This window comes from Curtobacterium sp. ISL-83 (assembly GCF_018613895.1).
Lineage (GTDB): Bacteria > Actinomycetota > Actinomycetes > Actinomycetales > Microbacteriaceae > Curtobacterium.
Map to the genome: position 1 here is coordinate 55,979 of NZ_JAGGPH010000012.1, position 57,671 is coordinate 113,649.

Consider the following 57,671-nt stretch of genomic DNA (forward strand, 5'->3'; position numbering starts at 1 on the left):
CGACGCGGATCTCGAGATCGTGCACGGCAAGCACAGCAGACGTCCAATCAGTTGGTGGAAGTGCACAACGGTGTGTGCGGGAGGTGCACCGCTACGCTGACGGGACCGATGGTCCGAAACGGACCAGCAGTCCATTCTAGGAGAATCCATGACGAACGCCACCGGGTTCGCTCCCCGCGCAGTCCTCGCCGACCGTCTGCGCACCCACGGCCTGGCCACCGACGCCGCCCTGATCGCCGGGGGCGCGCTGTTCACCGCCGCCCTGGCACAGGTCGAGGTGCCGATGTGGCCGGTGCCGATCACGGGTCAGACGCTGGCGGTCGTGCTCGTCGGGGCCACGCTCGGGGCACGACGGGGCATGCTCTCGCTGCTCGTCTACGCGGTCGCCGGGCTCGCCGGTGCGCCGTTCTTCGCCGACATGCACGGCGGCCTGCAGTCCCTCGCGCTCCCGAGCTTCGGGTACGTCATCGGGTTCATCCCCGCCGCGGGTCTCATCGGCTGGTTGGCGCGCCGGAACTGGGACCGCAAGTTCCTCCGGGCGACCGCGGCGTTCACGCTCGCGAGCGCGATCCCCTTCGTCACCGGCCTGCCCTACCTGGCGGTCGCGCTCGGCCAGCTCGACGCGCCGAACGACCTGCAGTCCGTGCTCGCCGCGGGCCTCTACCCCTTCATCGTCGGCGGGATCGCCAAGGCGCTCATCGCCGCGGGCATCGTGCCCCTGGTCTGGAAGGCCGTCGGCCGCCGCTGACCGGGCGGACAGACAGACGGGAGGCACGGTGCCAGCTGGCACCGTGCCTCCCGTCCGTGGTGGTGGCGACTAGATCGAGAAGCCGAGCGCGCGCATCATCTCGCGGCCGTCGTCGGTGATCCGGTCCGGACCCCACGGCGGCATCCAGACCCAGTTGATCCGGAACGCGTCGACGATGCCGTCGAGCGCGTTCGCGGTGTCGCCCTCGATGACGTCGGTCAGCGGGCAACCCGCGCTGGTGAGGGTCATGCTGATCACGAGCGCCGAGGCCTCGTCGTCCCAGGCCAGGTCGTAGATCAGGCCGAGGTCGACGATGTTCACGCCGAGTTCCGGGTCCTGGACCTCTTTCAGGCCTTCGACGACCTCGTCGAACTTCTCGGGTGCGAGTGTTGTGATCATCAGACCTGCGCCTGTGCCTGTGCCTCGACGGCCGCGGCCTGCACGTAGCGGTCGTAGCCCTCGTTCTCCAGGCGCTCGGCGAGCTCCGGGCCACCCTGCTCGGCGACCTTGCCCGCGACGAACACGTGCACGAAGTCCGGCTTGATGTAGCGGAGGATGCGCGTGTAGTGCGTGATGAGCAGCACCCCGAGCCCGGTCGCCGCCTTGGCGCGGTTCACGCCCTCCGAGACGATCTTCAGCGCGTCGACGTCGAGACCGGAGTCGGTCTCGTCGAGCACGGCGAACTTCGGCTTGAGGAGCTCGAGCTGCATGATCTCGTGGCGCTTCTTCTCGCCGCCGGAGAAGCCCTCGTTGACGTTGCGCTCGGCGAAGGAGGAATCCATCTTGAGGTCCGCCATCGACTTGCGCAGGTCCTTGACCCAGCCGCGGAGCGCGGGTGCCTCGCCGTCGATCGCGGTCTTCGCGGTGCGCAGGAAGTTCGACACCGTCACACCAGGGATCTCGACCGGGTACTGCATGGCGAGGAACATGCCGGCACGAGCGCGCTGGTCGACGGTCATCGCCAGGACGTCCTCACCGTCGAGGGTGATCGAGCCACCGACGACGTGGTACCGCGGGTGACCGGCGATCGTGTACGCGAGGGTGGACTTGCCGGAGCCGTTCGGCCCCATGATCGCGTGGATCTCGCCCTCGTTGATGGTCAGGTCGACCCCCTTGAGGATCTCCTTCACACCCTGATCGGTGTCGATCGAGACCCGCAGGTCGCGGATTTCCAGAGTGGACATTGCGTGTGTTCCTTCGGTTGGAGCGTCAGGCGCGGCGTCAGCCGCGGGAAGATGTGTGCCCGGTCGTCGGACCGGCGCGGTGCCTCAGTCGACCGGGATCGGGTCGTGCACGTCGACGTAGACGTCGCCGTCGCGCACCTCGACCCGGAAGACCGGCACCGGCTCGTACGCCGGGAAGTTCTGCGGCTTGCCGGTCGTGAACGAGAACCGGGACCCGTGGGCCCAGCACTCGAGCGTGTCGCCCTCGACGAACCCCTCGGCGAGCGAGATCTCACCGTGCGTGCAGGTGTCCCCGATCGCGTGGATGGTCCCCGAGGAGTCCTTCACGATCGCGATCGGCTCGCCGTCCACGACCGCCCGCATGGGGCTGTCCACCGCGATGTCGGCCTCGGCGCAGACCTTCTCCGCCATCAGGCACCCACCTGCGGGGCAGCGACCGTGGATCGGCCGGCGGTGAGTTCCTGCTCGACCGCGGCGATCAGGCGCTCCTCGAGCTCGGGCGCCCCGATCTTCTGGATGACCTCGACCAGGAAGCCGAGCACGACGAGGCGTCGGGCTTCTTCTTCCGGGATGCCGCGGGCCTGCAGGTAGAACAGCTGCTCGTCGTCGAAGCGACCGGTCGCGCTCGCGTGGCCGGCTCCCTCGATGTTGCCCGTCTCGATCTCGAGGTTCGGGATGCTGTCCGCCCGCGTGCCGTCGGTCAGGACGAGGTTGCGGTTCTGCTCGTAGGAGTCGGTACCGTCGCCGGTCCGACCGATGAGCACGTCACCGATCCACACGGTGTGTGCGCCGTCGCCCTGCAGTGCGCCCTTGTAGTTGACACGGCCACGCGTGTTCGGCGCGTCGTGGTTCACGTAGACCTGCTGCTCGATGTACTGACCGGCGTCGGCGAAGTACACGCCGTACATCTCGGTGTCGGCACCCTGCGCGCCGAGGTGCGTCGACGGGTTGACCCGCACGACGGACCCGCCGAGCGAGACCACCACGTGCTTGAGGAACGCGTCGCGGCCGACCTCGGCGAACTGCGTCGACACGTGCACGGCGTCGTCGTCCCAGTCCTGCAGGCTGACGACCGTGAGTCGTGCGCCGTCGCGGACGACGATCTCGACGTTCTCGCTGAGGAGCGCCGAGCCACGGTTGTCGATGACGACGATGCCCTGGGCGTGCGGCTCGGCCGTGATCACCGTGTGGGCGGCGCGCGGCTGCGAACCGAAGTCCGACCGGGTCAGCGTCAGGAACTCGTGCGCCTCGGTCGCCTTCACCGTGATGGCGAGCACGGCGTCACGTGCGGACCACGCCGCCGCGGCCGCTCGGTCCTCCGGCAGCCCGGCGGAACCGACGCGGGGGTCGTCACTCCGGACCCACTCGACGTCCGCACCGTCCGACTGGCGGGCGAGGAACGGGTACGCGGAACCGTCCAGGCCGCCGGCGAGGATCGGCTGGAGCTTCGCGAGTGGCGCGAACTTCCAGTTGACCTCTCGGCCGGTAACCGTCGGGAAGGCGTCGAGGTCGGCGGACCGGAAGCGCTCGGAGCGGGTCTGCACCGGGATGCCCTTGCCGGTGTCCCAGCCGCCGTCGGAGTGCGCCCGCGCGCCGTGCTGCTCCGTGCCCGCGGCAGGAGCCACGGGCTCGTCGATGTGCGGAGCCGGTGCGGCCGCGATCGGGTTCGTACTGGTGCTGGACATCTAGCCGACGGATCCTTCCATGCTCATCTCGATGAGCTTGTTGAGTTCGAGTGCGTACTCCATCGGGAGCTCGCGGGCGATCGGCTCGATGAAGCCACGGACGATCATCGCCATCGCCTCGTCCTCGGCCATGCCGCGGGACATGAGGTAGAAGAGCTGCTCCTCGCTCACGCGCGAGACGGTCGCCTCGTGCCCGAGCTGGACGTCGTCGACGCGGATGTCGATCGCCGGGTAGGTGTCGGACCGGCTGACCGTGTCCACCAGGAGCGCGTCGCACCGGACGGTGTTGGCCGCGTGGTGCGCACCCGGGTCGACCCGGACCTCACCCCGGTAGCCAGCACGGCCACCGCCGCGTGCGATGGACTTCGAGACGATCGACGACGTCGTGTACGGCGCCATGTGGATCATCTTCGCGCCGGCGTCCTGGTGCTGCCCGGGACCGGCGAAGGCGACCGACAGGGTCTCGCCCTTGGCGTGCTCACCCGCGAGGTAGATGGACGGGTACTTCATCGTCACCTTGGAGCCGATGTTGCCGTCGATCCACTCCATCGTGGCGCCCTCGTGGGCGATCGCACGCTTGGTGACGAGGTTGTAGACGTTGTTCGACCAGTTCTGGATGGTCGTGTAGCGCACCCGGGCGTTCTTCTTCACGATGATCTCGACCACGGCCGAGTGCAGTGAGTCCGACTTGTAGATCGGGGCGGTGCAGCCCTCGATGTAGTGGACGTACGAGTCCTCGTCGGCGATGATCAGCGTCCGCTCGAACTGGCCCATGTTCTCGGTGTTGATCCGGAAGTAGGCCTGGAGCGGGATCTCGACGTGGACGCCCTTCGGGACGTAGACGAACGAGCCGCCGGACCACACGGCGGTGTTCAGCGCGGCGAACTTGTTGTCGCCCGCGGGGATCACCGTGCCGAAGTACTCGGCGAACAGTTCGGGGTGCTCGCGGAGGGCGGTGTCGGTGTCCATGAAGATGACGCCCTGTTCCTCCAGGTCCTCGCGGATCTGGTGGTACACGACCTCGGACTCGTACTGCGCCGCGACGCCGGCGACCAGTCGCTGCCGTTCGGCCTCGGGGATGCCGAGCTTCTCGTACGTGGCGCGGATGTCCTCGGGCAGGTCTTCCCACGACTGGGCCTGCTTCTCCGTGGAGCGGACGAAGTACTTGATGTTGTCGAAGTCGATGCCCGTCAGGTCGGCACCCCACGTCGGCATGGGCTTGCGACCGAAGAGCTCGAGGCCCTTCAGACGGTTCTTGAGCATCCACTCGGGTTCGGCCTTGAGGTTCGAGATGTCGGTGACGACCTCTTCCGAGATCCCCCGGCGCGCCGAAGCCCCGGCAGAGTCGGAGTCGGACCAGCCGAACTCGTACTGACCGAGCCCTTCGAGCTCGGGACGATCGATGAGCACGTCGGACATGATTTCCTCGTTTCCTCTTCGCGGCAGCGTCTTGTGGGGCAACCGATCGGCGCTGGACGCCATTCCACCGCGTGCCGCCGACAGGGCCGGACCCGGTGTTGCGACCTCGCAACGACAATGGTTCCACGCAGTCCCTGGGGTGATCGGCGATCACGGCTCATTCGGAGCCGGCGCCTGCCTAGACTTGACTGCTGCTGAACCCTCCGATCCTACAGGTTCACTGCACGGAACAACAGGAAGGCACCGCCCTCGTGACTCGCGTCGGACCCCCCGTCGAGCAGGACGTCAAGACCGCGTGGTGGTCGCTCCCCCGGATCGTCGACCGGCGCGTGATCTGGCTGGCGTGGGCGTCCTTCATCGTCGAGGTCGTCCTGATCGGCACCGGCGGCCTCGTCCGGCTCACCGCGTCGGGCCTCGGGTGCCCGACCTGGCCGAAGTGCACGGCCTACTCGCTGGTCTCGACGCCCGAGATGGGCGTGCACGGACTCATCGAGTTCGGCAACCGTCTGCTCACCTTCGTGCTCGTGGTCGTCGCGATCGCGGTCTTCCTCGCCGTCGTCCGGATGCGTCGCACCCGCCCCGAGCTGTTCTGGCTCGCGTTCGCCCAGGGCGCCGCGATCCCCGTGCAGGCCGTCATCGGAGGCATCAGCGTGTGGTCGAGCCTCAACCCCTTCGTGGTCGGCCTGCACTTCGTGGTCTCCGCCGCACTCACCTCGGTGACCGCCGCGCTGGTCTACCGCGCCCTGCACGGTCCGCTCACCGGCGTCCGCCTGGTCCCGCGCTGGTACGTCGGGGTGGTCCGCGGGGCGGTCGCCGCCGTCGTCGGCACGGTGCTGATCGGCATCCTGACCACCGGCAGCGGCCCGCACGCCGGGGCGAGCGAGACCGTGGACGGCGGACGTCTGCACCGCACCGGATTCGACACGGGCGTGATGGAGCACCTGCACGCGATCCCCGCGTACGTCCTCTTCGCACTGACCCTCGTGCTCGTGATCGGGGCCGTCCGGCTCCGGCTGCCGAGCAAGTGGCCCCTGATGCTGCTCGTCGTCGAGTTCCTGCAGATCGCCGTCGGCCTCACGCAGGCGCGGTCGGGTCTGCCGGTCGGACTCGTCGGGACGCACATGGTCCTCGCCGGGCTGCTCGTCGCCGCGATGACGGCGGTGGTCCTCGCGACGACCAGGAGCGCCGGGCGCGACGCGATCCGCGAGCCCCTGCCCGCCTGACCCGGGGCCCGCGGCCGGAACGACCTGGCTGCGTGCGTGCGTGGGCGCGTTCGTGCGTGCGTGCGTGCGTGCGCATGGTGCAACGAACCACCGCGTGATCGACTGGTGCTCGGTCGGAACATGCGCACGGATGCCATGCGTGCGCATGTTCCGACCGACCACCCCGTGATCGACTGGGGCTCGGTCGGAACATGCGCCCGCACACCGTTCGCGCGCATCACTCGACCGACCACCGCGTGATCGACTCGTGCTCGGACGGAAGATGCACACCGATCCGGGCGGGCGCGCCACGGCGTGGCCATCGCCAGGCGGTGCGGGTCCGCGGAGCGACGAACCCTCCGCCACAGGAACCGGTCGACGCGACGCGCCCATCGTCGGACGGGAGGCGGGGGTCGGGCTGGCACCGCGCCTCCCGTCCGACGGTGCGCGGGTGGGCGCGATCGCGCTGCCGCCAGCCGTTCGCCATCCGCCCGAGCGCGAGGCCCTGCGCTCCCGCTGCAGGACGACTCCGCGGATGTCACACGGCTGCGGTCGTGTCGCACTGCGCGGCACGCGAGCCCCATCCGACCAGCATGCGGCATCGCCGTCGCCGAGCGACAGCCGCGACGCCGCATCGGCGCCGCAGACCAGCACGCCCCATCGGCGCCGCAGACCAGCACGCCCCATCGGCGCCGCGGACCAGCACGCCCCATCAGAGCTCGGACGAGCACGCCCGCGGGCGGCGACCCCTAGAAGCGGAAGACCTGCGGGAGCAGCGGGTCGATGCCCACTGCGATGAACAGCAGCGTCAGGTACGTGATCGAGCTGTGGAACACGCGCATCGGGTGGACGTGCTCGACGTGCTGGATCGCCCGCGAGTACAGGCGGTGGGACTCGACCACGAACCAGATCCCTCCGGCCAGCGCGACGACGGTGTACAGCGGCCCCATGTGCCCGACCGGGATGAGCAGCAGCGAGCAGACGAGCGTCGCCCACGCGTACAGCACGACCTGCAGGCCGACCACGGTCCGGCCCCGCACGACGGCGAGCATCGGCACGTCCGCCGCGTCGTAGTCGTCGCGGTACTTCATGGACAGCGGCCAGTAGTGCGGCGGCGTCCACAGGAAGATCACCATGAACAGCACGACGGGGGTCCAGGTCAGCGTCCCGGTGACGCCCGCCCAGCCGATGAGCACGGGCATGCAGCCGGCAGAGCCGCCCCAGACGATGTTCTGCGGGGTGCGGCGCTTGAGCCACAGCGTGTAGACGAAGACGTAGATGAGGATCGCGATGACGCTCAGCGCGGCGGCGAGCCAGTTCACGAGGAACCCGAGCACGGCGGTCGACAGGATCCCGAGGACCCACGAGAACACCAGCGCCTGGCGGTCGGTGAGCTCGCCGGTGACCAGCGGCCGGGCACTCGTGCGCTTCATCAGCCGGTCGATGTCCCGGTCGATGTAGCAGTTGAAGGCCGACGCGGACCCCGCGGACATCGCACCGCCGAGCATCGTCCAGAGCACGAGCCACAGGTCTGGAACGCCCCGGGCGGCGAGGAACATCGTCGGTGCCGTGGTCACGAGCAGCAGCTCCATGACGCGCGGCTTGGTCAACGAGACGTACGCACGGACCTTGCGGGACAGCGTCGAGCGGGGTCGATCGGTGTCCCGCCGGGTCACGGTGGCAGTCGGCAAGGGAACCTCAGTCTGTTCGCGGTCAGCACGCACGCTCGGTGGACGGCGCCGTCGTCGTCCGGGCATGCGGTCGACCCGGAATGCTCACGGGTCGTCGCCAGTTTACGTGATCAGGACGCCGCGACGAAGCCGAGTCCCGCCATCCGAACCGACGAGCCGGAAGCCGCGCTCGCCGAGCGAGCCGGAAGCCACGCCCCGCCGGTCCGACCGACGAACGGGTTCACCCCCGCAGCCGACCGCACCGATCGACACGCCCGGTCGACGATGCTTCCGGGTGGACGCTCGACGAACAAGGGCGTCACCTGAACCCCTACTGAGTGCATCGTCACTATGCTGGACCTGCCCTCCCGCGGTGCGTACCCCGATGACGTCGGTCGCGATGAGCCGGTCGGGCCGCCGTTCGACGGCGACACGACTCCGGCGCCGGGATGGCGATCATGTCCGTGCGATGGCACGAGCCCTCGCACATGTCGCATCAATGAAGGGTCAACATCCAAGTGGCTGAATTCACCTGGGACGCCATCGACCGGAAGGCCGTCGACACGGCCCGTGTACTGGCTGCCGACTCCGTCGAAGCCGCTGGCAACGGTCACCCCGGCACCGCGATGAGCCTCGCTCCGCTCGCTCACCTCCTCTTCCAGAAGGTGATGCGCCGCGACCCGAGCGACTCCACCTGGATCGGCCGCGACCGCTTCATCCTGTCTGCGGGTCACGCCTCGATCCTCCAGTACGTGCAGTTCTACCTGCACGGCTACGGGCTCGAGATCGAGGACCTCCAGCACCTCCGCAAGTGGGGCTCGAAGACCCCGGGTCACCCGGAGTACGGCCACACCGACGGCATCGAGATCACCACCGGCCCGCTCGGCCAGGGCCTCGCGTCCTCCGTGGGCTTCGCCTACGCCCAGCGCTTCGAGCGCGGCCTGTTCGACCCGGAGACCCCGGCCGGCCAGTCGCCGTTCGACCACTACACCTACGTGATCGCCGGCGACGGCGACATGGAAGAGGGCGTCACGAACGAAGCCGGCTCCCTCGCGGGTCGCCAGCAGCTCGGCAACCTCATCGCGTTCTACGACTCGAACCAGATCTCGATCGAGGACAACACCAACATCGCGTTCTCCGAGGACGTCCACGCGCGCTACGAGGCGCTCGGCTGGCACGTCCAGGTCGTCGACTGGAAGAAGACGGGCGAGTACGTCGAGGACGTCGATGCCCTCTACGCAGCGATCGAGGCCGCGAAGGCCGAGACCGGCAAGCCGTCGCTCATCGTCCTGAAGACGATCATCGGGTGGCCGTCGCCGACGAAGCAGAACTCCGGCAAGATCCACGGTTCGGCACTCGGTGCCGACGAGCTCAAGGGCCTGAAGGAGGTCCTCGGCTTCGACCCCGAGCAGACCTTCCACGTCGACCCCGAGGTGCTCGAGTACACCCGCGGCGCCGTCGCCAAGGGCCAGGCGCAGCACGCCGAGTGGAACGAGGGCTTCGAGGCGTGGGCTGCGGCCAACCCCGAGCGCAAGGCGATCCTCGACCGGATCAACGCCGGCGAGCTCCCCGAGGGCCTCGAAGAAGCCCTCCCGGTCTTCTCGACCGAGAAGGCCGTGTCGACCCGTGCCGCCTCCGGCAAGGTCATCAACGCCATCGCGCCGCTGATGCCCGAGTTCTGGGGTGGGTCGGCTGACCTCGCCGAGTCGAACCTGACCACGATCGAGGGCGCGAAGTCCTTCGGCCCGGCCGACGCCTCGACGTCGACCTGGAGCACCGACCCGTACGGCCGCGTGCTGCACTTCGGCATCCGCGAGCACGCCATGGGCTCGATCCTGAACGGCATCGTCCTGCACGGGAACACTCGCCCCTTCGGTGGCACGTTCCTGATCTTCAGCGACTACATGCGTCCGGCTGTCCGTCTCGCCGCGCTGATGAAGGCGCCGACCATCTACGTGTGGACGCACGACTCCATCGCCCTCGGCGAGGACGGCCCGACGCACCAGCCGATCGAGCAGCTCAGCACCCTCCGTGCGATCCCGGGTCTCGACATCGTCCGTCCGGCCGATGCGAACGAGACCGCGTACGCGTGGCTCGAGATGCTCCGTCACACGGACCGTCCGGCCGGCATCGCGCTGAGCCGCCAGAACCTGCCCGTCTTCGAGCGTGGTGACGGTGACGCCTCCGGCGAGACCTTCGCCTCGGCGAAGAACGTCGCCAAGGGCGCGTACGTGCTGGCCGAGGCGCCGAACGGCACCCCGGACGTCATCCTCATCGCCACCGGCTCCGAGGTCCAGATCGCAGTCGACGCCCGTGAGCAGCTCAAGGCCGAGGGCATCAACGCCCGCGTCGTGAGCGCGCCGTCGCTCGAGTGGTTCCACGAGCAGGACGCGAGCTACCAGGAGCAGGTCCTGCCGAAGGCCGTCACCGCACGTGTCTCGGTCGAGGCCGGCATCGCCATGAGCTGGCGCGACATCGTCGGCGACAAGGGCCGCAGCGTGTCGATCGAGCACTTCGGCGCCTCGGCCGACTACCAGGTGCTGTTCGAGAAGTTCGGCTTCACGACGGAGCACGTCGTGGCTGCCGCCAAGGAATCGATCGCGGCTTCCTGACCCTCGGAGGGCCGGGTCCGGAGCATCCGGATCCGGCCCTCCTGCCGGGAGGCGCGGCTCGGCTCCGCCGCGCGCCTCCCGGCCCCCACACCACGACTTCACGGCCCGCAGTCACACCAGGACAGCGGCCAGTCGACGAAAGAAGAAGAGAAACACATGGCTGACACCACCCCCACCGCCGCGCTCTCCGCGGTCGGCGTGAGCATCTGGCTCGACGACCTCTCCCGCGAGCTCCTCGAGACCGGTCGTCTCGAGAACCTCATCAAGGACCGCAACGTCGTCGGCGTGACGACCAACCCGACGATCTTCGCGTCGGCCCTCGCCAAGGGCGAGCGCTACGACGCGCAGGTCAAGGAGCTCGCCGCGGCGGGCACCGACGTGACCAACGCGATCTTCGAGATCACCACGCAGGACGTCGCGAACGCGTCCGACGTCTTCAAGCCGATCTACGACGCGACCAAGGGCTTCGACGGCCGGGTCTCGATCGAGGTCGAGCCGGGCCTCGCCCACGAGACCGCGAAGACCATCGAGCAGGCCAAGTTCCTGTTCGAGAAGGTCGGCCGCGAGAACGTCCTCATCAAGATCCCGGCGACCGTCGAGGGCCTCGAGGCGATCACCGAGGTCATCGCCGCGGGCATCTCCGTCAACGTCACCCTGATCTTCTCGCTCGAGCGCTACCGCGCCGTCATCGACGCGTACCTCGGCGGCCTCGAGAAGGCCAAGGCCGCGGGCCACGACCTCTCGAAGATCCACTCGGTCGCGTCCTTCTTCGTGTCGCGCGTCGACTCCGAGGTCGACAAGCAGCTCGAGGCCGTCGGCACCGACGAGGCCCTCGCCCTCAAGTCGAAGGCCGGCATCGCCAACGCGCAGCTCGCCTACCAGGTCTGGACCGAGGCCTTCGCGACCGAGCGCGCGCTCGGCCTGCTCGAGTCCGGTGCGAACACCCAGCGTCCGCTCTGGGCTTCGACCGGCGTCAAGGACCCGTCGCTGCCCGACACGCTCTACGTGACCGAGCTCGCCGCGCCGAACACCGTCAACACGATGCCCGGCAAGACGCTCGAGGCGACCTTCGACCACGCTGAGGTCCACGGCGACGCCATCGCCGGCTCGTTCGACGACGCGCAGCAGGTCCTCGACCAGCTCGCGGCCGTCGGTGTCGACTACGACCAGGTCGTCGCACTGCTCGAGAAGGAGGGCGTGGACAAGTTCAACGTCTCCTGGGGTGAGCTCGTCGACACCGTGAAGACCGCCCTCGAGGGCGCCAAGGCGTGACCGTTTCCATCGCTGCCAGCGGCGACGCCGCGCGGGCCATCGACCAGGTGGTCCCGCGGCTCGTCGCTGACATGGTGGCCTCGGGCATCACCGCCCAGGACCCCGAACTCTGGGGCCCGGACGCCGAGACCGAGGCGTCCAGGCGCCTCGGCTGGGTGGAGGCCGTCTCGGTCTCCCGCCCGCTCGTCGTCGAGATCACCGCACTGCGCGAGCGCCTGCACGCCGACGGGGTGGGCCACGTCGTCCTCGCCGGCATGGGCGGCTCGTCGCTGGCACCCGAGGTCATCACGCGCACGTACGGCGTGCCGCTGACGGTGCTCGACTCGACCGACCCGGCACAGGTCCGGGCCGCGGTCGGGCACGACCTGGCACGGACCGTGCTCGTCGTGTCCTCGAAGTCCGGCTCGACGCTCGAGACGGACTCGCAGCGCCGGGTGTACGAGCAGGCGTTCCGTGACGCCGGCATCGACCCCGCGTCCCGCATCGTCGTCGTCACCGACCCGGGCTCCCCGCTCGAGGCCGAGGCGATCGTCGCCGGGTACCGCGTGTTCACCGCCGACCCGACGGTCGGCGGCCGCTACTCGGCGCTGACCGCGTTCGGCCTGGTGCCGTCCGGCCTCGCCGGTGCCGACATCACCGAGCTCCTCGACGAGGCCGACGCCATCTCGGCGCTCCTCGCCGTGGACACCGACGAGAACCCGGGCCTCGTGCTCGGAGCCGTCCTCGGTGGCACGGCGCCCCTCCGCTCCACGATCGGGATCGTCGCCGACGGCACGCACATCGTGGGGTTCGGCGACTGGGTGGAACAGCTCATCGCGGAGTCGACGGGCAAGAACGGCCGCGGACTGCTGCCGGTCGTGCTCGACGTCGACTCCCCCGAGGTCTCCGCCGGACTCGCCGACGTGCAGATCGTGCGCCTGGTGGGCTCCCGTGAGGACGAACGACACGTCGCCGACGGCGAGGTCGAGATCGCGGGCACCCTCGGCGGGCAACTCCTCGTCTGGCAGTACGCCGTGGCCGTCGCCGGGCGTCTGCTCGGCATCGACCCGTTCGACCAGCCGGACGTCGAGGCCGCCAAGGTGGCCGCCCGCTCCCTGCTGGAGGACCGCCCCGCACCGACCGCTCCCGCCTTCGTCGACGGCGGCATCGCCGTCCACGCGACGCCGGGACTGCCGGTCGGGACCACGCTCGCGGAAGCCGTCACGGGCCTCCTGGCCGAGGTCGGGTCGACCGGTTACCTGGCGGTCCAGGCCTACGTGGACCGCACCGACGACGGCGGACTCGCCGCGCTCCGCGACGCCCTGGCGGCGCGTCTCGGCCGTCCCGTCACGTTCGGCTACGGCCCGCGGTTCCTGCACTCCACCGGCCAGTACCACAAGGGCGGCCCCGCGACGGGGGCGTTCCTGCAGATCGTCGCCGACGAGCGCGAGGACCTGGCGATCCCGGGCCGTCCCTTCACGTTCGGTCAACTCATCCAGGCCCAGGCGGCCGGCGACGCGAGCGTGCTCGCCGAGCACGGCCGTCCGGTCCTGACCCTCACGACGTCGGACGTCCGAGCCGCCACCGCGGCGCTGCGTTCCGCCGTCTCTCTCTAGACTCTCGAAGGAGTTCACCGACTCATGTCACCCGTGGCTGTCACCCCGGAGCACAACCCGCTCCGGCTGCCGACGGATCGTCGACTGAACCGGATCGCGGGACCCAGCACCCTCATCATCTTCGGTGTGACGGGCGACCTGTCCCGCAAGAAGTTGATGCCCGCGGTCTACGACCTGGCGAACCGAGGGCTCCTGCCCCCGGGGTTCGCGCTGGTCGGTTTCGCTCGGCGTGACTGGGAGGACCAAGACTTCTCCCAGCTCGTCCACGACGCGGTCAAGGAGCACTCGCGCACCCCGTTCGACGAGGACGTGTGGCGCCAGCTCGAACAGGGCATCCGGTTCGTCCAGGGATCGTTCGACGACCCCGAGGCGTTCCGCGAGCTCAAGCGGACCGTCGACACGCTGGACGCCGAGCGCGGGACGCTCGGGAACCACGCGTTCTACCTGTCGATCCCGCCGAAGATGTTCCCGGTCGTCACCGAGCAGCTCAAGTTGTCCGGTCTCACCGAGCAGCACGAGGGCTCCTGGAGCCGCGTGGTCGTCGAGAAGCCGTTCGGTTCCGACCTCCGCTCCGCCCGTGAGCTGAACGCGATCGTCGAGAGCGTCTTCGCGCCCGACGACGTGTTCCGCATCGACCACTACCTCGGCAAGGAGACCGTCCAGAACCTGCTGACGCTCCGGTTCGCGAACCAGATGTACGAACCCATCTGGAACTCGAACTACGTCGACCACGTGCAGATCACGATGGCCGAGGACATCGGCGTCGCTGGACGTGCCGCGTACTACGACGGCATCGGTGCGGCGCGCGACGTGATCCAGAACCACCTGCTGCAGCTCCTCGCGCTCACCGCGATGGAGGAGCCCGTCTCGTTCAAGGCCGGACACCTCCGCGCCGAGAAGGAGAAGGTGCTGTCGGCGGTCCGGCTGCCGGAGGACCTCTCCACCGCCACGGCCCGCGGGCAGTACGCCGGCGGCTGGCAGGGCGGCGAGAAGGTGCTCGGGTTCCTCGAGGAAGCGGGCATGAACCCCGAGTCCACGACCGAGACGTTCGCGGCCATCCGGCTCGACATCGCGACGCGTCGCTGGCAGGGCGTGCCGTTCTACCTCCGCGCCGGCAAGCGTCTCGGCCGACGCGTCACCGAGATCGCGATCGTGTTCAAGCGCGTCCCCGAGGACGTCTTCGGCATCCCGCAGTCCCCCCTGGGTCAGAACGCCCTCGTGATCCGTGTCCAGCCGGACGAGGGCGTCACGCTCCGGTTCGGCTCGAAGGTCCCCGGCGTCGGCACGCAGGTGCGCGACGTGACGATGGACTTCGGCTACGGCCACGCGTTCACCGAGGCCTCCCCCGAGGCGTACGAGCGACTCATCCTCGACGTGCTCCTCGGTGACCCGCCGCTGTTCCCGCGGCACCAGGAGGTCGAGCTCTCCTGGAAGATCCTCGACCCGATCGAGGAGTTCTGGCGCGAGCAGGGCCAGCCCGAGCAGTACCGTCCGGGAACGTGGGGTCCGGCTTCGGCCGACGAACTCCTCGCCCGCGACGGCCGGACCTGGAGGCGTCCATGAAGATCGACCTGCCGAACACCACGGTCTCGAAGATCCAGAAGACCCTGGTGCACATCCGCGAAGAGGGCGGCGCCGTCGCCCTCGGCCGCGTGCTGACCCTCATCATCTCGACCGCCCTCGGGCACGAGGAGGAGGCGATCTCGGCCGCGAACGAGGCCTCCCGCGAGCACCCGATGCGCGTCATCATCGTGTCGAAGAACGACGGGGACACGAAGTCCCCGGGTCGTCTCGACGCGCAGATCCGCGTCGGCAGCGATGCCGGGGCCAGCGAGGTCATCGTGCTCCGCGCCTACGGCGAGACGGCGACCGACGAGGAGAGCCTGGTCACGGGCCTCCTGCTGCCGGACGCGCCGGTCGTGGCCTGGTGGCCCGGACACGCGCCGGAGAAGCCCTCCGAGTCGGCCCTCGGCCGGATCGCGCAGCGACGGATCACCGATGCGGCCGCGCAGAAGGACCCGAACGGCGCGATCGACGCGCTGGGACAGTCCTACGAACCGGGCGACACCGACTTCGCGTGGACCCGTCTGACGCTGTGGCGGAACCAGCTCGCCGCGGCGCTCGACCAGCCGCCGTACGAGCCCATCACCGCGGTCGAGGTCTCCGGGGCGTACGACAGCCCGTCGACGATCCTGCTCGCGGCGTGGCTCGAACTGCAGCTCCAGGTCCCCGTCGCCGTCGTGACGTCGCCGCGGGCCACCGGCTCGAGCGGCATCCACGGCGTGAAGCTCGTCCGCGAATCGGGCACCATCGAGCTCGAACGGTCCCTGGTGGACGTCGCGACGCTCTCGATGCCCGGGCAGCCGACGCACGACCTGTCGCTGCCGCGCCGCAACCTCCGGGACTGCCTGGCCGAGGAACTCCGTAGACTCGACCCTGATGTCCTCTTCGGGGACGTCGTCAAGCACGGAGTGCCCCGGCTGCGCGAGACCATCGCGCGCTGAGCACCCCACACGGTCGGGTCCCTGTCGCACTGGCAGGGGCCCGCCCGGACCGACGGCGGTCTGACCGGTCGACCGCCACGAACACTGGAGTCACGTGACCAACGAACGCCGGGTGCTGGTGCACCCCGACAAGCAGGCCCTCGGCGCATCGGTCGCCGCACGCTTCATCACGAAGCTCATCGACGTGCTCGACGAGCACGAGCGCGCCGACATCGCCATCAGCGGCGGATCGGTGTCGTCGCTCGTCCTCGCGGCGATCGGCCAGTCGCAGGCGCGCGAGAGCGTCGACTGGTCGAAGGTGCACGTGTGGTGGGTCGACGAGCGCTGGGTGCCGGCAGGGGACGCCGACCGGAACATCACGGGCACGCAGACCGACTTCTTCGACCACGTCGACATCCCGGCCGCGAACATCCACCCGATGGCCGCGTCTGACGCCGGGATCACCATCGAGGACGCCGCGACCCGGTACGAGCAGGAGCTGCAGGCGGCCGCACCCGAGGGTGCCGTCGCCCCGCGGTTCGACATCACGCTGCTCGGCGTCGGCCCCGACGGTCACACGGCCTCGCTCTTCCCGGAGTTCCCGCAGCTCACCGTCACCGACCGTGCCGTCCTGACCGTGGACGACTCCCCCAAGCCGCCGCCGCAGCGCCTGACCCTCTCCTTCCCGGTGATCAACGCGTCGAAGCGCGTCTGGGTCATCCTGTCCGGGGCCGAGAAGGCGTCGGTCCTCGGGCTCGCGCTCGCGGGTGCCTCCGTGGACGAGGTCCCCGTCGGCGGTGTCCAGGGCCGGAAGCGCACGGTGTTCTTCGTCGACCAGGACGCGGCGCGCGACGTGCCCGCGAACCTGATCGCGTCGACGTACTAGACGCTCCACCCGACGGGAGGCGCGGTGCCGGTCGGCACCGCGCCTCCCGTCGTTCTGTGCCCGGCCCCGCCCGCACACCCACCCGCCGAGCGGGCAGCTTTCGTCACGCTCGGCGCCGCCGGCCGACCGGTTTCGCACGCTCGCCGTCTGCCGCGCGGCGTGTCGTGCCCGTTCGGCAACCGCGCGGGTGGTCCGCGCGACCGAGCCGCACGCACGACGAAGGCCCCCGCACCGGATTGGTGCGGGGGCCTTCGTCGTGTCGTCCTGCTACTTCGCGGTGCCGCGACGCTTCCGGAGCTGCTGCAACGCGTCCTCGAGGAGCTGCGCTGCCTCTTCCTCGGTGCGGCGCTCCTTCACGTACGCGAGGTGCGTCTTGTACGGCTCGGTCTTCGCGACGACGGGAGGGTTCTCCTTGTCGCGACCGGCCGGGAGACCGCTCGACGGCGAATCGACCGTCTCGGGGATCTCGTCGTCGGGGAGGGTCGCCGCGAAGTACCGGACGACCTCGTTGCCGAGGGCGTCCCAGTAGGAGATCGCAACGCGCTCCGCCTGGACCCCACGGTCCTGCTCCCCCATCGGGCCCGCGCCGACGCGCGAACCCCGGATTGCACTACCTCCGGATGCCATGGATCAGCTCCCCGCTGTGAACTTGTTGATGAGACCGAGCACGATGATGGACACGATCCAGATGAGACCGAGGATCACGGTGATCCGGTTGAGGTTCCGCTCGGCGACGCCGGACGCCCCGAGGTTGCTCGTCACGCCGCCGCCGAACATGTCGGAGAGGCCGCCACCGCGGCCCTTGTGCAGCAGGATGAGGAGCGTGAGCAGGAGGCTCGTGATTGCGAGCAGGACCTGCAGCACGACGGAGAGTATCGCCACGACGTACCTTTCGTGTCAGTCAGCCATCCGAGTATACCGGCCAGGTGGTCGGTCGAGCGTCGGAGGGCTGGCGTGGCACAGGCCGGCCGCGCGGACGCGACCGGCCTGTGCCGGATGGGTCAGAGTCCGACGTGCTGCCGGAAGCGCGCGATCGCCGCGAACTCCTGCACGTCGAGGGAGGCGCCACCGACGAGCGCGCCGTCGATGTCGGGCTCGCGGAGGAAGCCGGCGATGTTGCCCGACTTCACGGATCCGCCGTACAGCACACGGGTCTCGAGGGCGACACTGTCGCCCCAGACCTCGGCGATGCCCCGGCGGAGTGCGGCGCACTCCTCCTGTGCCTGGTCGGCGGTCGCGGCCTGACCGGAACCGATCGCCCAGCAGGGCTCGTAGGCCACGACGATCTCGGACGGCTTCACCGCGTCGAGGACCGCCTTGAGCTGCTCGACCGGGACGACGCCCGCACCGCGCTGCTCGCGCTCCTCGGCGGTCTCGCCGACGCACACGATCGGGACGAGGCCGTGCTTGACGGCCGCCGCGGTCTTCGCCGCCACGACCTCGTCGGTCTCACCGTGCATCGTGCGCCGCTCGGAGTGCCCGACGATCACGTACTGCGCGTCGAGGGCCGCCAGGAAGGCACCCGAGACGTCGCCTGTGTACGCCCCCGAGTCGTACTGGGACAGGTCCTGGGCGCCGAACCGGATCGACAGCTTGTCCGCCGAGATCAGCGTCTGCACGCTGCGCAGGTCGGTGAAGGGCGGGAACACCGCGACCTCGACCTCGTCGTGGTCGTGCCGGGCGTCCTTCAACGTCCACGCCAGCTTCTGCACGGTCGCGATGGCCTGGAGGTGGTCCAGGTTCATCTTCCAATTGCCGGCGATGAGCGGAGTGCGGGTCATGCGGACCATCCAAGGGCTTCGAGGCCGGGGAGCGACTTGCCCTCGAGGAACTCGAGGCTCGCCCCACCACCGGTCGAGATGTGGCCGAACTGGTCGTCGGTGAATCCGAGCGACCGGACGGCTGCCGCGGAGTCGCCGCCGCCGACCACACCGAGGCCGTCGACCTCGGTGAGGGCCTGCGCGACCGTCTTCGTGCCCGCGGCGAAGGCCGGGAACTCGAACACACCCATCGGACCGTTCCAGAACACGGTCTTCGAGCCGCTCACCGCGGAGGCGAACCGGGCCGCGGTGTCGGGCCCGATGTCGAGGCCGATGCCGTCGGCGCCGAAGGACGACGACTCGATGGCGTCGGCCGGGACGGTCTCGTGCTCCGCGTCCGCCGCGAACCCGGAGGCCACGACGACGTCGGTCGGCAGGTCGATCGTGACACCGAGCTCCTGCGCCCGCGAGAGGTACTCGCGGACGACGTCGAGCTGGTCCGCTTCGAGCAAGGACTTCGCGACCCCGTGGCCCTGGGCCGCGAGGAACGTGAAGAGCATGCCGCCACCGATGCACAGGGTGTCGACCTGCGGGAGCAGGTGGTCGATGACGCCGAGCTTGTCGCTGACCTTCGACCCGCCGAGCACCACCGTGTAGGGCCGCGCCGGCTCCGAGGTCAGCTGCTCGAGCACGCCGAGCTCCTGCTCGATGAGCTTGCCGGCGGCGCTCGGGAGTGCCGAGGCGAGCTCGTAGACCGAGGCCTGCTTCCGGTGCACGACGCCGAACCCGTCGGAGACGAAGGCGTCCCCGAGGGCGGCGATGCGGTCCGCGAAGTGGCCACGCTCGGCGGCGTCCTTCGAGGTCTCCTCCGGGTTGAACCGGAGGTTCTCGAGCAGCAGGACGTCACCGTCCCCGAGGGCTTCGGCGGCCGCGGTCGCGTCGTCACCGACGGTCTCGCCGACGAACGTGACCTCGTTCCCGAGCAGCTCCGAGAGCCGCGTCGCGACCGGCGCGAGTGAGAACTCGGGCTTCGGCTCGCCGTCGGGGCGACCGAGGTGCGAGATCACGATGACCCGTGCACCAGCGGCGATGAGGGTGTTCAGGGTCGTCAGCGACGCCCGCACGCGGCCGTCGTCCGTGATCACGCCGTCCTTGAGCGGGACGTTGAGATCGCAGCGGACGACGACCCGCTTGCCGGCGAGGTCGCCGAGGTCTTCGAGGGTACGGAGGGCCATGTGTTACAGACGCTCGCCGACGTACTCGGTGAGGTCGACGAGGCGGTTCGAGTAGCCCCACTCGTTGTCGTACCACGACGTGATCTTCACGAGGCCGCCGATGACCTTGGTGAGACCGGAGTCGTAGATCGAGGAGTGCGGGTCCGACTGGATGTCGGTCGACACCAGGGGGTCCTCGCTGTAGAGCAGGATGCCCTTGAGCGGGCCCTCGGCGGCTTCCTTGTACGCGGCGTTGATCTCGTCGACGGTGACCTCGGACTTGGTCTCGAGGGTGAGGTCGGTGATCGAGCCGGTCGGGACCGGGACGCGGAGGGCGAAGCCGTCGAGCTTGCCGGCGAGCTCCGGGAGGACGAGGCCGATGGCCTTCGCGGCACCGGTCGACGTCGGCACGATGTTCAGCGCGGCGGCGCGGGCGCGACGGGGGTCCTTGTGCGGGCCGTCCTGCAGGTTCTGGTCGGCGGTGTAGGCGTGCACCGTCGTCATGAGGCCGCGCTCGATGCCGAACTTGTCGTGGAACACCTTGGCGAGCGGCGCGAGGCTGTTCGTGGTGCAGGACGCGTTCGAGATGATGTGGTGGTTCGCGGCGTCGTACTCGCCCTCGTTCACACCGAGCACGATGGTGACGTCGTCACCCGTGGCCGGCGCGGAGATGATGACCTTCTTGGCACCGGCGTCGATGTGCTTCTGCGCGTCGGCGGCCTTGGTGAAGAAACCGGTCGACTCGATGACGATGTCGACACCCAGCTCGCCCCAGGGGAGGTTGGAGGGGTCGCGCTCCGCGAGGACCTTGATCGGCTTGCCGTTGACGACGATGCTGTCGCCGTCGAGCTCGACGGTCGCCGGGAGCTTGCCCTGGATGGAGTCGAACTTGAGCAGGTTGGCGAGCGACGCGTTGTCGGTGAGGTCGTTCACCGCCACGATCTCGAGGTCGGAGCCCTTCGCGAGGGCGGCCCGGAAGAAGTTACGGCCGATGCGGCCGAAGCCGTTGATGCCGATCTTGACGGTCAATGGATCTCCTGATGTGTGTGGAGCGCCCAGGGGGCGCTGCTTACGGAGTCGAAGGCCCTGCGGGCCCACGTGTGGTGGACGATACGCCCCGTAACGTCGCCGTAACGACCCTAGCAGCCGGACACCCCGCGCCCAGCGTGGATGACGGTCCGTCCGGACGGTGACCAGAGACGGACGGGAGGCGCCCTGCCAGCTGGCAGCGCGCCTCCCGTCCGGCGGTCACGAGTGCAGGGTCAGACCCCCTCGAGCTCCTCGGGAACGCTCGCCTCGGTGCCCGGGATCCCCAGGTCGGAGGCCTTCTTGTCGGCCATCGCGAGCAGCCGGCGGATCCGGCCGGCGATGGCGTCCTTCGTCATGGGCGGGTCGGCGTGCTGACCGAGCTCGTCGAGCGAGGCATCCCGGTGCTCGAGGCGCAGGGCGCCGGCGTACTGCAGGTGGTCCGGGACCTCGTCGCCGAGGATCTCGAGCGCACGCTCCACGCGGGCGCACGCCGCGACCGCGGCCTGGGCGGACCGGCGCAGGTTCGCGTCGTCGAAGTTGACCAGCCGGTTCGCGGTGGCACGGACCTCGCGGCGCTGGCGCATCTCCTCCCACTCGGCGGTGGTGCGGGCGGCGCCCATCACGGTGAGCATCTGCCCGATCGCCTCACCGTCGCGGATGACGACGCGGTGCACCCCGCGGACCTCGCGGCCCTTCGCGGAGATGCCGAGTCGGGACGCGGCGCCGACCAGGGCCATCGCGGCCTCGTTGCCAGGGCAGGTGACCTCGAGCGCAGCCGCCCGACCCGGGTCGGTGAGCGTGCCCGAGGCGAGGAAGGCTCCACGCCAGATCGCCGCGAGGTCCTCACGGTTGCCGGTGGTCAACCGGTTCGGCAGCCCGCGCACGGGACGGCGACGAGCGTCCATCAAGCCCGTCTGCCGGGCGAGGGTCTCCCCCGCCTCGAGGACGCGGACCAGGTACCGGGTGCCACGACGGGACGACGCCGAGGAGCCGACGGATGCTTCGCTCCGCACGCCGTACAGCTCGGCGAGGTCCTTGCGGACGCGGTGCACGATGATCCGGGTGTCGAGTTCGACCTCGACGGCGATCCTGCCCGAGATGACGTGGAGGCCACCCGCGAACCGCAGGATGGTCGCGAGTTCGGCGGCGCGGACCGTGTTGCGGCTCACGGCGACCCTGGCCAGTTCGTCCTTGACCTCGGCAGTCAACGGCACAGCATCATTCCTAACGTTTCTTCTGGTGGTGCCCGCGGGCCCGACGCACGCCGTGTGGAGCAGCCGGAGGGACGGTCACTCCCGGCCGAGATCTCGGTTCTTCACACGCACGGCGACGTTGGGCATCCCGCGGAGGAGGCTCGCCAACTCGGCGACGATGGCGACCGAGCGGTGCTTCCCGCCGGTACAGCCGATGGCGATCGTAGCGTGTCTTTTGTTCTCGCGCTGGTACCCCTCGAACACCGGCTCGAGGACGGCGGCGTAGCGATCGATGAAGGAACGGGCTCCCGACTGGGCGAGCACGTAGTCCGAGACCGGCTTGTCGAGGCCGCTGTTCGGGCGGAGTTCCGGGACCCAGTAGGGGTTCGGCAGGAACCGGACGTCGGCCACCATGTCGGCGTCGGCGGGCAGGCCGTACTTGAACCCGAAGCTCATCAGCGTGACCTGGACACCCACGAAGTGGTCGTCGGCGAACTTCTCGGTGACGGTGTTCGCGAGCTGGTGGATGTTCAGGTCGGACGTGTCGATGATCATGTCCGAGGCTTCACGCAGACCGGAGAGCCGCACGCGCTCCCGTCCGATGCCGTCGAGCAGGGTGTCCTCGCCCTGCAGCGGGTGCGGGCGACGGACCTGCTCGAACCGGCGCACGAGCACCGCGTCGGTCGCCTCGAGGAAGAGCACGCGCACGCGCGCCGAGGTGCTGGAGCGCACCTGCTCGACCGCGTGCTCGGGATCGGTGAAGAACCGGCCCCCGCGGACGTCGACCACGGTCGCGATCTTCGGGATCTTCTCGCCCGCGCGGTCTGCGAGTTCGGTCAGGGGGGCGAGCATCTGCGTCGGCAGGTTGTCGACGACGTACCACCCGAGGTCCTCGAGGGCCTTGCCGACCGTGGATCGACCGGCACCGGACATCCCGGTGACGATCAGGATGTCGTGCTGCTGCGGGGTGCTGTCGGTCATCTGGGAGTGGGCTCCGTCGTGGCGGCCCGGGCGCGTCGCCCGGGGAGGTCTCGGCTGCTGGTCAAGGGTATCGCGCGGGCTCGGACGGGAGGCACGGGATGCGTCACGACGGACGGTGCGGTCCGTCCGGGGTCACCTCGGGAACACGCACCGTCCCGCCGACGGCGGCGGGGTCACCAGGGTCCTCGGCGCGGCCCTGGTCGGGGTCGTCGTCGGGACTGAGCGGGGTGGGCGCGCTGGGGGTGCTCGTCGGCGTCTGCGCGAGCTTGGCCACGACCGCCGCGGCGGTGGCCGGGCCGACGCCGTTGACCTCGGCGATCTCCTCGGCGGAGGCCTGCCGCAGTCGAGCCACGGAACCGAAGTGCTTCAGCAGCGCACTGACCCGCGTCGGCCCGAGCCCGGGGATCTCCGACAGCTGCGACCGGACGTCGCGCTTCCGCCGGGTGCGCTGGTGGGTGATGGCGAACCGGTGCGCTTCGTCACGGATGCGCTGGATGAGGAAGAGCGCCTCGGAGTTGCGCGGCAGGATCACGGGAAAGTCGTCGTCAGGCAGCCAGAGTTCCTCGAGTCGCTTGGCGATGCCGACGAGCGCGATGTCGCGGACGCCGGCCTCGTCCATCGCGCGCTTCGCCGCCTGCACCTGCGGCTGGCCGCCGTCGACGATCAGCAGCTGAGGCCGGTACGCGAAGCGCTTGGTCGGCTTCGAGCCCTCGACGAGCTCGTCGCTCGTGACGTCGGGGACGTCCGGCACCGCGGCGTCCTCGTCCAGCCGTGCCAGGCGCCGGCTGAGCACCTGGTACATGCTGTCGGTGTCGTCGGTGGTCTCCGCGATCGAGTAGCGCCGGTACTGGTCCTTCCGGGGCAGGCCGTCCTCGAACACCACCATCGACGCCACCACGTTCGTGCCCTGCAGGTGGGAGATGTCGTAGCACTCCATCCGCAGCGGTGCCTCGGTCATGCCGAGGGCCTCCTGGATGTCCGCGAGCGCCGCGGCCCGCGTCGTGTAGTCCGCCGAACGCTTGGTCTTGTAGAGCATCAGCGCCTGCGCAGCGTTCTGCGCCGCCGTCCGCGCGAGACCTGCACGGTCGCCGCGCTGGGCGGTGCTCAGCTTCGTCCCGCGGCCGCCGCGTCGCTCCCCGAGCCACTGCTCGAGCGCGTCGGCGTCCTCCGGGAGCTCCGGGACGACGACCTCACGCGGGGGCTCGTCCCCCGAGGCGTAGACACCCTGGACGATCTGCTCGACGAGGTCTCCCGTCGAGATGTCGAGCTCCTTGTCGACGACCCAACCGCGCACGCCTCGGATGCGTCCGCCGCGCACGGAGAACAGCTGCACGGCCGCCGCGAGCTCGTCCTCGGCGATGCCGAACAGGTCGAGGTCGACCGAGTCGCGGAGGACCACTGCGGACTTCTCGAGCACGGCTTCGAGCGCACCGACCTGGTCCCGGTAGCGGGCAGCCTGCTCGTACTGCATCGCATCGGCGGAGGCCGCCATCCGCTGTCGGAGATCCGTGATCACCCGGCGGTCGTAGCTCGACATGAACCGGACGAACTCCTCGACGAGGGCCCGGTGCTCCGCGATCGTGACCTTCTGCGAGCACGGGCCGCCGCACTTGCCGATCTGACCGGGGAAACAGGGCTTGCCCGTCTGCATCGCGCGCTTGTACGACGAGTCCGAGCACGTGCGGATCGGGAACACCTTGACCATCAGGTCGATCGTGTCGTGCACCGCCCAGATCTTCGGGTACGGCCCGAAGTACTTCGCGCCCTTGATCCGGCGGTTGCGCGTCACCATCACCCGCGGCGCTTCGTCCCCGAGCGTGATCGCCATGTACGGGTACGACTTGTCGTCCCGGAACTTGACGTTGAACGGCGGGTCGAACTCCTTGATCCACGTGTACTCGAGCTGGAGCGCCTCGATCTCGGAGCCCACCGTGGTCCACTCGACGCTGCGGGCCGTCAGGACCATGCGTCGGGTGCGCTCGTGCAGGGTCGGCAGCGGCGCGAAGTAGTTGCTCAGGCGGGCGCGGAGGTTCTTCGCCTTGCCAACGTAGAGCACCCGGCCGGTACCGTCACGCCAGCGGTAGACGCCCGGGTCGGTCGGGATCTCCCCCGCCTTCGGACGCCACGGGACGGTGTCCGCCACCTACCGCGCTCCTGCGGTCTGCTTCGTCTTCCCGGTCGCCGTCCGCGAACGCACCGCCTGCTGCTTGCCGACCCGGGCGTCCTGCGCGTCGAAGATCTCCTTCAGGAACACGCCCGTGTGGCTCTCGGGCACGGTCGCGACGTGCTCGGGCGTGCCGGTGGCGAGCACCGTGCCGCCGCCCGCGCCACCCTCGGGCCCCATGTCGATGAGCCAGTCCGCGGACTTGATGACGTCGAGGTTGTGCTCGATCGTGATCACCGTGTTGCCCTTGTCCACCAGGCTCTGCAGGACGAGCAGCAGCTTCCGGACGTCCTCGAAGTGCAGGCCCGTCGTCGGTTCGTCGAGCACGTAGACCGTCCGGCCGTTGGAACGGCGCTGGAGCTCGGTCGCGAGCTTGACGCGCTGGGCTTCGCCACCGGAGAGCGTCGTGGCGCTCTGCCCGAGACGCACGTACCCGAGCCCGACGTCGACGAGGGTCTGCATGTACCGGTGGATCGCCGAGATCGGCTCGAAGAACTCGGCCGCCTCGCTGATCGGCATGTCGAGGACCTCGGAGATGTTCTTGCCCTTGTAGTGCACCTGCAGCGTCTCGCGGTTGTAGCGCGCACCACCGCAGACCTCGCACGCGACGTACACGTCGGGCAGGAAGTTCATCTCGATCTTGATCGTGCCGTCACCCGAGCAGTTCTCGCAGCGACCGCCCTTGACGTTGAAACTGAAGCGGCCGGGCTGGTAGCCGCGGGTCTTCGCTTCCGTCGTCTCGGCGAAGAGCTGCCGGATCCGGTCGAAGACGCCGGTGTACGTGGCGGGGTTCGACCGCGGCGTGCGACCGATGGGTCCCTGGTCGACGTGCACCACCTTGTCGAGCTGGTCGAGCCCGCGCACCCGGGTGTGCTTGCCGGCGATGTGCCGGGCGCCGTTGAGCTGGTTCGCCAGCACCTTGTACAGGATGTCGTTCACGAGGGTCGACTTGCCGGAACCGCTCACGCCCGTGACGGCCGTGAACACCCCCAGGGGGAAGTCGGCGTCGACGTCCTTGAGGTTGTTCGCGCGGGCACCCTGGACGCTGATGACCTGCTTGAGGTTCACCGCGCGACGCTCGGCCGGCACCTCGATGGCACGGCGACCAGCGAGGTAGTCCCCCGTGATCGATTCGCGGTTGGCGATCATGCCCTCGTACGACCCCGAGTGCACGACCTTGCCGCCGTTGACGCCGGCACCCGGTCCGATGTCGACCACCCAGTCAGCGGTCCGGATGGTGTCCTCGTCGTGCTCGACGACGATCAGCGTGTTGCCGAGGTCCTTCAGCTTCACGAGCGTGTCGATGAGTCGGCGGTTGTCTCGCTGGTGCAGGCCGATGCTCGGCTCGTCCAGGACGTAGAGGACGCCGGTGAGTCCGGAACCGATCTGCGTCGCGAGCCGGATGCGCTGCGCTTCACCACCGGACAGACCGCCGGCACCGCGTGCGAGCGTGAGGTAGTTCAGGCCGACCTCGAGCAGGAACTCGAGACGCGCGCGGATCTCGCGCAGCACCGCCGCGGCGATGTGCGCTTCCCGGTCGGTGAGCGTCAGGTGCTCCATGAAGGCGTAGGTCTCGTCGAGGGCCATGCCGGTGACGTCCGCGATGCTCCGGCCGTCGACCGTGACCGCGAGGACCTCGGGCTTCAGACGCGTGCCGTCGCAGACCGGGCACGGGACTTCGCGCAGGTAGCCCTGGAAGCGCTGCCGCTGCGAGTCGGACTCGGCCTCCGCGAACTTGCGCTCGATGTACGGCATGACGCCTTCGAAGCCGCTCGTGTAGCGCATTTCGCGACCGAACCGGTTGCGCCAGGACACCGAGACCTCGAAGTCCTTGCCCGTCAGGATCGCCGACTGCACCGACGCGTCGAGCTGGTTCCAGGGGGTGTCGAGTCGGAACCCGAGTTCCTTGCCGAGCCCGGCCAGGAGCTTCTCGAAGTAGGAGTACAGGCCGCTCGCGCCCGTCCAGGGCAGCAGGACGCCGTCCGCGAGGGAGGCTTCCGGGTCGCCGAGCAACAGATCCGGATCGACCGACATGCGCGTCCCGAGCCCGGAGCACTCCGGGCACGCACCGAACGGCGCGTTGAACGAGAAGGTCCGCGGCTCGATCTCGGTGAGGGCGAGCGGGTGGTTGTTCGGGCAGGACAGGTTCTCGGAGTAGGTGCGGATGGCACCAGGGCCCTCGTGGTCGACGAGGTCGATCGCGACCGTGCCGCTCGTCAGGCGCAAGGCCGTCTCGAGCGAGTCGGTCAGCCGGCCGAGGATGTCGTCGCCGGAGACGAGCCGGTCGATGATGACCGAGATGTCGTGCTTGACCTGCTTCTTGAGCTTCGGCGGGTCGTTGAGCTGGATGCGTTCCCCGTCGACGATCGCACGCGCGTACCCGGAGGCCGCCAGCTCCTGGAAGAGGTCGACGAACTCGCCCTTCTTCTTCGAGATCACCGGCGCGAGCACCTGGAACCGCGTGCCCGTCTCGAACTCCATGAGCTGGTCGGCGATCTGCTGCACGCTCTGCTTGCTGATCACCTCACCACAGACGGGGCAGTGCGGCACGCCGATGCGCGCCCAGAGCAGACGCATGTAGTCGTAGACCTCGGTGATGGTCCCGACCGTCGACCGGGGGTTGCGGTTCGTCGACTTCTGGTCGATCGACACCGCGGGCGACAGCCCTTCGATGAAGTCGACGTCCGGACGGTCGACCTGCCCGAGGAACTGCCGGGCGTACGCGGAGAGCGACTCGACGTAGCGCCGCTGGCCCTCGGCGAAGATCGTGTCGAAGGCGAGCGACGACTTGCCCGATCCGGACAGGCCGGTGAACACCACGAGCGAGTCACGCGGGATCTCGAGGTCGACGTTCTGCAGGTTGTGCACGCGCGCACCCCGCACGCTGAGCGTGGAGGTGTCGTGCGGTGCCGTACCGCCGGGGATGTGGAGGTCGGACGGCTCGCCGAAGGCGTTCCGGCCGGAGGTCGCGGTACCGCGGTCAGAGGTGATTGTCATCGCAGACGAGTCTACGAACCGCTTCCGACATTCGCTGCCGAGGAGCGGTCAGACGAGTGCGTCGAGAGCGAACACGACCCCGGACGCGGCTTCGCTCGCGGTCCACAGCCGCGCAGCCTCGGCACGGTCGTGTGCGCGGGGCTCGGCTCCGACCACGCGCGCGGGACCCCGGAGTTGGAACGCACCGGCCGGGCCCCAGTACTGTCCCGACCGGACGTCGTCGCCGACGGCAGCGTGCACCAGGGGCACCGCACCGGCGTCCTTGCCCTGCGCGTACAGGCGTTGTGCCGGGCGGGTCCGGGCGGGTTCGCTCCGGGACGGCACGACGGCCGGCCGCGCCACACCGAGGACGTCGAGGGACAGCCCGGGATGCGCCACGACACTCGACACGGGTGATCCCGCGTCGGCCAGGCGTTCCGCCAGCTCGAACCCGAAGAGCATCACGGCGAGCTTGCTCCGGCCGTACTGCCGGTAGCTCGAGTACCTCCCGGCGCCGAGGGCATCGTCGTGATCGAGCCGGGCCCAGCGGTGCGCGATCGACCCGAGGTGCACGACCCGACCGGCGCGCGGTTCGAGGAGCGGGAGCACCCGCGCCGTCCAGGCGAAGTGCCCGAGGTGGTTCGTCCCGATCTGCAGCTCGACGCCCTGCGCCGTCGCCTGCGCGGTGGGTGCGCCGACCACGCCGGCGTTGTTCACGACGGCGTCCACGCCGTCCAGTGCCAGCTCGGCGAGCTCATCGGCGGCGGCGTGCACGCTGTCGAGGTCCGCGAGGTCGAGGTGCAGGTGCTCGAGGGACGCGCCGTCCACGTGCCGACGGATGCTGCGTTCGGCCGCCGCTGCGCGGCCCGCGTCGCGCGTCGCCAGCACGACGTGGTGGCCGAGCGCCGCCAGCTGCTCGGCCGCGTGGTACCCGAGCCCTGCGCTGGCACCGGTGACGACGATCGTCCGGCGCCCGGAGCTGGCGGATGCGGGAGCAGCCGGGTGCGTCTCCGCCCGGTCATCAGCTGACATGCCCGGCGGACTCCATCTGACGCAGTGCCTTCTTGAGGTCCTGGACTTCGTCCCGGAGCCGAGCCGCCAACTCGAACTTGAGCTCGGCGGCCGCGTTGAGCATCTGGTCGTTCAGATCGGCGATCGTCGCCCCGAGCTGGGTCGCGCCCTCGCCCGCGATGCCGCCGCGCTTGAGGTTCGGCGTGGGCGAGCGCCGCTTGTCCGCGCCACCCCGGCCTTCCAGCAGCGCCTTGGTGTCGTCGTTCTCGCGCTGCAGGACCTCGGTGATGTCGGCGATCTTCTTCCGGAGGGGCTGCGGGTCGATGCCGCGCTCCAGGTTGTACGCGACCTGCTTCTCGCGGCGGCGGTCGGTCTCCTCGATCGCCTGCTTCATCGAGTCGGTCATCTTGTCGGCGTACATGAGCACCTGGCCCGACACGTTGCGCGCAGCACGACCGATCGTCTGGATGAGCGACGTCGACGACCGGAGGAAGCCTTCCTTGTCGGCGTCGAGGATCGCGACGAGCGAGACCTCGGGCAGGTCGAGGCCCTCACGGAGCAGGTTGATGCCGACGAGGACGTCGTAGACGCCCTGCCGCAGCTCGGTGAGCAGCTCGACGCGCTTCAGCGTGTCGACGTCGGAGTGCAGGTAGCGGATCCGGACACCGGCGTTGGCGAGGAAGTCGGTGAGTTCCTCCGCCATCCGCTTGGTCAGCGTCGTCACGAGGACGCGCTCGTTCTTCTCGACGCGCTGCTTGATCTCCTCGAGCAGGTCGTCGATCTGGCCGTCGGAGGGCTTCACGATGATCTCGGGGTCGATCAGGCCCGTCGGGCGGATGATCTGCTCGACGACGCTGTCCGTGATGCCGAGCTCGTACCGGCCGGGTGTGGCCGACAGGTAGACCTTCTGTCCCACGCGCTCGAGGAATTCCTCCCACCGCAGCGGTCGGTTGTCCAGGGCGCTCGGCAGCCGGAACCCGTGGTCGACCAGGGTGCGCTTGCGCGAGGCATCGCCTTCGTACATCGCACCGATCTGCGGCACGGTGACGTGGGACTCGTCGATGACGATCAGGAAGTCTTCCGGGAAGTAGTCGATGAGGCAGTGCGGGGCTTCACCGGGCATCCGGCCGTCCATGTGCCGCGAGTAGTTCTCGATGCCCGAGCAGAACCCGATCTGCTCCATCATCTCGATGTCGAAGGTCGTGCGCATGCGGAGTCGCTGGGCTTCGAGCAGCTTGCCCAGCCCCTCGAGCTCGGCGAGGCGCTCCGCCAGTTCTTCCTTGATGGTGCCGATCGCGTGGTGCATCACGTCGGTGTCGGCGACGTAGTGCGAGGCCGGGAAGATCGACACCGCGGGCAGCTCGTCGATGACGGTCCCGGTCAGCGGGTGGAGCGAGGAGAGCGCTTCGACCTCGTCACCGAACATCTCGATCCGGATGGCGTGCTCTTCGTACATCGGGATGATCTCGATGGTGTCGCCGCGGACCCGGAACGTGCCACGGGCGAAGTCGACGTCGTTGCGCTGGTACTGCATCGCGACGAACTTGCGGACGAGCTGGTCGCGGGAGATCGTCTGCCCGACGTGCAGCGCGACGGACGCGTTCATGTACTGCTCCGGCGTGCCGAGGCCGTAGATGCAGGAGACCGTGGAGACGACGACCACGTCGCGCCGGCTGAGCAGCGAGTTCGTCGTGGAGTGGCGGAGGCGTTCGACCTCGGCGTTGACCGAGGAGTCCTTCTCGATGAAGGTGTCCGTCTGCGGGACGTACGCCTCGGGCTGGTAGTAGTCGTAGTAGGACACGAAGTACTCGACCGCGTTGTTCGGCAGCAGGCTGCGGAACTCGTTCGCGAGCTGCGCGGCGAGGGTCTTGTTGTGCGCGAGGACGAGCGTCGGGCGCTGCACCTGCTCGATGAGCCAGGCGGTGGTCGCGGACTTGCCGGTACCCGTGGCACCGAGGAGCACGACGTCCGTCTCACCCGCGTTGATGCGCCCGGCCAGCTCGGCGATCGCCGCCGGCTGGTCGCCGCTCGGCGAGTACTCGCTGATGACCTCGAACGGCCGGACGGCGCGCGTGGGCTCGATTGACACTGCCATGGGGTCCACGCTAGCCGCGACCACCGACACGGATCCCCGTGCTCGCCCACAGCGGAGCGGCGGTCCGCGCAGCACGTTCGGCGTACGGTCGAGGCCAAGCAGGCTCCAAGATCGCTGATAGACGACCGGGTTAGCGTCCGATCCGTTCAGCAACCCGATCTCTCCCCCGAAGAGGCTCCATGACGACGGCGACTCCCGCCGCACCGACGAAGGGCACCCCGTTCCGTGGGCGCATCCGTGGGCGCGTCCTCCTCCTGCTCTGCATCATGTACGCGATCTCGTACGTCGACCGCACGAACATCTCCACCGCGCTCCCCCACATCACGGAGGAGTTCGGCTTCAACGAGACGACCGCCGGACTCATCGTGTCGGCGTTCGCGCTCCCCTACGCCCTCCTGCAGGTCTTCGGGGGCACGATCGCCGAGAAGTTCGGCCCACGGAGGGCGCTCTTCGTCATCACCGTGCTGTGGGGCGTCGCCACGCTCTGGACCGGGCTCTCCGTCGGCTTCTGGACCCTCGCCGCCGCCCGGTTCCTGCTCGGGCTCACCGAGGCCGCTGCCTTCCCCGCTGCGACGCAGGCGATGAGCCGCTGGATCCCGCGCGACCGGAACGGCTTCGCGCAGGGCGTCGTGCACTCCGCGGCCCGGCTCGGCAACGCGCTCGCCCCGCTCCTCGTCGCCTGGGTGATCGGCGCCACCGGCAGCTGGCGCTGGGCGTTCTTCGCCACGGCCGTGCTGTCCATCGCCTGGGGCATCGTCTGGTTCGTCTGGTTCCGCGACAAGCCCGAGGACGCCGCCCGCATCAAGCGGGTCGAGCTCGACGAGCTCCCGCCCGTCGAGACCCGCGCCACCCGACCGCCCGTCCCGTGGCGCACCCTCGCCCGGCAGATCCTGCCGGTGACCTTCGTGGACTTCGGCTACGGCTGGACCCTCTGGGTGTTCCTCACCTGGATCCCGACGTTCCTCAGCGACACGTACGGCCTGCCGATCGCCGCGTTCGCCCTGTTCACCACGCTCGTCCTGCTCGCCGGGGTGGTCGGCGACACGGTCGGCGGCGTGCTGAGCGACCGGCTGATCCACCGCGGTGGGAACACCAGGCACGCCCGTCGGGCCATCCTGGTCGTCGGCCTCGGCGGGTCGCTCGTCTGCCTGCTCCCCCTCGTGATCGGGCGGGGACTCGTGGTCGCCACCGTCTCGCTGGCACTGTCGTTCTTCTTCCTGGAGCTCTGCAACGCGAACCTCTGGGCCATCCCGATGGACGTCGCACCCCAGTGGTCCGGCACCGCCTCCGGCTTCATGAACACCGGGTTCGGCATCGCCGGAGTCCTCTCGCCGATCGTGTTCGGGGTGCTCGTCGACACGTCGGGGTGGCAGCTGCCGTTCGGGCTCTCGTGCGTGCTGCTCGGTGCCGCCGCGGTCGTCGCGTGGCGCATGAAGCCGCAGCGCCTGACCGTCACCGACGGGGTGCTGGAGATCGGCACGCCCAAGGTGGAGCAGCCCGCCTGACCGCGGGTGGCGGACGGGAGGCGCGCCCTCCGTCCGCCACACAGCGCGCGCCCGGCGCGCGCACCGTGCCGACCCACACGGTGCCGACCCGCCCCATGCCGACCCGCCACCTGGCGGACCAGCGGCGCGCAGCCGCGCCGCACCGTGCCTCCAGACCGCGGCGTCCGCCTGCCGGACCGGAGCCGGAGTCGGGCTCAGCGCGCGGCGGGTCCCACGTCGTCCGTCTCCCCCACCAGCGCATCATCCGGTTCCACCGGCTCGGGGCTGGGCTGCGGCAGCGGTCGCACCGCGGCCCGCTTCCGCGCACGTTCCTCGCGCTGCCCGCGGGACGCGAGCGACGGCCGACCGGTCAGCGGGACGCTGAGCGGCGTCCAGCGGAACAGCTCCGTGGCGGCCACCGACAGCACGAGCACCAGCAGGTAGGTGACGAGGGTGAGCCAGGGCCGCGGCACGGCGGCTTCGAGCCAGCTGTCGCCGTAGAGCAGGATCCAGATCATGAACGGGTGGGCCAGGAAGATGCCGAAGGACCGGTCCGAGCCGTAGTCGATGAAGCGGGCGAGGGGGCTCCCGGGCCGTCGACGGTCGGCCCACCGTGCACCGATCGCCAGGAACCCGACGAACACGGCGGTGCTCCAGATCACCTGCATCGGCTGCAACGCCGTGCCCGCGGCGGACAACGACAGTCCGGCGCCGACCTGCAGCGCCCACACGCCCAGGGTCAGGGCCCCGACGCCCACGAAGCCCCAGAGCACCGCGCGCCGGTGCACCCGGATGAACTGCAGGAAACTCTCGGCGTGGTCCGCGGCGATCGCACCCGACACGATGAAGAACACGTACGAGAAGAAGAACTGCTCCTGGTAGCCGTGCAACCAGGCCACCGAGTCCGGGAAGTACGCGTAGGCGGCGAACACGACCAGCTGCACCACCAGCGTGACCGCGAGCGTCGCGACGTGGTGCCCCCGGGTCCGCCGCACCAGCCAGACGATCACGGGCAGCAACAGGTACACCTGCATCGTCACGAGCAGGAAGTACAGGTGGTACCAGGACGTGCCGGTGACGATGCCCTCGGCGGCGGTGCGGACCAGGTCGGGGACGTCGCCGCGCCTGGTCGAACTGTGCAGCCAGGAAGCGACGACGTACACGACCGACCAGGCGAGGTACGGCACCCCGACGAGCAGGAACCGTTTCGGCCAGAACTGCGCCATCGGCCGCGGGCGGAGCGTGTAGCTGTACACGAGCACGAACGCCGTGAGCGAGAAGAACACGAGGCGCGTGAAGTGCAGGAGCCCGAGCATCGCCATCTGTCCGACGTCGTCAGAGGCGGCGGTGTGGCTCGTGGTGTGCACCCCGATCACGCACGCGAACGTGAGGATCCGGAGGACGTCGACCTCGTACAGGTGCCGGGGTCGGCCGGATGCCGTCCGGGTCGGGGTCTGGGTGCCCGTCGCGACGGCTGCAGGCTCCGCGGCGGTGCCGTGCAGCGTTCCTGCCGTGGTGCCGTGCGGGGTTCCCGCGGCGGCGCCGTGCGGGGTTCCCGCGGCGGTGCCGGTCACGACCGTCCCGCCATCGTCCGGACCCGCGAGCGCTGCACCTTGCCGGTCGGTGCGCGGGGCAGGTCGGGCACGACGACGATCTCGACGGGCCGACGGAAGCGTGCGAGGTGCGCCTCGGCGCGGGCCGCGAGGTCCGCGACCAGCCCCGGGACGTCGACCGGATCCCCCGGCTGCGGGATGACGTACGCCACCGGGACCGCACCGAGGACCTCGTCTGGTCGGCCGACGACCACGGCCTCGAGGACCCTCGGATCGCCGAGCAGGACGTCCTCGACCTCGGACGGGTAGACCTTCTCGCCACCGCGGTTGATGACGTCGTCGGACCGCCCGGCGAGCGACACCCAGCCGTCCGCGGAGACCGATCCCACGTCCCCCGTGCTGAGCCAGCCGGCGTCGTCGAAGCGTTCGGCGGCGCGGCCGAACAGGTAGCGGTGCACGATGCCAGAACCGCGGACCCAGAGCGCGCCGACCTCGTCCGCGGGCAGGACCCGTCCGTCCTCGCCCCGGACCTGCACCTCCGACCCGACCGGGACGCCGACCGAGCCGGGCCGGGGAGCCGCTCCGAGTGGCGTCGCCGTGATCTGCGAGGCGCCTTCGGTCATGCCCCAGCTCACGACCAGCGGGATGTCGCCGAGCGCCGCACGGACGGGCTCCGGCAGCGGCGCCGAGGCGCTGCGCACGAACCGGAGTCCCTCCGGGAAGGCGAGCGGTCCGGTCCTCGCGAGCACCGCGAGGATCGCCGGCACGGCGTTCAGCCAGGTGACCCGCCGCTCGGCGAGCAGCTCCCAGAAGCCCGTGCGGCGGAAGCGCCGGTCGACCACCAGGGTCGCGCCGGCGACGAGCGTCGCCAGCAGGCCGACCACCTCGGCGTTGACGTGGAACAGCGGGAGCGAGTTGAAGCCGCGGTCGTCCGCCGTCAGGGCGTTGTGCCGGGCGACGGCACGGGCGACGACGAGCAACTGGGACTCGGGGAGCTCGACGCCCTTCGGGGTGCCGGTCGACCCCGAGGTGAACAGGACGACCGAGCCCTCACCCGGTGCGTCCGGGTTCGTCACCGGGACCTCGCCGTCGCGCACGGCGGACGGGAGGAACGTGGTCGGGTCGATCTGGCCGGCGGCGGCTCCGGGGACGGCCGGTTCCGGATCACCGCCCTGTCCCCCCGCGGCCGCAGGGTCGCGGTCGGAGACGACCACGGAGGCACCGCCGATGAGGTCGGCGAGGCGTCGGGGCTCGGTCGACGGTTGGCCGGTGTCGACGGGGACGGCCCGGCGACCGGTCGCGAGCGCGGCCAGGTGGACGACCGCGAACGACAGCGGGTCGCCCACGTCGACGAGGACGGCACCGGACGGTGCCACACCGAGCGCGTCGAACGTCGCACTCCACGCGGACACGGCCGCGTCGAGGGCGCCGTAGGTCAGGACGCGGTCGGATCGCGCGTCTTCCAGGTAGGCGCGCGCTGCATCCCGCGCCGCGCGGGCACGGATGAGGGCGCGGAGGTCCGGGTCGTCGCCCGCGCGGTGGTCGCCAGCTCTGTGCACCCCCACAGCGTATTTCCGCTTCCTATGTGCGCTCGGAGGGGAACCGTCACGTTCGCTCGGCGGGAACCGTCACGCGCGGTCGGCGGGGAACCGTCACGCGCGGTCGGCGGGGAACCGGTGGAGCAGCCACTGCCACAGGGGGAGCATCCGCGGAGTCTGGTCGCGCCCGAGCGGGGTGGAGTCGTCGATGATCCGCGAGTGTGCCTGCGCCGGTCCGCCGACGTCGATGTCGGTCAGGATCGCGTGCGGATCGGCGCCGGCGACCGGCGGTGTGGTGTCGGTGCGGAACGGCCCCGTCGGACCGTCGAGCCCGAGCACCTTCCACGACCCGCGGATCCGGGGACCGAACTCGTCGCGCACGTCGTCGATCGCGTACAGGCGGGCGACCGGCGTCTTGCCGGGGTGGTCCATCCACGCGGCGTGGGCGGACCCGAGTGACTCCACCGGCGACGAGAACATCACCGCACCGCGGACGCTCCGGATGTGGGAGATGTACGCCGCCTCTCCCCCGCCCTGCGAGTGCCCCGCGACGACGATGTCCTGCCACGCGATGGCGGTGTCGCCCTGCAGGAAGCGCCCCCACCCGCCGCGGGGGTCGTGGTCGTCGAGGTACGCGATGGCGTCACGGAAGCGGGACACGATCGATCCCGCGGGGGTGACGTCGCTCACGGCCGAGGGGCGGCTGCCGTCGAACCGGTTGCGTTGCACGGCGCCGTAGCAGTGCGGGTCGGCCTGGCAGGTGCCGGAGAGCGTCTGCCCGAGGTTCCAGTAGTCCAGGCCGAGCACGTGGTACCCGTCCTGCAGGGCCGCCCCGAGGAACCGCTGGTAGTCAGCGGGCTTGGCCCGGGTCGCCGGCAGGAACAGGAGCAGTGGTCCGTCCGCGTTCGTCCGCGCCGCGAAGTCGTCGCGGTTCGGCTCCAGGCGCTTACCGCCGACGGAACCGAGCCGGAAGCGGTGGAACTGCCCAGCGGGGCCAGTGTCGTTCCGCGGCGCAGCGTGTGCGGCCACCAGACCGTGCTCAGCGACGCGCTCCCCGCCGAGCACGTTCGCGGCGACGAGCGCGGCGAGGCCCATCGCGACGAGCACGACGGAGGCGACCGCGAGCAGCAGACGGTGTCGAGAGACGTTCACGAGGCGATGCGGGCCCAGACCTCGTCCGCCGACGCGACCGTGCGCTCGAGGGCCCCCGTCGCGTCGACGACCTCGTCCGCCAGGGCGAGACGCTCCTCGTCGCTGGCCTGCGCGGCGACCCGCCGCTCGGCCTCGGTGCGGGACATGCCGCGGTGGGCCACGAGGCGCTCCACGCGCTGTGCCGCCGGCGCGTCGACCACGACGACCGCGTCGAACCGGAGCGGACGGCTCCCCTGTGCCTCGGCGAGGAGCGGGACGTCGTAGACCACGATCGCCTCCGGGTCGGCGGCGGCTGCTGCGTCGAACGCCAGCTGCGCGAGCCGCCAGACCTCCGGGTGCGTGATCGCCTCGAGGTCCTTGCGGGCGGCGACGTCGGCGAAGACGATCGCGCCGAGGGCCGGACGGTCGAGCGACCCGTCCGGGGCCAGGACGGACGACCCGAAGCGCTCGGCGACGCGCGCGAGACCGGGGCTGCCGGGCGCCACGGCGTCCCGGGCCAACCGGTCGGCGTCGACCACGACCGCGCCGTGCTCCGCCCACCGCTTGGAGACCGTCGACTTGCCCGCGGCGATGCCGCCCGTGAGACCGATGATGCGCACGCGCCCAGGCTAACGGTGCGTGCTCTCGGAACGCCGGAAGCCCGGCACCCCCACACGGGGATGCCGGGCTTCCGTCAGCTGGCGAGGAGGTCGTGCTCCCTGCCGTTCCGCTCGGGCTCGATCAGTTGGTCGAGCTGAGCTTCTCGCGGAGTGCCGCGAGCGATGCGTCGTCGGCCAGGGTGCCCTGACCGCTTGCCTCGCTCGTGAACGTGGACGTGGCAGCTGCCGGGAGGTCGAAGCCGCCCTGCGCCTCGTCGGCGATGGTCTTCGCGACCTGCGCCTTGTGGGCTTCCCAACGCGCCTGGGCGGCCGCGTACTGGCCCTCCCACTCGGTGCGCTGGGTGTCGTAGCCCTCGAGCCACTCGTTCGTCTCCGGGTCGAAGCCGTCCGGGTACTTGTAGTCGCCCTTGTCGTCGTACTCGGTCGGCATGCCGTAGAGCGCCGGGTCGAACTCCGAGCCCTCGGGGTCGACACCCTCGTTGGCCTGCTTGAGGCTGAGCGAGATGCGGCGACGGTCGAGGTCGATGTCGATGATCTTGACGAAGACCTCGTCGTTGACCGACACGACCTGCTCGGCGAGCTCGACGTGCTTGTTCGACAGCTCCGAGATGTGCACGAGGCCCTCGATGCCGTCGGCGACACGGACGAACGCACCGAACGGCACGAGCTTCGTGACCTTGCCCGGTGCGATCTGACCGATCGCGTGGGTGCGGGCGAAGACCTGCCACGGGTCTTCTTGCGTGGCCTTGAGCGAGAGCGACACGCGCTCGCGGTCCAGGTCCACCTCGAGGATCTCGACGGTGACTTCCTGACCGACCTCGACGACCTCGCTGGCGTGCTCGATGTGCTTCCAGCTGAGCTCGGAGACGTGGACGAGACCGTCGACGCCGCCGAGGTCGACGAACGCACCGAAGTTGACGATCGACGACACGATGCCCTTGCGGACCTGGCCCTTGTGGAGGTTGTTGAGGAACGTGGTGCGGGACTCGGACTGCGTCTGCTCGAGGAGCGCGCGGCGCGAGAGCACGACGTTGTTCCGGTTCTTGTCGAGTTCGAGGATCTTCGCCTCGAGCTCCTGACCGAGGTACGGGGTCAGGTCGCGGACGCGACGGAGCTCGATGAGCGAGGCCGGGAGGAAGCCGCGGAGGCCGATGTCCACGATCAGGCCGCCCTTGACGACCTCGATCACGGTGCCGGTCACGACGCCGTCGGACTCCTTGATCTTCTCGACGTCGCCCCACGCACGCTCGTACTGCGCCCGCTTCTTCGACAGGATCAGGCGGCCTTCCTTGTCCTCCTTCTGGAGGACCAGGGCCTCGACCTCGTCGCCGACCTTGACGACCTCGTTGGGGTCGACGTCGTGCTTGATCGAGAGCTCGCGCGAGGGGATGACACCCTCGGTCTTGTACCCGACGTCGAGGAGGACCTCGTCGCGGTCGATCTTCACGACGGTGCCGGAGATGAGATCACCGTCGTTGAAGAACTTCAGGGTCTTCTCGACCTCGGCCAGGAAGTCATCAGCCGAACCGATGTCGTTGATGGCGACCTGCTTAGGAGCCTTGGTCGTAGTGGTTGTCATGTAGAGATTGCTCCGAACGGACATGTGTCAGGCCTGGCAGCACGGGGAGACGAGCCCCCGGTTGGATGCGCCGCCGAGGCGGTGGTTGTGTGGCGCGGTTTGCGCCGCACAAGTCTAACCGCAGCGGGCGAGGCGTCACAACCGGGTGACGGGGCGTGTCACGCACCGAGGCACGGTGCGGGACGGACCCGCACCGTGCCTCCCGGCCGCCTTCCGGTCGGCGTCAGCCGACCAACGCGCTGCGCAGCGTGTCGAGGCCGATGCTGCCGAGCGACAGCGCCCGGTGGTGGAACGTCTTCAGGTCGAAGGACGACCCCTCGCGCGCGGCGACCTCGTCGCGGATCGACTCCCACACCCGCTGGCCGACCTTGTACGACGGAGCCTGTCCCGGCCACCCGAAGTACCGGGCGACCTCGAACTGGACGAAGGCCGGGTCCATGTTGACGTTCTGCCCCATGAAGTCGAGGGCGTACTCCCACGTCCACGCCCCGCCGTCGGGGTTGGTCTTCTGCAGGTGCACGCCGATGTCGAGCACCACGCGGGCGGCACGCATCCGCTGGCCGTCCAACATGCCGAGGCGATCGCCGTCGTCGTCCAGGAAGCCGAGCTGCTCCATCAGGCGCTCCGCGTACAGGGCCCAGCCCTCGACGTGCCCGGACGAGCCCGAGAGCTGCCGCCGCCAGGTGTTCAGCTCGCCGCGGTTGTAGACGCCCTGGCTGATCTGCAGGTGGTGGCCGGGGACGCCCTCGTGGTAGACCGTCGTCTTCTCGCGCCAGGTGCCGAACTCGGTCACGCCCTGGGGCACCGACCACCACATCCGGCCCGGTCGGGAGAAGTCGTCGGACGGCCCGGTGTAGTAGATGCCGCCTTCCTGGGTCGGCGCGATGCGGCACTCCAGGCGCTTGATCGGGTCGGGGATGTCGAAGTAGCGGCCGTCCATCTCGCGGATCGACGCGTCGCTGGTCTCCTGCATCCACCGCTGCAGTGCGTCCGTGCCGTGCAGGACACGCGCCGGATCGGTGTCCAGCACCTCGATGGCGCGGGCGACGCTCGCGCCGGACTCGATGCGGTCCGCGATGCGCTCCTGCTCGTCCCGCATGCGCGCGAGTTCCTCGATCCCCCACTCGTACGTCTCGTCGAGGTCGACGGTCGCGCCGAGGAAGTGCCGGGAGTGCAGCTCGTACGCCTCGCGACCGACCGCGTCCACCGGGGTGGCGAGCGGCAGGAGCTCGTGCTCGAGGAACCGCCCGAACGACCGGTAGGCGGCAGCGGCACGCTCGGCACCGCGCGTCAGGTCGGCGCGCAGGGACTCGGGGACGTCGCGGCCGTCCTCGAACGCAGCGCCGGCCACGAGCTTCGGGAAGAACCCGTCCTCGGCGCCGTTGCGCGCGGCCTGCTCGGCGATGAGCGCGACCTGGCGCTTCGCCGGCGTCACGTGCTCGCGCGTGCCCTCGAGCAGGGTCTCGCGGATGCCCTCGAGCGCGTCCGGCAGTGCGTTGAGCCGGCTGGCGACGTCCTGCCAGTCCGACTCCGTCGCGGTCGGCATGAGGTCGAGGATCTCGCGGATCGACTGCGCCGGGCTCGCGATCACGTTGAGGTCGCGGAGGTGGAGCTTCCGGTCGTACGACTCCTGGATGAGGTCGAGCTCGGCGCCGAGGTCGGCCTTCGTCACGCGGTCGACGTCGTCCACCGTGTCCGCGGTGTCCAGGGCGTGCTTCGCAGCGCGGGCGGCGTCCGCGAGGGCCGCTGCTCCGGCGGGGGACGTGTCGCCGTACTCGCCGGTGCGCCCGGAGACGCCGATGTAGGTCGCGATCGTGGGGTCGAGGTCGACGAGGGTGGTCACCCAGTCCTCGGCGACACGGTCGACGGCGGAGGGCTGGCGGACAGGACGGTCTTCGCTCATGGTCCGACCCTACCGACCGGGTGCCGACGGGGTCTGCGGTGGGTGCGGCGGGCCAGTCGGTGGCGGGGGCGTGGTGCGCCCGGGTGGTCGGGGTGGTCCGGGTCGCCGAGACGGCGGCGTCCGCGCGAGACACCCCGGAAGCGCCGAGACGCCGCGGAATCCGGGTGCGTCTCGCGACTACCGGGGCGTCTCGCGCAGACGGTCGTGTCTCACGGGAACGGCGGCGTCTCGCCACGACGGACGTGTCTCACGGGAACGGGCGCGTCTCGCCAGGACGGACGCGTCACGCCGAGACACGCGCACACCGCCGAGACGCCGCGGGATCCGGGGGCGTCTCGCGCAGACGGACGTGTCTCACGGGAACGGGGGCGTCTCGCGCAGACGGACGTGTCTCACGGGAACGGGGGCGTCTCGCCAGGACGGACGCGTCACGTCGAGACACGCGCACGCCGCCGGGACGCCGCGGGATTCGGGGGCGTCTCGCTCGAACGAGGGCGCTTCGCACGGACGGGGGCGTGTCGCCCAGCCGTGTCGCCCAGCCGGGAAGCCGTGCGGAGACGGGGGACACCGCCCGCACCCCGACGGACGGGAGGCGCGGTGCCAGCTGGCACCGCGCGTCCCGTCCGGTGGGCGTCAGTGCGCTGCGGCCTCCCAGTTGGGGCCCACGCCGACCGAGACGTCGAGCGGCACCGTGAGCTTCGCGGCGCTGCCCATCCGGGTCCGGAGGATCTCCTCGACGCGGTCCTGCTCGCCGGGCGCGACCTCGAGGATGAGCTCGTCGTGCACCTGCAGCAGCAACCGTGTGCCGAGGCCGCCCTCGCGGAGGTCCGCATCGACACCGAGCATGGCGATCTTCATGATGTCGGCAGCGGACCCCTGGATCGGCGCGTTGAGGGCTGCGCGCTCGGCGTTCTCGCGGAGGACCCGGTTCGGGCTCTTCAGGTCGGGGAAGGGACGGCGGCGACCGAAGATCGTCTCGGTGTAGCCGTCTTCCCGTGCCTGCTCGACGACGTTGCGCAGGTAGTCGCGGACCGCGCCGAACCGGGCGAAGTACTCCGTCATGAGCGTCCGGGCCTCGGACTGCTCGATGCGCAACTGCTTGGAGAGGCCGAACGCGCTCAGCCCGTACGCGAGCCCGTACGACATCGCCTTGACCTTCGTGCGCATCTCCGGGCTGACGTCCGCGGGCTCGACGCCGAAGACGCGGGCGCCGACGAACCGGTGCAGGTCCTCGCCCGCGTTGAAGGCCTCGATCAACCCGGCGTCACCGGAGAGGTGCGCCATGATGCGCATCTCGATCTGCGAGTAGTCGGCGGTGAGGAGCGTCGTGTACGGCTCGGCCACGGCGAAGGCCGACCGGATGCGTCGACCGACCGCGGTCTTCACCGGGATGTTCTGCAGGTTCGGGTCCGTCGACGACACACGGCCGGTGCTGGTGCCGGTCTGCTCGTACCGGGTGTGGATCCGCCCGTCGACCACCGCGGCGTCGAGCGTGTCCACGATCTGGCGGAGCTTCGTCGCGTCGCGGTGCTGGAGCAGGAGCCCGAGGAACGGGTGCGGGTGCTGGTCCTGCAGGTCGGCGAGGCTGGCGGCGTCGGTGGAGAAGCCCGTCTTCGTCTTGCGGGTCTTCGGCATCGCGAGCTCGGAGAACAGGACTTCCTGCAGCTGCTTCGGCGACCCGAGGTTCACCTCGTGCCCGATCTCGGCGAACGCCTGCTGGGCCAGTTCCGCTGCGCGCTCCCCCAGCTCGTGCGACAGGCCGGTGAGCACCGGTCGGTCGATCCCCACGCCGACGGTCTCCATGGTGGCGAGCACCGAGACGAGCGGGAGTTCGATCTCGTCGAGCACCCGCAGCGAGGACTCGTCGACGCGGGCCCGGAGCGCGGTCGTGACCCGGAGGACGAACCAGGCGTGGACGCCCACGTTCACGGGCTCCGTCTCGGGCACGAGCTGGTTCGGGTCGGCGGTCGGCAGTTCTTCGCCGAGCTCCTGGTAGACGAGGTCCGCCAGGGGCTGCCCCTGCTTGCCCGGCTGCGCGAGCCATCCGGTGATCCGGGCGTCCCCCGCGATGCCGTTCACGGTGAAGCCGACGGTCCCGAGCGCCTTGATGGCGGCCTTCGCGTCGTGGAAGTGCTTCGGGGCATCGGAGGCGAACCAGGCCGCGAGCTGCTCGTAGTCGAGTGCTCCACTGCCGCCGGGCACCATCACGGCGTCGTCGTGGGTGGCGATCCCGATCGCGCTGAGTCGACCGTCGATGACCTCGACCGCGACACCGAAGCCGTTCGGGGCGTCCGAGGCGTTCTTCCGCTCGAGCCAGTAGCCGAGTTCCTCGTCGATCAGGGTCTTCACGGGCGGCGGTGTCGGAGCGCCGTCGTCGACCGAGCCGTCCACCGCGACGGCGTCGGACGGCTCGCCGGACCCGGCGATCTTGATGACCCGGTCGAGCAGCGTGCGGAACTGGAGCTTGGCGAACAAGTCCCGGACGGCGGCTTCGTCGAGCGGGCGGAGCGCGACGTCCGCCGGGCCGACGGGCAGCTCCACGTCGGTGACCAGACGGTTGAGCCGCCGGTTGCGGATCGCCCGGTCCTTCTGCTCGCGCAGGTTGTTGCCGACGACGCCCTTGATCTCGTCGGCGTGCTCGAGGACACCGTCGAGCGAGCCGTAGGCGGTGACCCACTTCACCGCCGTCTTCTCGCCGACCTTGTCGATGCCGATCAGGTTGTCGCTGGTCTCACCGACGAGCGCGGCGATGTCCGGGTACTGGTGCGGTTCAATGCCGTACCGCTCGTAGACCTTGTCGCGGTCGTACCGGGTGAGTTCGGAGACCCCGCGCACCGACGGGTACAGCAGCGTGACGTCGTCGTTCACGAGCTGGATCGAGTCGCGGTCACCCGACACCACGTAGACGGTGAAGCCCTGCTCGGAGCCCTGCCGGGACAGCGTCGCGAGGATGTCGTCGGCCTCGTAGTCCTCCTTCGTGACGGTGGTGATGCCCATCGCCTCGAGCGCCTGCTGGAGGAGCGGGATCTGCCCCTTGAACTCGGCCGGGGTCTCGGATCGGGTGCCCTTGTACTCGGCGTACTCGCGCGTGCGGAAGGAGTACCGCGAGATGTCGAACGCGACCGCGAGGTGCGTCGGCTTCTCGCGCTGCAGGAGCATGAGCAGCATCGAGATGAACCCGTGGATCGCGTTCGTGTGCTGCCCGTCACGGTTCACGAAGCTGTCGACCGGCAGCGCGTAGAAGGCCCGGAAGGCGAGCGAATGGCCGTCGATGACCATGAGGGTAGGCTTTGCGGTGTCCGACACCCGGACAGCCTACCGACGCCATCCGACACGTGGAGGCCCCCGCCGTGACCAACGACGCCACCCTCACCGGGACCCCAGAGGGCCTCGCCAAGTACGCCGAACGCGGCATGGGCGAGCTCGCCGAGAAGATGGGCATGGTCATCACGGAGCTGTCCGCCGAACGGGCCGTCGGCACGATCCCCGTCGAGGGCAACCGCCAGCCGGTCGGGCTCCTGCACGGTGGCGCGTTCGTCGTCCTGGCCGAGAGCCTCGGTTCGATGGCGGCCACGGTGCACGCCGGCCCCGGCCGCTACGCCGTCGGCATCGAGCTGAACGCGTCGCACTCGCGGAGCGCCACGAGCGGCCTGGTCACCGGCACGTGCACGGCGCTGCACCTCGGCGGCACGCTCACCACGCACGAGATCGTCCTCACCGACGACCAGGGCCGGCGCTGCTCCACCGTCCGCATCACGAACATGATCCGCGACGTCCGCTGACCGGTCCTGCTGCACGAGGCCGAGGCCGACGACGCGTGGCGGCCGGACCGCACGCTCACCCCTCCGGTGGCCGCTGGAGGAGCAACCGCGCGTCGCCGAACCCGAGCCGCCGGTAGAGCCGTTCGCCGTCGACGCTCGAGTGCACGGACGTCCGCTCGACGCCGAGGTCGTCGGCGATCCGCAGTAGCGCCGACACCAACCGCGAGGCGACACCGACGCCCCTGAGGTCGGGGTGCACGTACACGGACTGCACGTCGCCCGCCAGCCGGACCGGGCGGTCCGGCGTCGGCGGCCGGGAGGTCAACGCCAGCCACGCCATCCCGAGCACCCGGTCGTCGCGCACCGCCACCACGCACCGGTGGGTGTGCGGGTTCGCGACGGCGAAGTCGGTCATCGCCTGTCGGTACGCGTCCGGCGTCACCGCCGGCTCCGCCTGCCCCTCCTCCACGCTCCACCGCCACCGCAGATCGGCGACGGCTGCCATGTCGGTGGGCCGGGAGGCGCGGATCACCAGGTCGTCCATCGCTCCACTCTGCCAGGTGGCCGGTGCGCGACCCCCGCTCCGACCATCTCCGCCGATTCCTGGTACGGAGTCGCCGCCCGCCAACGACGATCGCGCCGCCGGACGAGGTCCGGCGGCGCGATCAGGGTGTGTGACGGAGGGGGGCTACTTCTTGGCGCTGAGCTGCTCGATGATCGCCTTGGCGACGTCGTGCATGGTGAGCCGGCGGTCCATGGACGCCTTCTGGATCCAGCGGAAGGCCTCGGGCTCGGTGAGCCCCATCTTCTCGTTGAGCAGGCCCTTGGCCCGGTCGACGAGCTTGCGGGTCTCGAAGCGCTCGACCAGATCGGCGACCTCGGCTTCGAGGGTGATGATCTGCTGGTGCCGCGACAGGGCGATCTCGATCGCGGGGAGCAGGTCGTTCGGCGTGAAGGGCTTGACCACGTAGGCCAGGGCGCCGGCTTCGGTCGCACGCTCGACGAGGTCCTTCTGACTGAACGCCGTGAGCAGGACCACGGGGGCGATGTGGTTCTTCGAGAGCTTCTCGGCCGCGGAGATGCCGTCGAGCTGGGGCATCTTGACGTCCATCACGACGAGGTCGGGGCGGAGGTCCGTGGCGAGCTGGACGGCGGTCTCGCCGTCGCCCGCTTCGCCGACCACGTCGAACCCGTTGTCGCGGAGGATCTCCACGATGTCCAGGCGGATGAGCGACTCGTCCTCGGCGACGACGACGCGACGGGGTGCGGTTGCAGTTGCTTCTGTGTCACTCACGACATGCAGCCTACTAGACGAGCGCCACAGGCGCGGACCCCGGAACAGGTGAGCAGGCACGCGATCCGAGTGCGACGAAGTTGTTGTACGAGTGGCGGGGCTCGAACCCGCACGCCGTGAGGCAAGGCATTTTGAGTGCCCCGTGTCTACCATTCCACCACACTCGCGAGGAGGCCAACAGTACCAGCCCGACCCGGGCCTCCCGTCCTCCGGACCCGCCGGATGCCGGCGAACCGAACAGTGCGGACGGTCGCGCGGTACCGTCTGAACCGGGGTCGATCCGATCAGGGCTGGTCGACCGGATCAGGGAGGAGCGCTCGTGGACTCTCGTGCCGTCCGGACCTTCCGGGTGTTCGTCATCGTGACCGCCGTCGTGGCCATCGCACTCGGCATCATCGCCGTCGTCCTGCCTCGTCCGTCGCTGGTGTTCGTCGCGCTGCTGTTCGGGGTGTACCTGGTGGTGGCCGGGGCGCTCCGCGTGGTCGCCGCCGTTCGTGGGCACGGTACGTCTCCGGTATGGCGGTGGACCTCCGGCATCGTGGGTGCGCTCGTCGGGATCGCGGGCCTCGTGACGCTGCTCGACCCGGCGGTCCCGCTCGTGGTCTACGCGGTCCTCGCGGGCGTCGGCTTCATCTTCGAGGGCATCGCCGCGATCGTCGGCGGTGTCGTCGGCCACCCCGGTTCCTCCCGGGTGCCGGCACTCGTCAGCGGGGTGCTGTCGATCCTGGGCGGTGTCGCGGTGCTCGTGGCGCCCGGCCTGGCGCTGACGGTGTTCATGGTCTTCGCCGGCATCTCGCTCATCGTGGTCGGCGCCGCCGCCCTGCTCCTGCTCCCCCCGCGGGCGGCCGACCGGCGCTGAGCGTCAGCGGCCCAGCGGCCCAGCTGCGCAGCGGCGCAGCGGCGCAACGGCGCAACAGCCAACAACCGAACGGTCCAACGGCCCAACGGCCGAGCCGACGAGCCCAAGGCCGCCCCGCCGCCGTCAGGCGCTGCTCGTGCCGAACAGCAGTCCGAGGACGTACGTCACGGCTGCGGCACCGAACCCGATCGCGAGCTGCCGGACGGCCCGACGGAGCGGCGACGCCCCGCTCAGCACGCCCACCACCGCGCCGGTCCCGAGGAGCGCCACCCCGACGAGCGCCCCGGCGAGAGCGACCGCCGCCCAGCCCTGGAGGCCGAACAGGTACGGCAGCACCGGGATGATCGCGCCCGACGCGAAGAAGCAGAAGCTGGAGATCGCCGCGCTCATGCCGTTGCCGACCGCCTCGTGCTCGTCGACGAGCGCCACGGTACCGGTGGCCGGCCGTCGCTCGTCCAGCCCCGCGATGACGTCAGCCGCGTGCGACGTCGCCTGTGCCTCCGACATCCCGCGCGCCCGGTAGACCAGTGCGAGCTCGTTCGCGTCCACGTCGAGGTCGGCGACGGCGCTGTTGGCGTCCGGGTGCGGCGCGGACGCCTCGAGCAGTTCCCGCTGCGACCGCACGGACACGTACTCGCCGGCACCCATCGACAGCGCCCCCGCGAGGAGTCCCGCGATGCCGCTGAGCAGGACGAAGTGCCGGTCCGCGCCGGCCGCGCTGACGCCGATGATGAGCGCGAGGTTCGACACCAGGCCGTCGTTCGCGCCGAACACGGCCGCGCGGAAGGTGCCCGAGAGCCGCATCCGCCCGCGGTTCGCGAGCCCACGCACGACCTCACCGTGGATCCGCTCGTCCGCCGCCATGCTCGGGGTCGCGTCGGCGTCGTCGGCGTACGGCGAGCGGTCCTCCGCGCGTTGCATGAGCGCCAGGACGAACACCGATCCGAAGCGCCGAGCGAGCGTGGCGAGGACCCTCGTGCGGAGGCTCCCCCGCTGCGGACGCCCGACGTCGTCGCCGAGCAGGTCGAGCCAGTGCTGTTCGTGGCGGCCCTCCGCCTCCGCGAGGGCGGCGAGGATCGCGCGGTCCTCTCCGGACCGTCGGGCGGCCAGGTTCCGGTACACGGCGGCTTCCGCACGCTCGTCCGCCAGGTAGCGGCGCCAGCGGCGCACGTCCGCCGCGGTACGGCTCGATCCGGTCGGGAGGCTCGGCTCGCTCATCGGGGTTCCTCTCGGTCGGGTCCGTGGTGCGTTCGTCGCGAGCGCGGCACGGCCGCGCCCGCGAGGAACTGGGTGGATCGGGACAGCGTCCACCGGGACAGCGTCCAACGGGACAGGGCGCGGACCGGAGGCGACGCGTGCTCGTGCACCGTGCCTCCCGTCCGCGCCCTGTCCGGTCCGGTCGTCAGCTCCGGACGTAGGCCGGAGCGGCCTCGGCGTGCGCGTCGCCGACCCGGTGCACCCGGAGGTCGTTCGTCGACCCCTCGAGTCCGGGAGGGGACCCGGCGGTCACGATGACGCGGTCGCCGGGGGCGGCGAGCCCGTTCTCGAGGAGGACGTCGTCCACCTGCGAGAAGAGCTCATCGGTGTGGGTCTTGCGCTCGACCAGGAAGGACCGGACGCCCCACGTGAGTGCCATGCGGCGACGGGTCGCCTCGTTCGGGGTGAACGCGATGATCGGCAGACCGTGACGCAGGCGGGACATGCGCCGGGCCGAGTCGCCGGACTCGGTGAACACGCAGAGGTACGAGGCCTCGGTGAACTCCGCGATCTCGACGGCGGCGAGGGTGATCGCACCACCGAGCGTGCGGGGCTTCGTGCCGAGCGGGGCGATGCGCTCGAGGCCGTGGTCCTCGGTCGACTCGACGATGCGGGCCATCGTGCGGACGGTCTCCACCGGGTACTCGCCGACGCTCGTCTCACCGGAGAGCATCACGGCGTCGGCACCGTCGAGCACCGCGTTCGCGACGTCGGAGGTCTCGGCGCGGGTGGGGATCGGCGACGAGATCATCGACTCGAGCATCTGCGTCGCGACGATGACCGGCTTGGCCATCCGACGGGACAGCTCGACGGCTCGCTTCTGCACGATCGGCACGGCCTCGAGCGGGAGCTCGACGCCGAGGTCACCGCGGGCGACCATGATCGCGTCGAAGGCGTCGATGATCTCCTCGAGCGCGTCGACGGCCTGCGGCTTCTCGACCTTGGCGATGACCGGCAGGCGCTTGCCCTCTTCGTCCATGATCTCGTGCGCGCGGATGACGTCGGAGGCGTTGCGGACGAACGACAGCGCGATCAGGTCCGCGCCCTGGCGGATGCCCCAGCGCAGGTCGGCTTCGTCCTTCTCGCTGAGCGCGGGGACGTTCACGGCGACGCCGGGCAGGTTGATGCCCTTGTTGTTCGACACGGTGCCGCCGACGACGACCTCGGTGCGGACGCGCACCCCGTCGGTGTCGAGGACGCGCAGGCGGACCCGGCCGTCGTCGATGAGCAGCGGGTCACCGGGCTTGACGTCCTGCGGGAGGCCCTTGAAGGTCGTGCCGCAGATCTCCTTCGAGCCGGGCACGTCCTCGGTCGTGATGGTGAAGACGTCTCCGACCGCCAGGTCGTGGGGGCCGTCGGCGAAGCGGGCGAGGCGGATCTTCGGACCCTGCAGGTCGACGAGGATCGCGACCGGCTTGCCGAGCTCCTCAGCGGCACGACGGACGTTCACGTAGTTGGCCTCGTGCACGCTGTAGTCACCGTGGCTGAGGTTGAGTCGGGCGACGTCGACGCCCGCTTCGATGATCTCCTTGACGGTCTCGTAGTCCGACGTTGCCGGACCGAGAGTCGAAACGATCTTTGCGCGTCTCAATGGATTCCTTCGTGTGGTGGTTGGTGCTTGGAGTTCCCGCGCTGTGGGGCCGCGCGGAACGAAGCGAGGCCACCAGCACCCTACCGAGTGCTGGTGGCCTGGTGCTCACTGATGCGTGGCCGTCGTGTGGACGCGCACGGTCAGACCGAGATCGCGCGGTCGGTGGCCTTCACCGGTGCGGGCAGGATCGTCGAGCCCTCGAGGTAGGTGTCGACCTGCGCCGCGGCAGCCCGACCCTCCGCGATCGCCCAGACGATGAGCGACTGACCGCGACCCGCGTCGCCCGCGACGAAGACGCCCGGCTCGTTGGTGGAGTAGTCGGCTCCGCGGGCGACGGCACCCGACGCGGTGGTCGGCAGGCCGAGCTGGGGCTCGATCGAGTCGGTCTCCGGACCGGTGAAGCCCATCGCGATGAGCACCAGGTCGGTCGGGATCTCCCGCTCGGTGCCGGCCTTCGGGACACGACGGCCGTCGAGGTACTCGGTCTCGGCGACCCGCAGTGCGCGGACCTCGCCGGCCTCGTTCGCCAGGAACTCGACGGTCGAGGCCAGGAAGTGCCGCTCGCCGCCCTCTTCGTGTGCGCTCGTGACCTCGAACACGGTCGGGAACATCGGCCACGGCTGGTCCGACGGACGCTCGAGCGGCGGCTGCTTGCCGATCGCCAGGTTCGTCACGCTGAGCGCACCCTGCCGGTGTGCGGTGCCGATGCAGTCCGCGCCGGTGTCACCGCCGCCGATCACGACGACGTGCTTGCCCTCGGCCGTCAGCTGGTTGTCGACCGTGGTGCCGGCGTTCGCCTTGTTCTGCTGGACCAGGTAGTCCATCGCGAAGTGCACGCCCTCGAGGTCGCGCCCCGGGATCGGCAGGTCCCGCGGGACCGTGGCCCCGGTGGCGACCACGACGGCGTCGTAGCGCGACTTCAGGTCGTCCCACGTGATGTCGCGGCCGATCTCGACGCCTGCGCGGAACCGGGTGCCCTCGGCCTGCATCTGGGCGAGGCGCGCGTCGATCTGTCGCTTCTCCATCTTGAAGTCGGGGATGCCGTACCGCAGCAGGCCACCGATGCGGTCGTCACGCTCGTAGACCGCGACGGTGTGGCCGGCGCGGGTGAGCTGCTGCGCGGCGGCCAGGCCCGCGGGGCCCGATCCGACCACGGCCACGGTCTTGCCGGTCAGGCGCTCCGGCGGGTGCGGGGTGACCCACCCGTTCTGGAACGCCTGGTCGATGATCGAGACCTCGACCTGCTTGATCGTCACGGGCGGCTGGTTGATGCCGAGCACGCACGACGACTCGCACGGCGCCGGGCAGAGCCGACCGGTGAACTCCGGGAAGTTGTTCGTCTCGTGGAGCCGCTCGATGGCCTGACGGCCCTCGCCGCGCCACGTCAGGTCGTTCCACTCGGGGATCAGGTTGCCGAGCGGGCAGCCCTGGTGGCAGAACGGGACGCCGCAGTCCATGCAACGACCGGCCTGCCGCTTGAGCGCGCCGGACTCCTGCTGCTCGTAGACCTCTTTCCAGTCCATGAGCCGCACGGGCACCGGACGGCGCGGCGGGAGTTCGCGTTCCTGGACCTTGAGGAAGCCCTTCGGGTCAGCCATGGGTCGCCTCCTGGTTCGGTGCCGTGCTCGGTCGTGCGCTCGGCGTCGTGCTCGGTGTGCTGCTGGGGGTGACCGCTCGTGCGGTCCGGCGTCGTGCGGTGTGCTCAGCCACCGGTGACCTCCATGATGCGGTTCCAGACGACGTCGCCATCGGGGTCGAGCCCCTCGTCGACGGCCTGCTGGCGGGTCTGGAGCACGGCCGCGTAGTCCCGCGGCAGGACCTTCACGAAGTCGGACAGGTCGCCGGACTCGAGGAGCTCGGTCGCGAGCGCCGAACCGGTCTCGTCCGCGTGTCGGCGGAGCAGGTCGGTCACGATCTCGACGTCGGCGCTGCCGAGGGGGCTCAGCTGGAGCTCCCCCGTGGCGAGCGAGTCGGTGTTCACGTGCTCTTCCCGCAGGCCCCGCACGTACGCGGTCCCGCCGGACATGCCGGCACCGAGGTTGCGGCCGGTCTCACCGAGGATCACCGCGAGGCCACCCGTCATGTACTCGAGCGCGTGGTCGCCCACGCCCTCGACCACCGCGGTCGCGCCGGAGTTGCGCACCAGGAACCGTTCGCCCACGATGCCGCGGATGAACATGGTGCCCTGTGTGGCGCCGTACCCGATGACGTTGCCGGCGATGACGTTCTGCGCCGGGTCGAAGCCCGACTCGGCGTCCGGGCGGACGATGATCTCGCCGCCGGAGAGCCCCTTGCCGACGTAGTCGTTGCTGTCGCCGACGAGCCGGAGCGTGATGCCGGACGGCAGGAACGCGCCGAGGGACTGTCCGGCCGACCCGCGGAGCGTGATGTCGATCGAACCCGTGGGCAGACCGTGCTCGCCGTGGCGGAGCGTGACCTCGTGTCCGAGCATGGTGCCGACCGCGCGCTCCGTGTTGCGGATCGGCAGGTCGAGCGCCACCGAGCCACCGTGCTCGAGCACGTCGGACGTCCGGTGGATCAGCTGCACGTCGAAGTGCTCGTCGAGCTCGTGGTCCTGGTCGCGCTGGTGGCGCCGGGGCTCGTCGCGTTCGAACTCCGGGCCGTGCAGCACGGGCGAGAGGTCGAGTCCCGACGCCTTCCAGTGCTGGACCGCGCGGTCGACGTCGAGCACGTCGGCCTGGCCGATCGCCTCGTCCAGGGTGCGGAAGCCGAGCTCGGCCAGGAGCTCACGGACCTCCTGCGCGATGAACTCGAAGAAGTTCACGACGAACTCCGGCTTGCCCGTGAAGCGCTTGCGCAGCTCCGGGTTCTGCGTCGCGACGCCCACCGGGCAGGTGTCCAGGTGGCAGACGCGCATCAGGATGCAGCCCTCGACCACGAGCGGAGCGGTGGCGAAGCCGTACTCCTCTGCGCCGAGCAGCGCGGCCACGACCACGTCGCGACCGGTCTTCATCTGGCCGTCGACCTGCACGACGACGCGGTCACGCATGCCGTTCAGCATGAGCGTCTGCTGCGTCTCGGCGAGACCGATCTCCCACGGGGTGCCCGCGTGCTTGAGCGAGTTCAACGGGCTCGCGCCGGTGCCGCCGTCGTGGCCGGACACGAGCACCACGTCGGCGAGGGCCTTCGTCACGCCGGCCGCCACCGCGCCGATGCCGGACTGGCTCACGAGCTTGACGTGCACACGAGCCGAGGGGTTCGCCCGCTTCACGTCGAAGATCAGCTGCTTGAGGTCCTCGATCGAGTAGATGTCGTGGTGCGGCGGCGGCGAGATGAGGCCGACGCCCGCGGTCGCGTGCCGGGTGCGGGCCACCCACGGGTAGACCTTCTGCGGGGGCAGCTGTCCGCCCTCGCCCGGCTTCGCGCCCTGCGCCATCTTCAGCTGGATGTCGGTCGCGTGCGTCAGGTACATGCTCGTCACGCCGAACCGGCCGGACGCGACCTGCTTGATGGCGCTGCGCCGCTCGGGGTCGAGGAGTCGGTCGACGTCCTCGCCGCCCTCACCCGTGTTCGAGCGTCCGCCGAGGCGGTTCATCGCGATCGCCAGCGTCTCGTGCGCTTCCTTCGAGATGGAGCCGTACGACATCGCACCGGTGTTGAACCGCTTCACGACGGACTCGATCGGCTCGACCTCGTCCAGCGGGACCGGCGGGCGGACACCGTCCTTGAACCGGAACAACCCGCGGAGCGTCATCAGCTGCTCGGACTGGTCGTCCACGGCCTTCGAGTACTCGCGGAAGATGTCGTAGCGACGGGACCGCGTGGCGTGCTGCAGCCGGAACACCGTGTCCGGGTTGAACAGGTGCGGCGGGCCCTGGCGACGCCACTGGTACTCGCCGCCCGTCTGGAGCCGCTCGTGCGAGAGGACGGCGCCGTCCTGCGGGTACGCCTGGGCGTGCCGCTCGGCGTTCTCCTTCGCGATGACCTCGACCCCGACCCCGCCGAGGATCGACGACGTGCCGGTGAAGTAGCGGTCGACGAACTCCTGGCTGAGGCCGACGGCCTCGAACGCCTGGGCGCCGGCGTAGCTCGACACCGTGGAGATGCCCATCTTGGACATGATCTTCAGCACGCCCTTGCCGAGCGCCTTGATCACGTTCTTGACGGCCTGCTCCGGCGTGATGCCGGTGATCATCCCGGCGCGCACGAGGTTCTCGCAGGTCTCCATCGCGAGGTACGGGTTGATCGCGGAGGCACCGAACCCGATCAGGGTCGCCACGTGGTGGACCTCGCGCACGTCGCCGGCCTCGACGATCAGGCCGACCTTCATGCGCTGCTCGGTCCGGATCAGGTGGTGGTGCACGGCCGCGAGCAGCAACAGGCTCGGGACGGGGGCCTGCTCGACGTTGCCGTCACGGTCGGACAGCACGATGAACTGCTTGCCGGCCTCGATCGCCGCGTCGACCTCGTCGCACACGGCGGCGATGCGGTTCTCCATGGCGGCCTCGCCGGCGTCCACGCGGTACAGGCCCTTGATCGTCACCGTGAGGTGCCGACCGGACGCCGTCTCGAAGTGCTGGATCTTGGCGAGCTGGTCGTTGTCGATGACCGGGAAGTCGAGCGTGATCTGCTTCGCGTGCTCGGGTCCGGCGGACAGCAGGTTCCGCTCGGGACCGAGCCCCATGCCCATCGAGGTGATGACCTGCTCGCGGATGGAGTCCAGTGGCGGGTTCGTCACCTGGGCGAACTGCTGCGTGAAGTAGTCGAACAGCAGGCGCGGTCGCTCGGAGAGCACCGCGATCGGGGTGTCCGACCCCATCGCGCCGAGGGGCTCCGCTCCGGTCTGCGCCATCGGACGCAGCAGGATGCGGACTTCTTCCTCGGTGTAACCGAACGCGCGCTGCCGTCGCGTGACCGATGCCGGCGTGTGCACGATGTGCTCCCGCTCGGGCAGGTCGTTCAGGTTGATGCGGCCCTCGTCGAGCCAGTCGCCCCACGGTCCGGACGCGGCGAGACCCTGCTTGACCTCGTCGTCCTCGATGATGCGACCGGCCTCGGTGTCCACCAGGAACATCCGGCCCGGGCGGAGGCGCCCCTTGCGGACCACCTTGGCGGCGGGCACGTCGATGACACCCGTCTCCGACCCGAGCACGATGAGCCCGTCGTCGGTGACGAGGAACCGGCCGGGACGGAGCCCGTTGCGGTCGAGCGTCGCACCGACGAGCGAGCCGTCGGTGAACGTGATGGCGGCCGGGCCGTCCCACGGCTCCATGAGCATCGAGTGGTACTCGTAGAAGGCCCGGAGGTCCGGGTCCATGCCGACCTGGTTCTCCCACGCCTCGGGGACCATCATCGACACCGCGTGCGGGAGCGTCCGCCCCGTCAGGGTCAGCAGCTCCAGGACCTCGTCGAACGAGGCCGAGTCGCTCGCACCAGGGCTCACGATCGGCAGCAGCGGTGCCATGTCGCCGAGCAGTTCGCTCTCGAGCTGGGACTGCCGCGCGCGCATCCAGTTGCGGTTGCCACGCACCGTGTTGATCTCGCCGTTGTGCGCGATGGTCCGGAACGGCTGCGCGAGCGGCCAGGACGGGAACGTGTTCGTGGAGTACCGCGAGTGCACGATCGCCAGCTTCGACGCGAAGCGCTCGTCGCTGAGGTCCGGGTAGAACGGCTCGAGCTGCAGCGTCGTGACCATGCCCTTGTAGACCATGGTCCGGCTCGACAGCGACATGAAGTAGACCTCGCTGTCGCGCTCGGCGCGCTTGCGGAGTCGGAAGGTCTGGCGGTCGAGCGCGATGCCGCTCCGGGCGACTCCGTGCTCGTCGTGGTGGGTCGACGCGACGAAGAGCTGCTCGAACGCCGGCATCGCCGCGCGGGCGAGCGTCCCGAGGACCTCGGGACGGACGGGGACCGCACGCCATCCGAGGACGCGCAGGCCCTCGTCGTCGGCGAGACGCTCGATGGCGCCCTTGACCACGAGTCGCTCGTCGGGGTCGACGGGCAGGTAGGCGGTCCCGACGGCGTACTCCCCCGCTGCGGGCAGCGTGAACGGGACGACGGCGCGGAAGAACTCGTCGGGCACCTGGCAGAGGATGCCCGCACCGTCACCGGTGCCGGCATCCGACCCGACGGCCCCGCGGTGTTCGAGGTTGCGGAGCGCGCCCAGGGCGGCGTCGACGATGTCGTGCCCCGGGGTCCCGCGGAGCGTCGCGACCATCGCGAGACCGCAGGCGTCCTTCTCGTTCGCCGGGTCGTAGAGGCCCGCGGCCTCGGGGATCGCCGAGAACCGGCGGTGCGGCGGCACCATCGCTGACGAGGCGACCTGCGCCGGGGACTTGGATGGCTGGAGCGCCATGGGGAACCGTCCTCACGAGGAAGTGGAACAGGGACAGCGTTGGCCCGGTGGTGCGTTCCGCCCGAGCGGGCGGGACAGGTGCCCGTTCACTCCGCCGACGAGGTGCGTCGTCGGAGTGCGAGGTTGCGGACCCGCTTGTGGCGTGGTCCCGAGGTGCTGGCTGCTGCATGGCACGTCCGGCGGGGAGCCGGTCGTGCAGGAGGGGTGCTTCCTACGCGCGGCGAGCTGCGGTGCTGACCGGCTCGGAGTCGGAGACGCTCGTGGCTGCGTCGTCGTCCTGATCCGAGTAGGTGTCGTCCGAGTCTACATCGGACTTCGCACGCGGCTCGCGACCCGGCCGGTAGGGGCTGGGCTCCTTGCCGGTGTGCCGTCGCGACTGGACGACGAAGATGATGATGCCGAGCAGGATCGCGGCGAACGACATCCAGACGTTCGTGCGGACACCGAAGAAGGTCTCGCTGGTGTCCACGCGGATGGACTCGAGGACCGAGCGGCCGGTGCCGTACCAGATGAGGTAGAGCGCCATGACGCGACCCCACTGCAGTCGGAAGCGCCGGTCGAGCAGCAGGATGACGATCACGCCGACGACGTTCCAGATGATCTCGTAGAGGAACGTCGGGTGGAAGAGCGTGCCCTCGGGCAGTCCCTTCGGGAACGCGGCGTTCGACGACTCGATCTGCAGGCCCCACGGCAGGCTGGTCGGCATGCCGTACAGCTCGTGGTTGAAGTAGTTGCCGAGGCGCCCGAAGGCCTGTGCCAGGAGGACACCCGGCGCGACGGCGTCGATGAAGGCGGAGAAGCGCAGACCGACCTGGCGGCAGCCGAACCAGGCGCCGACCGACCCGAGGATGAGCGCCCCGAAGATCGCCAGCCCGCCCTGCCAGATGTAGAGGAAGGACAGCGGGTCGATGCCGGGACCGAAGTAGTCGCTCACGTGCGTGAACACGTGGAAGAGACGGCCGCCGATGATGCCGGCAGGGACGGCCCAGATCGCGATGTCGATGATGATCCAGCGCTCGGCACCACGGGCGTTCAGGCGCTTGTTCGCCAGCACGACGGCCGCGACGATCCCGAACAGGATGCAGATCGCGTAGGCGTGGATCCGGAAGTCGAGGGGCAGCGACCAGCCGAAGACGTCCTGCAGCCACGCCGTGAGGTCGAAGTACTGCCAGGCCGTGCTCGGGCTCGGGATGCTCAGGAGGGGCATGGAGGTGCTGTCGCCTTTCGGTGCTGGCTGGGCGCGGTGCCGACGCGGCGTCGGCCCCGCATCACTGTAGCGCGGGGAGCGCGGCGGGCAGGAACCGACCGGACGGTCCTGGGGAAATCGTGACGCGGGCGCCGGACTGTGGACGGGAGGCCCGTGGTGCGTGACCGGCGTCGATCACGCACCACGGGCCTCCAGGACGGTCAGCGGCGACCGGCGCCGGAGGTGAGGTCGGCGGCTCGGTCGGCCACGCCCTGCACCCCGAGGTCGGCGAGGGCGCGCACGAAGGCCGATCCGATGATGGCGCCGTCGGCGTACTCGAGGACCTCGGTCACCTGGTCGGCGGTCGAGATGCCGAGTCCGACGCAGGTGCGCTCGACGCCCTGCTCGCGGAGGCGGGAC

At 70.1% G+C, this 57,671-nt stretch carries 44 protein-coding genes and 1 tRNA gene (2 of these 45 running past the window's edge); 11 read left to right on the forward strand and 34 right to left on the reverse strand.

Going from position 1 to position 57,671, the window contains the following annotated elements; translation table 11 throughout:
- Nucleotides 1-34 carry the beginning of an ABC-F family ATP-binding cassette domain-containing protein gene (locus J7E22_RS11730; RefSeq protein ID WP_214981919.1) on the reverse strand. It extends 1,565 nt beyond the left edge of the window, so only the first 34 of its 1,599 coding nucleotides appear in the window; the start codon lies at nt 32-34; its stop codon lies off the left edge, out of view.
- Nucleotides 35-148: 114 nt separating this feature from the next.
- On the opposite strand from J7E22_RS11730, the gene J7E22_RS11735 reads away from it, so the two are divergent.
- Nucleotides 149-748: a biotin transporter BioY gene (locus J7E22_RS11735; RefSeq protein WP_214981920.1), complete on the forward strand. Its 600-nt coding sequence runs from the start codon at nt 149-151 to the stop codon at nt 746-748.
- 69 nt (nt 749-817) lie between these two features.
- On the opposite strand, the gene J7E22_RS11740 is transcribed toward J7E22_RS11735, so the two are convergent.
- From J7E22_RS11740 to sufB, 5 genes are all read right to left on the reverse strand, one after another.
- A complete protein-coding gene (locus tag J7E22_RS11740; protein WP_214981921.1) occupies nt 818-1,147 on the reverse strand; it encodes a metal-sulfur cluster assembly factor in 330 nt (109 codons plus the stop codon).
- The gene (gene sufC, locus J7E22_RS11745; RefSeq protein WP_214981922.1) at nt 1,147-1,932 is read right to left on the reverse strand and encodes a Fe-S cluster assembly ATPase SufC; all 786 of its coding nucleotides are present in this window, start codon (nt 1,930-1,932) and stop codon (nt 1,147-1,149) included. The genes J7E22_RS11740 and sufC overlap by 1 nt, the downstream gene beginning before the upstream one ends.
- Nucleotides 1,933-2,016: 84 nt before the next feature.
- The gene (locus J7E22_RS11750) at nt 2,017-2,343 is read right to left on the reverse strand and encodes a non-heme iron oxygenase ferredoxin subunit (protein ID WP_374193273.1); all 327 of its coding nucleotides are present in this window, start codon (nt 2,341-2,343) and stop codon (nt 2,017-2,019) included.
- On the reverse strand, nt 2,343-3,617 hold the full coding sequence (gene sufD, locus J7E22_RS11755) for a Fe-S cluster assembly protein SufD (RefSeq protein WP_214981923.1): 1,275 nt from the start codon (nt 3,615-3,617) through the stop codon (nt 2,343-2,345). The genes J7E22_RS11750 and sufD overlap by 1 nt, the downstream gene beginning before the upstream one ends.
- Nucleotides 3,618-5,036, reverse strand: coding sequence for a Fe-S cluster assembly protein SufB (gene sufB / locus J7E22_RS11760; RefSeq protein ID WP_214981924.1), 1,419 nt, complete (start codon nt 5,034-5,036; stop codon nt 3,618-3,620).
- Nucleotides 5,037-5,287: 251 nt separating this feature from the next.
- On the opposite strand from sufB, the gene J7E22_RS11765 reads away from it, so the two are divergent.
- Entirely contained in the window at nt 5,288-6,259 is a 972-nt protein-coding gene (locus J7E22_RS11765; RefSeq protein WP_214981925.1) for a heme A synthase, read from the forward strand.
- Nucleotides 6,260-6,987: 728 nt separating this feature from the next.
- On the opposite strand, the gene J7E22_RS11770 is transcribed toward J7E22_RS11765, so the two are convergent.
- A complete protein-coding gene (locus tag J7E22_RS11770; RefSeq protein WP_214982064.1) occupies nt 6,988-7,914 on the reverse strand; it encodes a heme o synthase in 927 nt (308 codons plus the stop codon).
- Nucleotides 7,915-8,426: 512 nt separating this feature from the next.
- On the opposite strand from J7E22_RS11770, the gene tkt reads away from it, so the two are divergent.
- The 6 genes from tkt (at nt 8,427) to pgl (ending at nt 16,756) form a co-directional block, all read left to right on the forward strand.
- On the forward strand, nt 8,427-10,520 hold the full coding sequence (tkt, locus tag J7E22_RS11775; protein ID WP_214981926.1) for a transketolase: 2,094 nt from the start codon (nt 8,427-8,429) through the stop codon (nt 10,518-10,520).
- Between the two features lie 156 nt (nt 10,521-10,676).
- Nucleotides 10,677-11,792 carry a transaldolase gene (tal, locus tag J7E22_RS11780; RefSeq protein ID WP_214981927.1) on the forward strand — a complete coding sequence of 372 codons (1,116 nt, stop codon included), beginning with the start codon at nt 10,677-10,679 and terminating at the stop codon, nt 11,790-11,792.
- Nucleotides 11,789-13,387: a glucose-6-phosphate isomerase gene (locus tag J7E22_RS11785; RefSeq protein WP_214981928.1), complete on the forward strand. Its 1,599-nt coding sequence runs from the start codon at nt 11,789-11,791 to the stop codon at nt 13,385-13,387. The genes tal and J7E22_RS11785 overlap by 4 nt, the downstream gene beginning before the upstream one ends.
- A 24-nt stretch (nt 13,388-13,411) precedes the next feature.
- The gene (zwf, locus tag J7E22_RS11790) at nt 13,412-14,950 is read left to right on the forward strand and encodes a glucose-6-phosphate dehydrogenase (RefSeq protein WP_214981929.1); all 1,539 of its coding nucleotides are present in this window, start codon (nt 13,412-13,414) and stop codon (nt 14,948-14,950) included.
- Nucleotides 14,947-15,891 (forward strand): glucose-6-phosphate dehydrogenase assembly protein OpcA, encoded by a 945-nt coding sequence (locus J7E22_RS11795; protein ID WP_214981930.1) that lies wholly within the window; start codon nt 14,947-14,949, stop codon nt 15,889-15,891. The genes zwf and J7E22_RS11795 overlap by 4 nt, the downstream gene beginning before the upstream one ends.
- Nucleotides 15,892-15,985: 94 nt before the next feature.
- Complete coding sequence (pgl, locus tag J7E22_RS11800) at nt 15,986-16,756, forward strand: 6-phosphogluconolactonase (protein ID WP_214981931.1); 771 nt, start codon at nt 15,986-15,988, stop codon at nt 16,754-16,756.
- Nucleotides 16,757-17,023: 267 nt separating this feature from the next.
- Here pgl and J7E22_RS11805 read toward each other — a convergent pair whose 3' ends face one another.
- The 11 genes from J7E22_RS11805 to uvrB form a co-directional block, all read right to left on the reverse strand.
- The gene (locus tag J7E22_RS11805) at nt 17,024-17,383 is read right to left on the reverse strand and encodes an RNA polymerase-binding protein RbpA (RefSeq protein WP_214981932.1); all 360 of its coding nucleotides are present in this window, start codon (nt 17,381-17,383) and stop codon (nt 17,024-17,026) included.
- A 3-nt stretch (nt 17,384-17,386) separates the two neighbouring features.
- Nucleotides 17,387-17,638 (reverse strand): preprotein translocase subunit SecG, encoded by a 252-nt coding sequence (gene secG, locus J7E22_RS11810; RefSeq protein ID WP_058742909.1) that lies wholly within the window; start codon nt 17,636-17,638, stop codon nt 17,387-17,389.
- A 119-nt stretch (nt 17,639-17,757) separates the two neighbouring features.
- On the reverse strand, nt 17,758-18,546 hold the full coding sequence (gene tpiA / locus J7E22_RS11815; RefSeq protein WP_251009040.1) for a triose-phosphate isomerase: 789 nt from the start codon (nt 18,544-18,546) through the stop codon (nt 17,758-17,760).
- Nucleotides 18,534-19,751: a phosphoglycerate kinase gene (gene pgk, locus J7E22_RS11820; RefSeq protein ID WP_214981934.1), complete on the reverse strand. Its 1,218-nt coding sequence runs from the start codon at nt 19,749-19,751 to the stop codon at nt 18,534-18,536. The genes tpiA and pgk overlap by 13 nt, the downstream gene beginning before the upstream one ends.
- A gap of 3 nt (nt 19,752-19,754) precedes the next feature.
- On the reverse strand, nt 19,755-20,759 hold the full coding sequence (gene gap / locus J7E22_RS11825; RefSeq protein ID WP_214981935.1) for a type I glyceraldehyde-3-phosphate dehydrogenase: 1,005 nt from the start codon (nt 20,757-20,759) through the stop codon (nt 19,755-19,757).
- 233 nt (nt 20,760-20,992) lie between these two features.
- The gene (gene whiA, locus J7E22_RS11830; RefSeq protein WP_214981936.1) at nt 20,993-21,973 is read right to left on the reverse strand and encodes a DNA-binding protein WhiA; all 981 of its coding nucleotides are present in this window, start codon (nt 21,971-21,973) and stop codon (nt 20,993-20,995) included.
- Nucleotides 21,974-22,048: 75 nt separating this feature from the next.
- Complete coding sequence (rapZ, locus tag J7E22_RS11835; protein WP_214981937.1) at nt 22,049-22,933, reverse strand: RNase adapter RapZ; 885 nt, start codon at nt 22,931-22,933, stop codon at nt 22,049-22,051.
- A 103-nt stretch (nt 22,934-23,036) separates the two neighbouring features.
- Nucleotides 23,037-25,076: an excinuclease ABC subunit UvrC gene (gene uvrC, locus J7E22_RS11840; protein ID WP_214981938.1), complete on the reverse strand. Its 2,040-nt coding sequence runs from the start codon at nt 25,074-25,076 to the stop codon at nt 23,037-23,039.
- Nucleotides 25,077-28,094 (reverse strand): excinuclease ABC subunit UvrA, encoded by a 3,018-nt coding sequence (gene uvrA, locus J7E22_RS11845; RefSeq protein ID WP_214981939.1) that lies wholly within the window; start codon nt 28,092-28,094, stop codon nt 25,077-25,079.
- Between the two features lie 48 nt (nt 28,095-28,142).
- Complete coding sequence (locus J7E22_RS11850; RefSeq protein ID WP_214981940.1) at nt 28,143-29,105, reverse strand: SDR family NAD(P)-dependent oxidoreductase; 963 nt, start codon at nt 29,103-29,105, stop codon at nt 28,143-28,145.
- Nucleotides 29,095-31,167: an excinuclease ABC subunit UvrB gene (uvrB, locus tag J7E22_RS11855; RefSeq protein WP_308159243.1), complete on the reverse strand. Its 2,073-nt coding sequence runs from the start codon at nt 31,165-31,167 to the stop codon at nt 29,095-29,097. The genes J7E22_RS11850 and uvrB overlap by 11 nt, the downstream gene beginning before the upstream one ends.
- A 191-nt stretch (nt 31,168-31,358) precedes the next feature.
- Here uvrB and J7E22_RS11860 point away from each other — a divergent pair, with 191 nt between their 5' ends.
- Nucleotides 31,359-32,684: an MFS transporter gene (locus J7E22_RS11860; protein ID WP_214981942.1), complete on the forward strand. Its 1,326-nt coding sequence runs from the start codon at nt 31,359-31,361 to the stop codon at nt 32,682-32,684.
- A 194-nt stretch (nt 32,685-32,878) separates the two neighbouring features.
- Here J7E22_RS11860 and J7E22_RS11865 read toward each other — a convergent pair whose 3' ends face one another.
- The 7 genes from J7E22_RS11865 to polA all read right to left on the reverse strand — a co-directional run bounded on the left by J7E22_RS11865 (nt 32,879) and on the right by polA (nt 44,293).
- On the reverse strand, nt 32,879-34,237 hold the full coding sequence (locus J7E22_RS11865) for an acyltransferase (protein WP_214981943.1): 1,359 nt from the start codon (nt 34,235-34,237) through the stop codon (nt 32,879-32,881).
- Nucleotides 34,234-35,775 (reverse strand): class I adenylate-forming enzyme family protein, encoded by a 1,542-nt coding sequence (locus tag J7E22_RS11870; RefSeq protein ID WP_214981944.1) that lies wholly within the window; start codon nt 35,773-35,775, stop codon nt 34,234-34,236. Before J7E22_RS11870 ends, J7E22_RS11865 begins: the two co-directional genes overlap by 4 nt.
- A gap of 93 nt (nt 35,776-35,868) precedes the next feature.
- Entirely contained in the window at nt 35,869-36,906 is a 1,038-nt protein-coding gene (locus tag J7E22_RS11875) for a hypothetical protein (protein ID WP_214981945.1), read from the reverse strand.
- The gene (gene coaE / locus J7E22_RS11880) at nt 36,903-37,505 is read right to left on the reverse strand and encodes a dephospho-CoA kinase (protein WP_214981946.1); all 603 of its coding nucleotides are present in this window, start codon (nt 37,503-37,505) and stop codon (nt 36,903-36,905) included. Before coaE ends, J7E22_RS11875 begins: the two co-directional genes overlap by 4 nt.
- Nucleotides 37,506-37,626: 121 nt before the next feature.
- The gene (rpsA, locus tag J7E22_RS11885; protein WP_214981947.1) at nt 37,627-39,084 is read right to left on the reverse strand and encodes a 30S ribosomal protein S1; all 1,458 of its coding nucleotides are present in this window, start codon (nt 39,082-39,084) and stop codon (nt 37,627-37,629) included.
- 223 nt (nt 39,085-39,307) lie between these two features.
- A complete protein-coding gene (locus J7E22_RS11890; RefSeq protein ID WP_214981948.1) occupies nt 39,308-40,987 on the reverse strand; it encodes a DUF885 domain-containing protein in 1,680 nt (559 codons plus the stop codon).
- Between the two features lie 633 nt (nt 40,988-41,620).
- Nucleotides 41,621-44,293 carry a DNA polymerase I gene (gene polA / locus J7E22_RS11895; RefSeq protein WP_214981949.1) on the reverse strand — a complete coding sequence of 891 codons (2,673 nt, stop codon included), beginning with the start codon at nt 44,291-44,293 and terminating at the stop codon, nt 41,621-41,623.
- A 107-nt stretch (nt 44,294-44,400) separates the two neighbouring features.
- On the opposite strand from polA, the gene J7E22_RS11900 reads away from it, so the two are divergent.
- Nucleotides 44,401-44,769 carry a hotdog fold thioesterase gene (locus J7E22_RS11900; protein WP_214982065.1) on the forward strand — a complete coding sequence of 123 codons (369 nt, stop codon included), beginning with the start codon at nt 44,401-44,403 and terminating at the stop codon, nt 44,767-44,769.
- A gap of 55 nt (nt 44,770-44,824) precedes the next feature.
- Here the strand turns inward: J7E22_RS11900 and J7E22_RS11905 are convergent, their stop codons facing one another.
- From J7E22_RS11905 to J7E22_RS11915, 3 genes are all read right to left on the reverse strand, one after another.
- On the reverse strand, nt 44,825-45,292 hold the full coding sequence (locus J7E22_RS11905) for a GNAT family N-acetyltransferase (RefSeq protein ID WP_214981950.1): 468 nt from the start codon (nt 45,290-45,292) through the stop codon (nt 44,825-44,827).
- A 144-nt stretch (nt 45,293-45,436) separates the two neighbouring features.
- Nucleotides 45,437-46,042 carry an ANTAR domain-containing response regulator gene (locus tag J7E22_RS11910; protein WP_022905562.1) on the reverse strand — a complete coding sequence of 202 codons (606 nt, stop codon included), beginning with the start codon at nt 46,040-46,042 and terminating at the stop codon, nt 45,437-45,439.
- A gap of 86 nt (nt 46,043-46,128) precedes the next feature.
- Nucleotides 46,129-46,209 (reverse strand) — tRNA-Leu (locus tag J7E22_RS11915).
- A gap of 152 nt (nt 46,210-46,361) precedes the next feature.
- On the opposite strand from J7E22_RS11915, the gene J7E22_RS11920 reads away from it, so the two are divergent.
- A complete protein-coding gene (locus J7E22_RS11920; RefSeq protein ID WP_214981951.1) occupies nt 46,362-46,901 on the forward strand; it encodes an HdeD family acid-resistance protein in 540 nt (179 codons plus the stop codon).
- Nucleotides 46,902-47,024: 123 nt separating this feature from the next.
- On the opposite strand, the gene J7E22_RS11925 is transcribed toward J7E22_RS11920, so the two are convergent.
- The 6 genes from J7E22_RS11925 to trpA form a co-directional block, all read right to left on the reverse strand.
- Complete coding sequence (locus J7E22_RS11925; RefSeq protein WP_214981952.1) at nt 47,025-48,119, reverse strand: VIT1/CCC1 family protein; 1,095 nt, start codon at nt 48,117-48,119, stop codon at nt 47,025-47,027.
- 184 nt (nt 48,120-48,303) lie between these two features.
- Nucleotides 48,304-49,749 carry a pyruvate kinase gene (gene pyk / locus J7E22_RS11930; protein WP_214981953.1) on the reverse strand — a complete coding sequence of 482 codons (1,446 nt, stop codon included), beginning with the start codon at nt 49,747-49,749 and terminating at the stop codon, nt 48,304-48,306.
- Between the two features lie 140 nt (nt 49,750-49,889).
- Nucleotides 49,890-51,347 (reverse strand): glutamate synthase subunit beta, encoded by a 1,458-nt coding sequence (locus J7E22_RS11935; protein WP_214981954.1) that lies wholly within the window; start codon nt 51,345-51,347, stop codon nt 49,890-49,892.
- A 104-nt stretch (nt 51,348-51,451) separates the two neighbouring features.
- Entirely contained in the window at nt 51,452-56,017 is a 4,566-nt protein-coding gene (gene gltB / locus J7E22_RS11940; RefSeq protein ID WP_214982066.1) for a glutamate synthase large subunit, read from the reverse strand.
- Nucleotides 56,018-56,276: 259 nt separating this feature from the next.
- Nucleotides 56,277-57,272 carry a prolipoprotein diacylglyceryl transferase gene (gene lgt / locus J7E22_RS11945; RefSeq protein WP_214981955.1) on the reverse strand — a complete coding sequence of 332 codons (996 nt, stop codon included), beginning with the start codon at nt 57,270-57,272 and terminating at the stop codon, nt 56,277-56,279.
- Nucleotides 57,273-57,472: 200 nt separating this feature from the next.
- On the reverse strand, nt 57,473-57,671 hold the 3' end of the coding sequence (trpA, locus tag J7E22_RS11950; RefSeq protein WP_214981956.1) for a tryptophan synthase subunit alpha. Its footprint extends 596 nt past the window's final position; only the last 199 of its 795 coding nucleotides appear in the window; its start codon lies beyond the right edge, outside the window — the gene reads right to left on this strand; the stop codon is at nt 57,473-57,475.

Coding starts and splice junctions, on each gene's coding strand:
- J7E22_RS11735 (WP_214981920.1), top strand. CDS start 149: ATGACGAACGCCACCGGGTTCGCTCCCCGCGCAGTCCTCGCCGACCGT.
- J7E22_RS11740 (WP_214981921.1), bottom strand. CDS start 1,147: ATGATCACAACACTCGCACCCGAGAAGTTCGACGAGGTCGTCGAAGGC.
- sufC (WP_214981922.1), bottom strand. CDS start 1,932: ATGTCCACTCTGGAAATCCGCGACCTGCGGGTCTCGATCGACACCGAT.
- J7E22_RS11750 (WP_374193273.1), bottom strand. CDS start 2,343: ATGGCGGAGAAGGTCTGCGCCGAGGCCGACATCGCGGTGGACAGCCCC.
- sufD (WP_214981923.1), bottom strand. CDS start 3,617: ATGTCCAGCACCAGTACGAACCCGATCGCGGCCGCACCGGCTCCGCAC.
- sufB (WP_214981924.1), bottom strand. CDS start 5,036: ATGTCCGACGTGCTCATCGATCGTCCCGAGCTCGAAGGGCTCGGTCAG.
- tal (WP_214981927.1), top strand. CDS start 10,677: ATGGCTGACACCACCCCCACCGCCGCGCTCTCCGCGGTCGGCGTGAGC.
- zwf (WP_214981929.1), top strand. CDS start 13,412: ATGTCACCCGTGGCTGTCACCCCGGAGCACAACCCGCTCCGGCTGCCG.
- J7E22_RS11795 (WP_214981930.1), top strand. CDS start 14,947: ATGAAGATCGACCTGCCGAACACCACGGTCTCGAAGATCCAGAAGACC.
- J7E22_RS11805 (WP_214981932.1), bottom strand. CDS start 17,383: ATGGCATCCGGAGGTAGTGCAATCCGGGGTTCGCGCGTCGGCGCGGGC.
- tpiA (WP_251009040.1), bottom strand. CDS start 18,546: ATGGTCCGCATGACCCGCACTCCGCTCATCGCCGGCAATTGGAAGATG.
- pgk (WP_214981934.1), bottom strand. CDS start 19,751: ATGGCCCTCCGTACCCTCGAAGACCTCGGCGACCTCGCCGGCAAGCGG.
- rapZ (WP_214981937.1), bottom strand. CDS start 22,933: ATGACCGACAGCACCCCGCAGCAGCACGACATCCTGATCGTCACCGGG.
- uvrA (WP_214981939.1), bottom strand. CDS start 28,094: ATGACAATCACCTCTGACCGCGGTACCGCGACCTCCGGCCGGAACGCC.
- J7E22_RS11850 (WP_214981940.1), bottom strand. CDS start 29,105: ATGTCAGCTGATGACCGGGCGGAGACGCACCCGGCTGCTCCCGCATCC.
- J7E22_RS11860 (WP_214981942.1), top strand. CDS start 31,359: ATGACGACGGCGACTCCCGCCGCACCGACGAAGGGCACCCCGTTCCGT.
- rpsA (WP_214981947.1), bottom strand. CDS start 39,084: ATGACAACCACTACGACCAAGGCTCCTAAGCAGGTCGCCATCAACGAC.
- J7E22_RS11890 (WP_214981948.1), bottom strand. CDS start 40,987: ATGAGCGAAGACCGTCCTGTCCGCCAGCCCTCCGCCGTCGACCGTGTC.
- J7E22_RS11900 (WP_214982065.1), top strand. CDS start 44,401: ATGGGCGAGCTCGCCGAGAAGATGGGCATGGTCATCACGGAGCTGTCC.
- J7E22_RS11905 (WP_214981950.1), bottom strand. CDS start 45,292: ATGGACGACCTGGTGATCCGCGCCTCCCGGCCCACCGACATGGCAGCC.
- J7E22_RS11925 (WP_214981952.1), bottom strand. CDS start 48,119: ATGAGCGAGCCGAGCCTCCCGACCGGATCGAGCCGTACCGCGGCGGAC.
- J7E22_RS11935 (WP_214981954.1), bottom strand. CDS start 51,347: ATGGCTGACCCGAAGGGCTTCCTCAAGGTCCAGGAACGCGAACTCCCG.
- gltB (WP_214982066.1), bottom strand. CDS start 56,017: ATGGTGCCGCCGCACCGCCGGTTCTCGGCGATCCCCGAGGCCGCGGGC.
- lgt (WP_214981955.1), bottom strand. CDS start 57,272: ATGCCCCTCCTGAGCATCCCGAGCCCGAGCACGGCCTGGCAGTACTTC.